This is a genomic window from Clostridium sp. Cult3, from assembly GCF_021655115.1.
GTDB lineage: Bacteria > Bacillota > Clostridia > Tissierellales > Tepidimicrobiaceae > PPXY01.
The window spans coordinates 1-48,511 of sequence record NZ_PPXY01000042.1; the positions used below are offsets into that span (position 1 = coordinate 1).

The 48,511-nt window shown below is 33.1% G+C and carries 48 protein-coding genes, 1 other RNA gene, 1 pseudogene and 1 other annotated feature; all 50 genes and pseudogenes read right to left on the reverse strand.

Annotated elements, in window-relative coordinates; all coding sequences use genetic code 11:
* Positions 1 to 219, reverse strand: a pseudogene (locus C3E88_RS08400) (FAD binding domain-containing protein); the annotation flags it as partial.
* Between the two features lie 225 nt (positions 220 to 444).
* Entirely contained in the window at positions 445 to 1,224 is a 780-nt protein-coding gene (locus tag C3E88_RS08405) for a Na-translocating system protein MpsC family protein (RefSeq protein ID WP_236909730.1), read from the reverse strand.
* Positions 1,211 to 3,085: an ABC transporter substrate-binding protein gene (locus C3E88_RS08410; RefSeq protein ID WP_236909731.1), complete on the reverse strand. Its 1,875-nt coding sequence runs from the start codon at positions 3,083 to 3,085 to the stop codon at positions 1,211 to 1,213. Before C3E88_RS08410 ends, C3E88_RS08405 begins: the two co-directional genes overlap by 14 nt.
* Before the next feature lie 202 nt (positions 3,086 to 3,287).
* Positions 3,288 to 3,605 (reverse strand): thioredoxin, encoded by a 318-nt coding sequence (trxA, locus tag C3E88_RS08415; RefSeq protein WP_236909732.1) that lies wholly within the window; start codon positions 3,603 to 3,605, stop codon positions 3,288 to 3,290.
* The gene (locus C3E88_RS08420; RefSeq protein ID WP_236909733.1) at positions 3,580 to 3,855 is read right to left on the reverse strand and encodes a hypothetical protein; all 276 of its coding nucleotides are present in this window, start codon (positions 3,853 to 3,855) and stop codon (positions 3,580 to 3,582) included. The genes trxA and C3E88_RS08420 overlap by 26 nt, the downstream gene beginning before the upstream one ends.
* Positions 3,856 to 3,903: 48 nt before the next feature.
* Positions 3,904 to 4,332: a winged helix-turn-helix transcriptional regulator gene (locus C3E88_RS08425; RefSeq protein WP_236909734.1), complete on the reverse strand. Its 429-nt coding sequence runs from the start codon at positions 4,330 to 4,332 to the stop codon at positions 3,904 to 3,906.
* A gap of 27 nt (positions 4,333 to 4,359) precedes the next feature.
* On the reverse strand, positions 4,360 to 5,598 hold the full coding sequence (locus tag C3E88_RS08430; RefSeq protein WP_236909735.1) for a cytochrome c biogenesis protein/redoxin: 1,239 nt from the start codon (positions 5,596 to 5,598) through the stop codon (positions 4,360 to 4,362).
* A 218-nt stretch (positions 5,599 to 5,816) separates the two neighbouring features.
* A complete protein-coding gene (locus tag C3E88_RS08435; RefSeq protein ID WP_236909736.1) occupies positions 5,817 to 8,006 on the reverse strand; it encodes a M56 family metallopeptidase in 2,190 nt (729 codons plus the stop codon).
* Complete coding sequence (locus C3E88_RS08440) at positions 8,006 to 8,368, reverse strand: BlaI/MecI/CopY family transcriptional regulator (RefSeq protein WP_236909737.1); 363 nt, start codon at positions 8,366 to 8,368, stop codon at positions 8,006 to 8,008. Before C3E88_RS08440 ends, C3E88_RS08435 begins: the two co-directional genes overlap by 1 nt.
* A gap of 191 nt (positions 8,369 to 8,559) precedes the next feature.
* Positions 8,560 to 8,911, reverse strand: an RNA gene (rnpB, locus tag C3E88_RS08445) — RNase P RNA component class A.
* Positions 8,912 to 8,999: 88 nt separating this feature from the next.
* Complete coding sequence (locus C3E88_RS08450) at positions 9,000 to 9,725, reverse strand: zinc ribbon domain-containing protein (protein ID WP_236909738.1); 726 nt, start codon at positions 9,723 to 9,725, stop codon at positions 9,000 to 9,002.
* A gap of 19 nt (positions 9,726 to 9,744) precedes the next feature.
* The gene (locus tag C3E88_RS08455) at positions 9,745 to 10,845 is read right to left on the reverse strand and encodes a Nif3-like dinuclear metal center hexameric protein (protein WP_236909739.1); all 1,101 of its coding nucleotides are present in this window, start codon (positions 10,843 to 10,845) and stop codon (positions 9,745 to 9,747) included.
* Positions 10,832 to 11,530: a tRNA (adenine(22)-N(1))-methyltransferase gene (locus C3E88_RS08460; protein WP_236909740.1), complete on the reverse strand. Its 699-nt coding sequence runs from the start codon at positions 11,528 to 11,530 to the stop codon at positions 10,832 to 10,834. The genes C3E88_RS08455 and C3E88_RS08460 overlap by 14 nt, the downstream gene beginning before the upstream one ends.
* A gap of 65 nt (positions 11,531 to 11,595) precedes the next feature.
* Complete coding sequence (rpoD, locus tag C3E88_RS08465; RefSeq protein ID WP_236909741.1) at positions 11,596 to 12,720, reverse strand: RNA polymerase sigma factor RpoD; 1,125 nt, start codon at positions 12,718 to 12,720, stop codon at positions 11,596 to 11,598.
* Positions 12,721 to 12,744: 24 nt separating this feature from the next.
* Positions 12,745 to 14,583 carry a DNA primase gene (gene dnaG, locus C3E88_RS08470; protein WP_236909742.1) on the reverse strand — a complete coding sequence of 613 codons (1,839 nt, stop codon included), beginning with the start codon at positions 14,581 to 14,583 and terminating at the stop codon, positions 12,745 to 12,747.
* Positions 14,584 to 14,664: 81 nt separating this feature from the next.
* The gene (locus C3E88_RS08475) at positions 14,665 to 15,681 is read right to left on the reverse strand and encodes a deoxyguanosinetriphosphate triphosphohydrolase (RefSeq protein WP_236909743.1); all 1,017 of its coding nucleotides are present in this window, start codon (positions 15,679 to 15,681) and stop codon (positions 14,665 to 14,667) included.
* 252 nt (positions 15,682 to 15,933) lie between these two features.
* A complete protein-coding gene (locus tag C3E88_RS08480) occupies positions 15,934 to 16,761 on the reverse strand; it encodes a pyruvate, water dikinase regulatory protein (RefSeq protein WP_236909744.1) in 828 nt (275 codons plus the stop codon).
* A gap of 10 nt (positions 16,762 to 16,771) precedes the next feature.
* Entirely contained in the window at positions 16,772 to 17,407 is a 636-nt protein-coding gene (locus C3E88_RS08485) for a helix-turn-helix transcriptional regulator (RefSeq protein ID WP_336513082.1), read from the reverse strand.
* An 80-nt stretch (positions 17,408 to 17,487) separates the two neighbouring features.
* On the reverse strand, positions 17,488 to 19,566 hold the full coding sequence (glyS, locus tag C3E88_RS08490; RefSeq protein WP_236909746.1) for a glycine--tRNA ligase subunit beta: 2,079 nt from the start codon (positions 19,564 to 19,566) through the stop codon (positions 17,488 to 17,490).
* The gene (glyQ, locus tag C3E88_RS08495) at positions 19,559 to 20,446 is read right to left on the reverse strand and encodes a glycine--tRNA ligase subunit alpha (protein ID WP_236909747.1); all 888 of its coding nucleotides are present in this window, start codon (positions 20,444 to 20,446) and stop codon (positions 19,559 to 19,561) included. Before glyQ ends, glyS begins: the two co-directional genes overlap by 8 nt.
* Before the next feature lie 53 nt (positions 20,447 to 20,499).
* Positions 20,500 to 20,668, reverse strand: a binding site (T-box leader).
* A 78-nt stretch (positions 20,669 to 20,746) separates the two neighbouring features.
* Positions 20,747 to 21,148 carry a DUF4342 domain-containing protein gene (locus C3E88_RS08500; protein ID WP_236909748.1) on the reverse strand — a complete coding sequence of 134 codons (402 nt, stop codon included), beginning with the start codon at positions 21,146 to 21,148 and terminating at the stop codon, positions 20,747 to 20,749.
* A 1-nt stretch (position 21,149) separates the two neighbouring features.
* Complete coding sequence (gene recO / locus C3E88_RS08505) at positions 21,150 to 21,935, reverse strand: DNA repair protein RecO (protein ID WP_236909749.1); 786 nt, start codon at positions 21,933 to 21,935, stop codon at positions 21,150 to 21,152.
* Positions 21,922 to 22,806 (reverse strand): GTPase Era, encoded by an 885-nt coding sequence (gene era, locus C3E88_RS08510; protein WP_236909750.1) that lies wholly within the window; start codon positions 22,804 to 22,806, stop codon positions 21,922 to 21,924. The genes recO and era overlap by 14 nt, the downstream gene beginning before the upstream one ends.
* A 19-nt stretch (positions 22,807 to 22,825) precedes the next feature.
* Complete coding sequence (locus tag C3E88_RS08515; RefSeq protein WP_236909751.1) at positions 22,826 to 23,215, reverse strand: cytidine deaminase; 390 nt, start codon at positions 23,213 to 23,215, stop codon at positions 22,826 to 22,828.
* A 28-nt stretch (positions 23,216 to 23,243) separates the two neighbouring features.
* Positions 23,244 to 24,308, reverse strand: a complete 1,065-nt coding sequence (locus tag C3E88_RS08520; protein WP_236909752.1) for a DUF3048 domain-containing protein — start codon at positions 24,306 to 24,308, stop codon at positions 23,244 to 23,246.
* Between the two features lie 12 nt (positions 24,309 to 24,320).
* Positions 24,321 to 25,025, reverse strand: a complete 705-nt coding sequence (locus C3E88_RS08525; RefSeq protein WP_236909753.1) for a diacylglycerol kinase — start codon at positions 25,023 to 25,025, stop codon at positions 24,321 to 24,323.
* A gap of 9 nt (positions 25,026 to 25,034) precedes the next feature.
* The gene (gene ybeY / locus C3E88_RS08530) at positions 25,035 to 25,490 is read right to left on the reverse strand and encodes an rRNA maturation RNase YbeY (protein ID WP_236909754.1); all 456 of its coding nucleotides are present in this window, start codon (positions 25,488 to 25,490) and stop codon (positions 25,035 to 25,037) included.
* A complete protein-coding gene (locus C3E88_RS08535) occupies positions 25,491 to 27,584 on the reverse strand; it encodes an HD family phosphohydrolase (protein ID WP_236909755.1) in 2,094 nt (697 codons plus the stop codon).
* A 13-nt stretch (positions 27,585 to 27,597) separates the two neighbouring features.
* On the reverse strand, positions 27,598 to 28,572 hold the full coding sequence (locus C3E88_RS08540; RefSeq protein ID WP_236909756.1) for a PhoH family protein: 975 nt from the start codon (positions 28,570 to 28,572) through the stop codon (positions 27,598 to 27,600).
* A 14-nt stretch (positions 28,573 to 28,586) separates the two neighbouring features.
* Entirely contained in the window at positions 28,587 to 29,774 is a 1,188-nt protein-coding gene (gene yqfD, locus C3E88_RS08545) for a sporulation protein YqfD (RefSeq protein ID WP_236909757.1), read from the reverse strand.
* Between the two features lie 11 nt (positions 29,775 to 29,785).
* Positions 29,786 to 30,064, reverse strand: a complete 279-nt coding sequence (gene yqfC, locus C3E88_RS08550) for a sporulation protein YqfC (protein WP_236909758.1) — start codon at positions 30,062 to 30,064, stop codon at positions 29,786 to 29,788.
* Positions 30,065 to 30,137: 73 nt separating this feature from the next.
* Positions 30,138 to 30,575 (reverse strand): hypothetical protein, encoded by a 438-nt coding sequence (locus C3E88_RS08555; RefSeq protein WP_236909759.1) that lies wholly within the window; start codon positions 30,573 to 30,575, stop codon positions 30,138 to 30,140.
* A gap of 12 nt (positions 30,576 to 30,587) precedes the next feature.
* On the reverse strand, positions 30,588 to 31,574 hold the full coding sequence (floA, locus tag C3E88_RS08560; protein ID WP_236909760.1) for a flotillin-like protein FloA: 987 nt from the start codon (positions 31,572 to 31,574) through the stop codon (positions 30,588 to 30,590).
* Between the two features lies 1 nt (position 31,575).
* Complete coding sequence (locus tag C3E88_RS08565) at positions 31,576 to 32,859, reverse strand: NfeD family protein (RefSeq protein ID WP_272878512.1); 1,284 nt, start codon at positions 32,857 to 32,859, stop codon at positions 31,576 to 31,578.
* 131 nt (positions 32,860 to 32,990) lie between these two features.
* Entirely contained in the window at positions 32,991 to 33,434 is a 444-nt protein-coding gene (locus tag C3E88_RS08570) for a GatB/YqeY domain-containing protein (RefSeq protein ID WP_236909762.1), read from the reverse strand.
* 25 nt (positions 33,435 to 33,459) lie between these two features.
* Positions 33,460 to 33,639, reverse strand: coding sequence for a 30S ribosomal protein S21 (gene rpsU, locus C3E88_RS08575; protein WP_236909763.1), 180 nt, complete (start codon positions 33,637 to 33,639; stop codon positions 33,460 to 33,462).
* Between the two features lie 111 nt (positions 33,640 to 33,750).
* Positions 33,751 to 34,095 (reverse strand): histidine triad nucleotide-binding protein, encoded by a 345-nt coding sequence (locus tag C3E88_RS08580; RefSeq protein WP_236909764.1) that lies wholly within the window; start codon positions 34,093 to 34,095, stop codon positions 33,751 to 33,753.
* A 77-nt stretch (positions 34,096 to 34,172) separates the two neighbouring features.
* Positions 34,173 to 35,480, reverse strand: coding sequence for a tRNA (N(6)-L-threonylcarbamoyladenosine(37)-C(2))-methylthiotransferase MtaB (gene mtaB, locus C3E88_RS08585; RefSeq protein ID WP_236909765.1), 1,308 nt, complete (start codon positions 35,478 to 35,480; stop codon positions 34,173 to 34,175).
* Positions 35,477 to 36,223 (reverse strand): 16S rRNA (uracil(1498)-N(3))-methyltransferase, encoded by a 747-nt coding sequence (locus C3E88_RS08590; RefSeq protein ID WP_236909766.1) that lies wholly within the window; start codon positions 36,221 to 36,223, stop codon positions 35,477 to 35,479. The genes mtaB and C3E88_RS08590 overlap by 4 nt, the downstream gene beginning before the upstream one ends.
* A 1-nt stretch (position 36,224) precedes the next feature.
* A complete protein-coding gene (gene prmA, locus C3E88_RS08595) occupies positions 36,225 to 37,172 on the reverse strand; it encodes a 50S ribosomal protein L11 methyltransferase (protein ID WP_236909767.1) in 948 nt (315 codons plus the stop codon).
* A gap of 100 nt (positions 37,173 to 37,272) precedes the next feature.
* Positions 37,273 to 38,400, reverse strand: coding sequence for a molecular chaperone DnaJ (gene dnaJ / locus C3E88_RS08600; protein WP_236909768.1), 1,128 nt, complete (start codon positions 38,398 to 38,400; stop codon positions 37,273 to 37,275).
* An 80-nt stretch (positions 38,401 to 38,480) separates the two neighbouring features.
* Positions 38,481 to 40,304: a molecular chaperone DnaK gene (gene dnaK, locus C3E88_RS08605; protein WP_236909769.1), complete on the reverse strand. Its 1,824-nt coding sequence runs from the start codon at positions 40,302 to 40,304 to the stop codon at positions 38,481 to 38,483.
* 25 nt (positions 40,305 to 40,329) lie between these two features.
* Positions 40,330 to 40,881 carry a nucleotide exchange factor GrpE gene (grpE, locus tag C3E88_RS08610; protein ID WP_236909770.1) on the reverse strand — a complete coding sequence of 184 codons (552 nt, stop codon included), beginning with the start codon at positions 40,879 to 40,881 and terminating at the stop codon, positions 40,330 to 40,332.
* Positions 40,882 to 40,933: 52 nt separating this feature from the next.
* Positions 40,934 to 41,971, reverse strand: coding sequence for a heat-inducible transcriptional repressor HrcA (hrcA, locus tag C3E88_RS08615; protein WP_236909771.1), 1,038 nt, complete (start codon positions 41,969 to 41,971; stop codon positions 40,934 to 40,936).
* A gap of 117 nt (positions 41,972 to 42,088) precedes the next feature.
* Positions 42,089 to 43,225 carry a radical SAM family heme chaperone HemW gene (gene hemW, locus C3E88_RS08620; RefSeq protein ID WP_236909772.1) on the reverse strand — a complete coding sequence of 379 codons (1,137 nt, stop codon included), beginning with the start codon at positions 43,223 to 43,225 and terminating at the stop codon, positions 42,089 to 42,091.
* A gap of 55 nt (positions 43,226 to 43,280) precedes the next feature.
* Positions 43,281 to 45,092: a translation elongation factor 4 gene (gene lepA / locus C3E88_RS08625; protein WP_236909773.1), complete on the reverse strand. Its 1,812-nt coding sequence runs from the start codon at positions 45,090 to 45,092 to the stop codon at positions 43,281 to 43,283.
* Between the two features lie 95 nt (positions 45,093 to 45,187).
* Positions 45,188 to 45,436 carry a hypothetical protein gene (locus tag C3E88_RS08630; protein ID WP_236909774.1) on the reverse strand — a complete coding sequence of 83 codons (249 nt, stop codon included), beginning with the start codon at positions 45,434 to 45,436 and terminating at the stop codon, positions 45,188 to 45,190.
* A gap of 45 nt (positions 45,437 to 45,481) precedes the next feature.
* Entirely contained in the window at positions 45,482 to 46,042 is a 561-nt protein-coding gene (gene lepB, locus C3E88_RS08635) for a signal peptidase I (RefSeq protein ID WP_236909775.1), read from the reverse strand.
* A gap of 70 nt (positions 46,043 to 46,112) precedes the next feature.
* The gene (spoIIP, locus tag C3E88_RS08640; protein WP_236909776.1) at positions 46,113 to 47,276 is read right to left on the reverse strand and encodes a stage II sporulation protein P; all 1,164 of its coding nucleotides are present in this window, start codon (positions 47,274 to 47,276) and stop codon (positions 46,113 to 46,115) included.
* Between the two features lie 88 nt (positions 47,277 to 47,364).
* Complete coding sequence (gpr, locus tag C3E88_RS08645; protein WP_236909777.1) at positions 47,365 to 48,336, reverse strand: GPR endopeptidase; 972 nt, start codon at positions 48,334 to 48,336, stop codon at positions 47,365 to 47,367.
* Between the last annotated feature and the right edge of the window lie 175 nt (positions 48,337 to 48,511).

Here is a 48,511-nt window from a genome sequence, read left to right on the forward strand (position 1 = left end):
ATCTCCAAAGCTGGTCATGGCACCGATCTTTATCATATTTTCATCTTCTTCTATATAGGCTAATCCTGCTTCAGATAGATCGATTGCCAATGGTATGTTTTTAGAACCCATCCTTATGAAGGCTCCCCCTCCAAATACCGTGTTTTTCCTATTACATATCAATTGTCCATAGGCTTCTTCTAAGGTTTTTGGTTTGAAATATTCCCTTATGGTTATCATTCTTCTCACCCCTTGTGTTTGTTTTCGATAAAAAAACAGGTCAGAATAAAGGAATGTTAATTCCTTTATTCTGACCTGCTAAAGCCTAACTTACAATAAAGTTATCTTTAATCCTTGTCAGGAATATATTCTATTGTCATAATCAAATCTAAAATAGCTTACAATTTGTATCTATTTTAGCTTTAATCTACTATTATAATAACATATTGTTTAATAATAATCAAATCATTTAAAGGAAAATTTTAATAAATCTAAATTATTTGATGAATTGCAATTTGCCTCTATTAAATTCACTTCATGATTTATTACATCTTCTATATGTTGCTCTAAATGTCTTTTATTTTCAGAATAAAATAATCTTCTATTGTAATCTACTATACTATAATTTCTAACATTTGACACTATATTCTGTTCCATTAGAGTTAAGATTTCTTCGGCTTGTACAGTAATATTATTTCCCTGTATGAATACTTGTATGTTTTTGGGACCTTTCCCAGTATAACTTTTTAAAAAATGGGCTATTTTTCTTCCAATATCCCTCTCTAATGCTACCTTCCTTTCCTTATCTACTATTAGATCATCATCTATTACTATTCCATTAAATTTATTTTTCATTATATCCTTGGATAGTTTGACTAAAATTTCTACCAATTCATCTGTATCTATTGGCTTTATTATGTATTTTACTATTCCCATATCCACAGCTTTAAGTATTGTATCCGTATCGGAAAGAGCAGATATGATAATCACTGGTCCATCGTAATCATTTTCTCTAGCTATTTGAATCATTTCCAAGCCAGTCATATTAGGCATTTTTAAATCTGTAATCACAATATCAATTTCATCCGTTTTTAATATTTCCAATCCCTGAGCTCCATTTGTGGCTGTTAATATTTTTCCTACTCTTCTTCTTAAAAATCGTTCTAGTTGCTGTCTAGTAAAATCATCATCTTCTACTAATAATATTTTCATATTATTTAAAACTTTATCCTTAGATTTGTTCATTTTTCAACCTCCCCTTAGGAGTCAATACTTTCATGGAGACACCATCAGAAGTGTTCCTCCACTCTATTCTTCCACCCATATTTTTAACTATGGTATTTGTCATATATAATCCTAGTCCCGTTCCCTCTCTACTTTCCTTTGTAGTAAAATAAGCTTCAAATATCTTATCCTGTATGTCCTCCTTAATTCCTCCTGCATTATCTATGATTTCACATACCCCCATATCGTCTTCTTCATAAATAGATATATACAATCGTTTATCTCCAGTATCCGCCAGAGATAATGCATCTATGGAATTGTCGATTATATTGAACAAGGCTTGGGCATACTGATTTTTATATCCATAGGTTGCTATTATAGATATATTATCAAGTATTAAACCTATATTTTTGTATCTAATTTTATCTTCCAAAATATCTAGAGCCAATCTTACACCATCTAATATGTAAAAGTATTCTTTTTCATCTTTTGGATTGAAAAAATATCTAAAATCGTCAATAGTATTGGACATCTGTCTAGTGAGTAGTTTGCCCTTTTCGATAGAGTTATTTATATATTCCACATCTATTTCTTCTTCTCTAATACAATCTCCAATATTAGATAGGAGTAGATTTATATTGTTTAAGGGTTGTCGCCATTGATGAGCAATATTTCCTATCATCTCTCCCATTGCTGCCAATCGAGATTGATATAGAATTAATCCTTCCTTCCTCTTGTTTTCTCTTAGCTCATCTTTTAACAATCTATTTTTATTTGATAGATTGGCTATATATAACATAGTAGTAAATATTAACGCAACTATCAAAATATTGATAGTTCTTCTTATGATGATCTCATTTTTCTTTTCCTGAGTCTTTTCGTAATCAAATATGAACTCTTCCATATCTATGCATTTGTTCATCAATCCTAGCTTTGTAAGACTCTCACACATTTTGTTCCAACGATAAGGATTTATATTCCCCAATTGCACAATAGGATATAATGTATGTTCTATTATCTTTTTAGATTGATATCTATTATATTCTTCAAAATCCCTAGGATCCCTTAATTCTGGATTAGAAAACTCCTCTGTCATTCTATGTATTATCTCTTCAGGATTTTCTAATGCATACTGCCAACCTTTAATACTAGCCCTTCTAAATCTTTCAACTAATTCAGGATTTGTGTAGGATAGTTCTTTAGTTGTAAATATAGAATCACCATAGAAATCTATTCCAAAATCTACAGGTTTTATGGATTTTAGGTAGATCCCATCTTTATCTGCATAATATTCGATTATGCCTCCTGCAATTCCAGGTATTACATCATATTTACCTTGGAGTATGTCCTCTGGTTGGAAGGTTTCATGTTCGTCTACTAAAGGCAATATATTGGGTTCTATCCCCTCGCTAATGAGCATAGACTGAAGTTCTATATCCAATAGATCCTTTTTTCTTCTACCCACTTTTAATCTTGTCATATCAACTATGGAATTAAATGGAGTACCCTTGTCTATATAATAAGTAGTCAAGCTTCTTTGAAATATTGATGCAATTAAACATAGGCTTGTTGAATCTCTCTCGGCTAGTAAAACATCTATAGAACCTATTCCAAAATGAGCTCTATCTTCTAATACCTCATCTACTGCATTTATAACCCTGCCATCTTCTTTACGTCCAGGTCTAATCTCCACATCCAAACCTTCATCTTCATAATATCCCATCCAATCTGCTGCATAGAAACCAGCAAATTGAAATTGATGATTCCACCTTAATTGCAATATGACCTTGTCCATATTTTTTGATTCTACTTGACTAGGGTGGCATCCAACTAAAAAGAGAACTAATATTAATATCCTTAAAAAGCTTCCCCTTCCTGCCATAATTGGCGACCTCCATTTTGATAAATAAATATAATAACTATGTTATTATATTCGTTAGGTATTCACAAATTCCTTTGCAAAGCTTGAATAAAAAGTTTCATATCGCTTCAATATTAACATAATATATGCCTATTCTCAACCTGGTGATCATTATGTATTTATTATTAAAGAAAAATCACCTGACAAAACCAGGTGATTTTTATTATATATGTTTGGCTAGAATCTTTTCAAATTCTAAATTAGATCTAAATCCAATTAAATCCTCTACTACTTTACCTTTTTTAAAAATCTTAATTGTAGGTATGCTCATTATCCTATATTCTCCTGCTATTTCTGGATTTTCATCTACATTTAGTTTAACAAATTTAATCTTATCAGAATACTTAGTGGATAGTTCCTCTAAAACAGGCCCTACTGCTTTACAAGGGCCACACCAGGGTGCCCAGAAATCTACTAGTACTGGTAAATCATTTTCCAAAACTTCTTGATTGAAATTATCGTCGTATATTTCTTTCATCATCATCTCTCCCTATTAAATTATTTATTTTTTTATCTTTATTCTTCTTTTGTAGATCTTGTATATAAGATAGGATTGTAGATATTACTAGCAAACCTATGGCTATATATAGTACTGGTCGATTGTTCTCAATAGGGCAAGCTCCAGGAGGCAATCCCCTAGTACTGATATAGGATTTATATAGACCATAGGCTGCAACTAAAAGACCTAAGTAAAAGATATAGTTGCTTATTTTCCCTAAGTTTTTATTCATATGCCTTGGCCATTCTTATTAAGAACCCTTTCACCACCTTTTCTTCTATTATGAATCTATTACTACCAGATCTAAATCGTCAACATATTCATCACAGTTTTTACAGTAGTATTTTATTTCTACTGGAGTTTCACATTTTTTGTGGCAGACAATTCTACTACAATCGTCTAAATACTTATTTGCCCAAAGTATCATGGAATTAAACACATGATTAAAATCTTTTCCCTTTTCTGTAACCTTATATTGGTATCTTGGGGGATGTTCGTTATATAGCTCTGAGTATATCAATCCATTCTCCTTTAATAACTTTAATCTATCAGACAAAATATTGGTAGGAATAGGATCTAGAGTCTCTTCTAGTTCTTTAAAGGTATTTTTGTCTTTTGATATTCTATGGAGAACCAACATAGTCCATCTATCCCCTAGAATATTTAACGTTTGGGCTAAATTGCAAGATAAATCATAAGTAACTTTCAAAATACCATCTCCTTTGTTGCTTAGATACTATTTAGCATCATCTATAAGGAATTCCATAGTTTCCTTGTCTATAGCTCCACGAACATATTCTATCACATTTCCATCTTTATCGATTATAAAAGTACTTGGTAATGCTTGAATCCCATATTGAGCCATAGTCCTTCCAGTCTCATCGAATAGCACTGGAAAAGTATATCCTCCATCCTCAAGAAATTGGATTATATATTCTTCATCTCCTTCTTTTCCAATATTTGGACCAGCCACTCCTATTATAACTACATCTTCAGAATTCTGATTGTTGTCATTGTATATCTCCTCTATATGGGGCATCTCCATCCTACAAGGAGGGCACCAGGTAGCCCAAAAGTTTAAAAACACTACTTTTCCCCGATAATCACTTAAAGTATGAGTATTTCCATACTGATCTACAAGGGTAAAATCTGGAGCAAGAACTTTTCCTTCCTCTTCTTCTTTAGTTTCTTCTCTACTTGCTCCTCCTCTATCAGAGACACTTCCCTCTTCATCAGCAATATTTTGTTCTTGTTTTTGTGGCTCATCTTTATCGCTATTAAAATATGCTGCTATATTATCCGTTCCACCCAATGCCATGACTAGACCGATTATTATTAAAAGGGCTCCCCCCGCTTTTTGTATCTTATCCATATGAAGTTTCAACCTATCTAGGTGTTCAAATAATTTATCGTAAAATAGAGCAATGATTACAAAGGGTAGGGTAAAGCCTAAAGTGTATATTAGTATCAAAAAGTTCCCCATTAGCATACTACCAGCATTGGATGCCATGATCAATACAGAAGCCAACATAGGCCCTATACAAGGGGTCCAACCAAAACTAAAGGTAAGACCTAACAGGTAAGCAGTTAGTGGTTTCATCTCATGGACTTCCATATTGAACCTTTTCTCCTTTTGTAGAAAGGGTATGTTCAAATAACCAGCATAAAATAATCCCATAAATATTATTATTATTCCGCCAACCTTTCCTAAGGTAGTTTTGTTCACCTTAACGAATTGATTTATTATATTGAGAGAAGAACCTAATAAGAAAAAGGTCGTAGATATTCCCAATACGAATAATATGGTATTTTTAAGAAGTGGACTATTCTTAAAACCAACCTCTCCTTCCTTCAAATTCTTCACACTACTACCAGATAGTATAGCTAAATATACTGGTAAGATTGTAAGTACACAAGGGGAAAACAAAGATAATAATCCTTCAGCAAATACCACTAATGCATTTACACGTCCCATATTCCAACCTCCTTTTTTATAATATATGTAGCTTTAGACAATTTAGTCACTTTATATTTTAAAGCTACTTTATATTATAAAGTTACTTGGAATATAAGTCAATACAAAAATAAGATAATAAGTTAGTGCTGGGAGATTATGTTTAATAATAATATAAAAAAAACAGGAAACATCTGAACAAAATTTTAAAAATTTCTTATTTCTAAAAATTAATTTATCTATGGCAAATATACTTCCATCACTTTTCTCAATTTGAAATTTTCATCTTCTAACATATATAGGGCATCTTTGTTTTTGTTGTAATGTTCTATAAATTCATCTTCACTTACCTTTACTGCATGGGTGTCTCCCAATTTTATTATATAAAATTCTGTATCTTCATCAATTGTAAAGGATGCTGGATAGGATGTAGGATTATATATATAGTAGCCATTATCTAATTTATTTGAGTCGACACCAAGTTCTTTTAATCTTTCCAAATCCCCAGGGTCTACATTATGGAGAAATTCCGCTTTATCAAAATGAACAGTATAATTCTCTGACCAATCGTATTTTACTAATTCCATTATATAGCCAAAGTATTGATTTGTTGGTTTAATTAAAAAATCATCTATACTGGCATTTTCGTAAAATTCAAACCTATAGGCTTTAGCATAACTAGGGCCTAAATGTTCTTCAATAAACTTTAATGCTACTTTTTCCCCATCTAATAAATCTTGATTTTCTCCATTATCTACTTGTTCCTGGATTTCAGCATAATATTCTTTTAAACTTAAATCACTTGGGATAATATTATAATACATATTTCCATTCTCATCCATCCACCTATCTACACACCATATTCCACCTTTACCAGTCTTTGCTGGTTGAGATAATAATAGTTTATGTGTTCCACCTTCCTTTAGTTTGTTTTCTGATAAAATATGATTCCCTGGGAAAATTTCAGGCCCTTTTAATCCTCTATTTTCTAATAATTCATTTAAGCCTATTTCAATTTCTGCTTTAGTATCTAGGTAAAACTCTCCACAAAATATAAAGCCTAAGAATTCATATTTACCACCTATATATTTACCGTTTTTATATTTACCATCTACAATAGCAAAAGCTAATAATGGCTTACCTACTCCTAAATTTTCTTCTGTTATTGCACCATCAGCAGTAATATCTACAAAGGGATAATCTAATAATTCTTTCCCCTTTATTATATATTCAAAAGCAAATACCCCTATGGGATTATCTAAATATCCTTCATAAGAATATAATCCTTTAAATTTTGTAATTTTAGCTTCTTCAATTTTAACATTTTCATGAGTATGTTCTTTAACTTTTTCTAATTCTTTATTAAATATTATTTTCGCTACATCCCTAGGATCTTTAAAAGTTCTATTATAAAGTCCATATTCATCATTCTCTACTTCTCCTACATAATTATTTACATTTTCATCGTCTTTAGGCCTAGTAAATATAAAAAATATTGAAACTACTACAACTACAATCAATACAATACTTACCCAAAATTTTGTTTTTTTGTAATCTAACACATTTTTCACCCTCCCTTTTGTATTATTTTCACTAAAACTAAGAGGTGCTACTATTTTTTTTTTATGTCCAGTTGCCAAAGAAAGTAATGTTCTACAATAGTCTTCTTTTGCATCATTTCCTATTTCTTTCATTACAACTTCATCACAAGAAAGTTCCATATCCCTCTCCATTAAAAAAAATGCTAACCAAATCAAAGGATTGAACCAATGTATAGAAAGGACTAAATAATATAAAAATTTAATAATATGATCATATCTTTTTAAATGGGTTTTTTCATGTATAATTATATATTCTCTTTCTCCTTCATCTAAATGATTTGGTATGTATATTTTGGGATTTGTTATCCCATGGATGAAAGCAGTATCTAGGTTTTCATTTTCGTATATGTTTTCATAAATATAAGTAGAGTCTTTTAAATTTTTCTTAAGTTTTTGATTTGATATGAAACCATGTGTTAAAGATAAGATTATTCCAATTATCCAAATATAAGGAAAGCTATTTTTTATGGTAAGTTTATTTGATTTGGCGATATTTTCCTCCGATTCAATAGGAGTTTTTAAAGTTTTATTGTCATTTGGATTTATGGTTTCCCCTAGATCCGCTTCTGATTTTAGCATAGTTTCTTCGCCTTGAACATTTTCTTCTATATAAGCCCTATTTGAAAACTCCATAAATTTACTTGGCATAGGATTAAACTTAGTTTCGAAAGAAAAAGGTATAATTAATTTAATTAAGAGTATAAGCCATAGTACATAAGAAAATTTTTTAGTAGACTTCCTAAATAAAAATCTTAAGACTAAAATAAATAAAATAATAATAGAAGCTGTAATACTAGTATTAATTATATTGAAAAATAAAGTTTCCATTATTTTTCCTCCCTATGGTGCCTAATCATGGCCTCAATTTCTTTAATCTCAGCATCACTAAGTTTTTCTGCTCTTGTAAAGGCTGCAATAAATTTGGGTAATGAGCCACCAAAGGATTTATTGACATAATTGCTACTAAGACCAGCATAAAAATCTTTTCTAGATATAATAGATTTTACAATTCCGTCTTCATTGATAATTACACCTTTGTTCTCAACTCTTTTGAGCATTGTATAAGTAGTAGATTTTTTCCAATCAAATTCTTCAGCACAAATATCTACTAATTCAGAAGATTTTATAGGTTCCCTTTCCCAAATTATCTCAGCTAATTTTGTTTCCATCTCACTTAAATTATATTTCATAATATCACTCCTTAGTTTACGCTTTGTAGACTTAACTATAGTTTACGCTATGTAGACTATAATTGTCAAGGAAAATCTTAGAAAACTAAAACAACCATGTTTTCGGAAATCTAGTTTCCAAAAAACATGGTTGATAATTGTTTCACAAATAAGTTAATATGTTAGTGCCTGGCACCAACATTTTTAAAGGGTTTTTGAGTAAATCTATAAGCCGTGTTCTGTCTTGGATGATCATCTATCTATGATCCACTGTTACCAATGGATTCCTGCGACCTACCTTTGGAACGACAGCGGGCAACTGTCCCTTTTGTTCCCTTTTGGTCTTGCTCCAGATGGGGTTTACAGAGCCGATTAGTCGCCTAAATCGCTGGTGAGCTCTTACCTCACCTTTCCACCCTTACCCAGCAATTATAATTCGATGCTGGGCGGTATATTTCTGTTGCACTTGCCTTAGGGTCACCCCTACTGGACGTTATCCAGCATCCTGCCCTATGGAGCACGGACTTTCCTCATGCAAAAGCACGCGATCATCTGATTTACTCATCAAATATTTTCTATTTAGCATAAATACTATAGCATAATCTAAAAAGTTTTGCAAATTCATTTACTGGGGAAATATCCATATTTTTCATTAACACATGAGTGTTGATTTATTAGGATATAGTATTCTACCACAATTTTCGCAGTATATTAAAGTATCTGTATCTTTTAATTTATCTATGACGATTGTAGGCAATAGCACATTACATCCACTACACCTATTATCTATGATTTCAGCTAAAGCATTTCCTCTAGTGTTTTTTAATTTTGCATACATAACTAGAATGTCTTCTTGGATTTGACGTGATATTTTATCTTTTTCTCTTCTCTCCTCCTGAGCTTTTGTTTTAAGATCTTCAACTATGAACTTGTACTTTTCTATAAGCTCAATATATTCTGACTTTAATTGTTTAAAATCCTGTAGTATTCTTATAAATTCCTCCTTTAAACTATCCATTTCCTCCATCTGTTGTAAAATTTCAATCTCTTTTTCGTCTATCTTTCCTTTTATTGTATCCCTTTCTTTATCTAGATAGCTTAATTGTTTTATATCTAAAATATTTCCTTCATATAGATCCCTTTCCGTTTCCTTTAGCTTGTAATCTAAGTCTCTTAATATTAGATTGTTCTTGTTTAATCTATACTCATTTGCTTCCAATCTTTTTTCTAAACTATTCAATCTGTTTTCCGTATCTTCCAGTCCCATTAACAATTCTTTAATCCTTTTTCCATTAGATATCTCCTCTAATTTTAGCTTTATATCTTTTAAGTTGTTGTCATGTTCCTGAAGTTCCCACAATAGTTCCAAAGTTCCCATATACCCACCTCCAAGTGGTTTAATAGATTACACAAGACGGACTGCTTTGGCTAAAAATTTTGATCTGAATGGAGTCTTTAATATTACTGTACAAATACTGTTTTATTACAGGCAGTATTACTTTTTCTGTATGATAATGACCAGCATCTATCAAAGTCAATCCTAAGTCATGAGCATATTGAGCATCGTGATATTTTATATCGCCAGTAATATATATGTCCGCTTCATGTAAATAAGCATCGTATATGAAGGAAGAGCCACTTCCACCGCATAAAGCAACTCTTTTAATGTCTTTTTCCATATCGCCATAGACTATTAAATGTTTTAGATCCAATCTTTTCTTTATCTTGTCCAAATAATCTACTAAAGATATCTCCTCTGTTTCTCCAATCCTTCCATATCCAAAGGTTTTGCCTTCATTCATTAGAGGATATATATCATAGGCTACTTCCTCATAGGGATGAGCTTCAATCACTTTTCCTAGTACTCTTCCCAAGTCCTTTTTTTGAACTATAGTTTCTACCCTAGTTTCTTGGACTTCTTCTAGTTCATAAGTTTCTCCTATATATGGATTAGTGCCTTCCCTAGGCATAAAAGTACCTATACCTTCTAAGTTATAAGTACAGTGACTATAATTTCCAATCCAGCCAGCACCTTCGTCTCCCAATACTTTTCGTATTTGATCCCTATGGCTATTAGGTACAAATACTACCAATTTATATAGAGGTTCTTCATAGGCTATCTTTAATGGTCTTGGATTATTTATTTCTAAAATATCTGCTAAAGTATCATTTATACCACCTGTTGTCAAGTCTAAATTGGTATGGGCATTGTATACAACTATGTCATTCTGAATAATATTGTAGATTAATTTTCCTTTTGGATCTAATCTTGTTATGGATCTCAAAGGTTTAAATATCAAGGGATGATGAGTAATTATCATATCCACTTTTTCTTCTAATGCCTTTTCAAATACTTCCTCTGTTAAATCCAAAGACAATAAAATCTTTTCAACTTCCCTGTTAGAATCTCCTATTTGAAATCCAGTATTGTCCCATTCCTCCACTAAATGTTTTGGAGCCCATAGATCTAATAGCTGAATTATTTCAACAGCTTTCAATTTGTTCTAACACCTCCTCTAATTCTATTATCTTTTTCGATAGCTGCTGGTATCTTTCCTGAGCTTTATCAGTATTTTTACCCTCCAATTCTCTTAATATCTGTTCTATTGTTCCTATTCTGTTTTTAATAAACTCTTCCAACAATGGATCCCTGTTGATTATAAGTTTTTCCCCTATCTCATAGTAGATGTCTTCAGTAACATATGCCTTTCCTTTTTTCGCATATATTATCTCATAAAACCTATCCTCTTCTTTGGCTAACACCTCGTCTATTATTTCAAAGTTGTTGTCATATAGGTATTTCCGCAACTCCTTGGATGCTACATTGGGTTGAAGTATAAAATGTGTTATGGAATCCCTCTTCTCTTTGTCTTTATCTAATATGTCACATATAAGTAGTCCTCCCATACCTGCCATTACTACAGTATCTATTTCAAAAGGCTTGATTGGTTCTAGCCCATCACCTAGCCTAATATCTATATGGTCTATATGATCTACTTCATTTACAGACTCTATTATCTTGTTCAAAGAACTTTGGCTAATATCTGTAGCTATAACTATTTTTGATATGCCATTTTCCCTTAAATATATAGGTATATATCCGTGGTCTGTCCCTATATCTCCAACTATCGTATTTCGTGGCACAAAATCTGCTATTTTTTGTAATCTATCTGACAATTTCATATATTTCTTCCTTTCGATAAGTTTCTTTTTACAATTAAAGATTCGCTTTAAAGCGAATCTTTAATTTATTCCAAAAAATCCTTTAACTTTTTGCTTCTACTTGGATGTCTTAATTTCCTTAAAGCTTTTGCTTCTATCTGCCTAATTCTTTCTCTTGTTACGTCAAATTCTTTACCTACTTCTTCCAAAGTTCTAGCTCTTCCATCATCTAAACCAAATCTCAATCTTAATACTTTCTGTTCCCTCGGAGTAAGGGTGTCTAATACATCTATAAGTTGTTCTCTTAGCATTATATACGTTGCTGCTTCAGCAGGGGCTAGGGCATTGTCATCTTCAATAAAGTCACCAAGATGGCTATCTTCTTCTTCCCCAATTGGTGTTTCTAAGGAAACTGGCTCCTGAGCAATTTTCATTATTTCCCTTACTTTTTCTACTTCCATATTCATTTCTTTGGCAATCTCCTCTGGTGTTGGATCCCTTCCCAATTCCTGCACCAGCTGTCTTTGGACTCTTACTAATTTATTAATGGTCTCTACCATATGCACTGGAATCCTTATGGTTCTGGCTTGATCGGCAATAGCTCTAGTTATAGCTTGACGTATCCACCATGTTGCATAAGTACTAAATTTGTATCCTTTCTTATAATCAAATTTTTCTACTGCTTTCATTAAACCTAGATTTCCCTCTTGGATCAGGTCTAAAAACAGCATTCCCCTACCTACATATCTTTTAGCTATGCTGACTACAAGTCTAAGATTAGCCTCTGCTAATTGTTTTTTTGCTACTTCATCTCCTGCTTCCATCCGTTTTGCCAGTTCAACTTCTTCATCAGCTGTCAAAAGAGGTATCTTGCCAATTTCCTTTAGGTACATTCGTACTGGATCGTCTACATTTATACCTTTAGGCACTGATAAATCCTCTGTATTTATATCTTCCTCATCATCTCCATCTTCATCGTCAGATTCAAGAAGCAAGTCTTCTTCCTTTTCCCCTACAATATCAATACCCATATCCTCTAATCTTAAGTATATATCATCTATTTGTTCTACATCTAGATCTATTTCCTCTAGTGCATCAGCTATTTCTTTATATGTTAACATACCATTTTTTTTACCTTTTTCAATTAGCTTTTTTACAGCGTCTATTTTATTCTTTTCAATTTTTTCGCCATCTTTCTTTTTATGTTCCAATGCTGCTCCCTCCCTTCCAAGTATTTATTTATATGATTCTAACTGTTTGTCTATTTTGGTTAATCTCAAACATAGTGATTTAAACTTCTGTCCATCTCCTTTATCTTTATTGGATTCTATTTGTTGAATTTCATTGGTTATTTGTTTCCTTTCAAGCATTAATTTAGAATATTTAACTGTATTTATTAAATCCTCTACTAATATATGTTTATCTTCGGGTAAAAAAACAATATCTTTAGATAGGACTTCGTCTATAATGGAAATATCTATATTTTCTATGTTTTTTACCTTATCTAGTATAATGTCTGTATCTATTTGTGTCAACTGGTTCTTTTCCATATACTGATGAAATATGATGTTTGCCAATATATTGCACTCATAATTCAAAAAATCTTCTTCCTTCAAATATTCTTTAATTAAAATAAAATATTCTTTATTCTCTATCATCAATTTGATTAGGGTTTTTTCTGCCGTCAAATGGGCAGGTTCTAATACCGTCTTTATAGGAATTATTTTACTCTTATTATCTCTATATTCTCTATTAATATACTTGTCCCCATAAATTGTCCTGTTATTCTTATAATTTTTCCCAACAATCTCTTTTTCTATGGCTTCTTTTGATATACCTGTCTCCAAAGATATCTTATCAATATATACATCTTTTTCAATTGGACTCTTTAATCTTTTCAGTGTATTAGCTATTTCTTTTGTAAACTTTATCTTTTCTTCTGGGTTAGATAGGTCATATCTTTGTTTGTTAATATATATTTGATAATCTACATAGTTTAACGCTTGATCCATTAGTTTTTTAAATTCTTTTAGTCCTCTTTTATTGATAAAGTCATCTGGGTCCTGACCAGATGGGAGAATTATAACTTTTGGCTCTGTCCCTTCATCTCTTAAAATATTTAGTGCTTTAGTCGTTGCATTTATTCCTGCTTTATCTGAATCGTAACAGATGTAAATTTCCTTTCCATATCTTTTAAGTAATTTTGCTTGATTTTGAGTAAAAGCTGTACCGAGACTCGCTACAGCATAGTTTACTCCATGATTGAAAAGGGCTATTACATCCATATAACCTTCTACTAATATGACTTTTTCCCTATTGGAGTATTCTTTAACCAAATTTAAGCCATATAGATTATTACCCTTTGTAAATACTAAAGAATCCTGGGAATTTAGATACTTAGGCATAGAGTTGTCTAATACCCTACCGCCAAAACCAATTACTCTACCTCTTGTATCGATTATTGGAAACATAATTCTATTTCTAAATTTATCATAGTAACCAGAATTATCTTTTCTTCTACCTATAAGTCCTGATCTTTCTATATCCAATTCATCATAGCCTTTATTCTTTAAATATCCATATATGCTATTCCAACTATCTAAAGCATACCCTAATCCAAATCGATTTAATACTTTTTTATTGATATTTCTATTTTTTAAATATAATAGAGCTTGTTTGTCATTAGTTAAGTTGTAATAATAATATCTGGCTGCTTCTCTATTTATCTCATATAATTTTTCTTTTTTTTGTACTAGTTTTTCATCAGTTTTATTTTTCTTCTCCAAAGATATCCCTAACATATCAGCTAAGTATTCTATTGCCTCGGGGAATGTTAAATTTTCTATTTTCATAATAAAAGATATAACATCCCCACCTTCTCCACATCCAAAACAGTGAAAAAGCTGCTTAGTATCAGATACAGTAAAGGATGGCGTTTTTTCATTGTGAAAAGGGCATAAGCCCATATAATTGCTGCCACTCCTTTTTAGGGATACATATCGAGATACTATAGCTACTATATCACTGGTATCCCGAATTTTTTCAATTGTTTCATCATTAATGACATATGACATAAATTACCACCTTGCACTTCCTATCTATTGAAAGGAGCACTTTATTTATATTCGACAAATATTTAAATAATCCTTCTTTTTTTAGTATTTTTCCCAAGCTTTTGGAACAAATAAATCTTTAAATAGGTTTACTGCGTATCTATCGGTCATTCCTGCTATATAATCGCATATTATGTCTTCTTTTGTAAATAAACCTTCCTTGTACAGTTTTTTGTGTTCATTTGGCAATCTATCATAATTATCTATATAATAATGATATAGTTGTTCTATCATATATTTGGCCTTTCCTTCTTCTTTTTTAGCCACCGGATTTAAGTATACCCTTTCAAACATAAAATTCCTTAGCCTTTCAGTATAGTATCCAATTTCAGTCCCCATGGTTATTATTCCTTTTTCCATACTATTTTCTATTACATCCAATATCATGGTATTTATTCTCTCACCAGGATGTTTTCCTAGCATATTGACACAATCATCTGGTAGGTCTTCTCTTTTGATTACATTTGCCCTAATAGCGTCATCTATATCGTGATTGATATAAGCAATTCTATCTGCGATCCTGACGATTTGTCCTTCTAAGGTTCCAGGCATATCCTTTCCCGTATGTTTTAGTATTCCATCCCTAACTTCATAGGTTAAATTAAGTCCATTTCTTGAATAGCCATGCTCTAAATGTTCTACTACTTTAAGGCTTTGCTCATTATGTTTAAAACCCTTTGGATTAAGATAATTTAAAACCACCTCTCCTGTATGCCCAAAAGGTGTATGGCCAAGATCATGCCCTAATGCTATAGCTTCAACAAGATCTTCATTTAATCTTAAAGCCCTAGCTAAAGTTCTGGATATCTGAGCCACTTCTAAGGTATGGGTTAATCTAGTTCGATAATGATCTCCTTCTGGTGCTATAAATACCTGAGTTTTATGTTTCAACCTTCTAAAGGATTTAGAGTGTATAATTCTATCTCTATCCCTTTGAAATTCCGTTCTTACACTACACTTTTCTTCTTTAAATACTCTGCCCTTTGTATTTTGACTTAATATAGCTAAATGGGATAGATTATCTTTTTCACAGTTTTCTATTTGACTACGTATATTCATAATATATATACCCCTTTACAGAAAATTAGAACAAAGATTCCATCTTGCAATTAAGTCTATGGTTTCAAATAAAGCTTATTATCATATTAATTGTAAAATGGCGATTATATATATATACAACATAAGTTTGTATAATCCTTTATTTTTGAAGAATATTTTAATACTTTGTATAAAATTTATGTTTTAGACCATAGAAATGCCTCCTATAGCATCTCTTTAGGAAACAAAAGAAGTGTTGAGCATGCAACACTTCTAATCCATTATTTCCTCACCAAAATTCTTTTTCATATAGTCCATTACTATTCCAGCCGTTTCCTCTACTGCCTTATTGGATACATCTATCACTGTACAATCTAGTTTTTCCATTATTTTCTTAGAATATTCAAGTTCTAAATTAATTCTTTCTATACTTGCATAGTTGGCATTGTTACTTAATCCTAAAGACTTTAGTCTTTCTTGCCTTATTTCATTTAGTTTAAATGGATTGGCTATAAGCCCAAACACCCTTTTTGTATCCTTAAGAAATAACTCCTCTGGGGCTGGAACTTCTGGTACCAAGGGTACATTGGCTACTTTAAAATTTTTATGGGCTAAATACATACTTAAAGGCGTCTTGGAAGTTCTAGATACTCCTACCAACACAATATCGGCCTTCTTTATTCCCCTTGTATCCTTTCCATCATCATATTTTACAGCAAATTCTACGGCTTCTACTTTTTTAAAGTATTTTTCGTCTAATCGTCTTATCAATCCGGACTCCCTCTTTGGCTCATAGCCAAGTACTTGTTCTAAAGCATCTAAGGCTGGTGTCATTAAATCTACAACGGGAATATCGTATACCTGCCCCATTTCTATAATATAGTTTCTTAACCTTTCAATAACTATGGTATATATGATTATGCTTTTTTCATTCTTAGCCTCTTCAAATATTTCTAATATTTGATCTTCTTCCGTTATGTAAGGGAATCTTCGAACTTCATATTTGTCAGGGTTAAATTGACTTACAGCAGCTCTAGCCACTTGTTCTCCCGTTTCCCCTATGGAGTCAGATAATACGTATATTGCAATACTCTTGTCCATAATATCACCCCTATTCATTATTTCCTAAATCTACAAAGAGTCTGGTAATGGTAGTTTTAGTAATTCTACCTACTACTTTATAGACCTTCTCTTCTCCATCCGTTGAAACCACCTCTACTACAGGGATGCTGTCTACTTCGTGTTCTATAAGCTTGATAGCTGCCTCTAAAACCGTTTCTTCTAAGGTAGTTACTACTATATTAGGCATTCGTGTCATGATTACTCCTATTGGTGTTTTATATAGATCCAAACCACCAATAGCATTCTTTAAGAAATCCTTTCTGGACACTACTCCAGAAAGGTATCCATTAGATGTAACAAATATGGTGCTCACATCTTCTAAAAACATGGTAACTATTGCATCATAAATGCTACTTTCCTCATCTACTACAACTGGCACAGATTTTCTATCTGCTACTTTAATCTCCCTTATCTTTTCTGATATGAAGCTTAGAGTAGTCTTTCCCGTATAGAAATACCCAACCTTTGGTCTTGCATCTAATATGCCTGACATTGTAAGTATAGCCAAGTCTGGACGGAGGGTTGAACGAGTTAATTCTAATCTCTTTGCAATGTTTTCGCTAGTTATTGGCTGGTTGTACTTAACTATATCGATAATCTTTTCCTGTCTTTCACTTAATTGAATAGGAATCACCACCCCTTATACAGTACACAGTTTTCAATGGATAATTTAGAACAATTAACGATTTGTACCTAGTTTTTATACTACTTGACTATCTTAGATAGATCGCAGATCATAAGCATAGTTTCCGATATTTTAGCTAATAGACTTAGCCTATTTCCTCTTATTTCATCGTCATCTACCATAACCATTACGTGGTCAAAGAAGTTATCCACAGGTTCTCTCAAAACGATAAACTGCTCTAGGGCTTTATCATATTCTTTTTTATTTAGCCAATTCAAGACTTTATCCTCTATACTATTAAATGCTTCATATAGCTCTATTTCCTCTTCTTCAACTAATAGATCCCTTTTTATCTCCGTGGAACTGGCTTTTTCAGCTAAATTAATAACACGATTAAAAGTTGCTAATACCTTTGTCAGCCCTTCCTCATTTAAATATTCATTTAATTTGTCTGCTCTAAGTTTTAGATCATATACATCGTCTATCCCTGTGTTTATAACTCCATCAATAATATCATATCTTATACCCACATCGCTAAACATGTTTTTTATTCGACCATTAAAAAATTCAAGGATTTCTGATTTTATGTTTTCATAATTAAATACTAGACTATTTTCATCTACATATATATATAGTGCAAAGTCTATTATATCTCCTAGATTTAAATTCAATTTTCTGTCCAATATTACATTTATAATTCCCAAGGCTTGCCTTCTTAAACCATAAGGGTCTTGAGATCCTGTTGGTTGTATACCTATGGCAAAACATCCTGCTATAGTGTCTAGTTTATCGGCAATGCTAAGGATGGCCCCAGCTGTAGTAGTAGGTAGCTGGTCCTCTGCAAATCTTGGTAGATACTGTTCATATATTGCCAAACTTACTATTTCATTTTCTCCAGATTGTTTGGCATATTCCATTCCCATATTACCTTGTAATTCTGTAAATTCATCTACCATCTTTGTAACTAAATCCGCTTTTGAAAGGTAGGCTGCTCTTTCAATGTTGTTCTTTGTTTCCTGACCTACTTCCAAATAGTTACCAATCTTTGCAGCTAACTTTTGAATACGGATAGTCTTATCGAATAAAGTTCCTAGCTTTTCCTGAAATGTGATATTCTTTAAATCTTCTACATAATCTTCTAATGGAGTTTTTATATCTTCGTAATAGAAGAACTTAGCGTCTTCTAATCGGGCTCCTAAAACCTTTTCATTACCTTTTGTTACCGTATCTATATGTTCTTCATTCCCATTTCTTACGGTGATAAAGTAAGGTAATAGTCTCCCCTTATCATCTACTACTGGAAAATAGCGTAGATGTTCTTTCATAGGAGTTATGATTACGTCTATTGGTAGATTTAAATACTCCTCTTCTATTCTACCGATTAATGGAGTTGGATATTCAACTATATAGGTAACTTCCTCTAATAGGCTGGAATCCATTAACAGATTGCCGCCTTTTTCCTTAGCCAACCTTTCAGAGCCATATTTGATAATATCCTTTCTCCTGTTTTGATCTACTAGTACATAATTCTTCTCTAAGGTTTCAAAGTATTCGTCTACGGACTTTAATTCAATATGATTGCTCCCTAAAAATCTATGACCTTTAGTAATATTCCCCGCTTCTATACCCTCTAAATTGAAAGGTAGCACATTTTCGTTATAAAGGGATACTAACCATCTTATAGGCCGAGCAAATCTTATGTTTTTACCCCCCCACTTCATAGACTTTGGAAATATTATGGATTTAATGATATTTGCCATGTTTTCTGATAATATAGTTTCCGTTGTTTTTCCTTCTTTTATTACATTAGCATATATATATTCCTCTCCATTGTATTCCTGTATGATAATTTGATCTATCTCAACGCCTTGCCCATTCATAAATCCATGAAGAGCCTTCGTAGGATTACCCTTATCGTCGTAGGCTATTCTCTTTGCAGGGCCCTTTACTAATTCCTGTATAGTTTCTTGCTTGTCACCTAAACCCTCTATTATCAATACTAATCTTCTAGGTGTTGCATAGGTTTCTATACCCTCAAATTGTATTCTTTCTTCGTTTAACATCTTTTTAGTATTATTCTTTAGCTGTTCCAAAGCGCTACCTATAAGTCTAGCTGGTAACTCTTCTACCCCAATTTCTAATAGATATTTATTATCCATTTGCTCTACCCCCTTCTTTTAATAGAGGATATCCTAGGCTTTCCCTCTGCTCTATGTATTTTGCTGCTACCATTTTTGCTAAAGATCTAACTCTAGCTATATAATGGGTTCTTTCCGTTACTGATACAGCCCCTCTAGCATCTAATACATTAAAAGTATGGGAACATTTTAACACATAATCGTAACTTGGAAGAACTAAACCTTCTTCTATATTGTTTTTTGCCTCTTCTTCATATATTTCAAATAAGTTTTTTAGAGTTTCTATATTTGCTTTTTCAAAACTATATACGGAGTGTTCATATTCTGCTTGTTTAAATATATCTCCATAGGTAATATGTCTATTCCATTTTATATCAAATATATCCTCTACATCTTGAAGATACATAGCGATTCGTTCTAGACCATAGGTTAGTTCTGCTGATTCCAAATCACAGTTAATACTTCCTACTTGTTGAAAGTATGTGAATTGGGTAATTTCCATACCGTCTAACCATACTTCCCAACCTAATCCCCAAGCGCCTAAAGTAGGTGCTTCCCAATTATCCTCCACAAATCTAATATCATGTTTTAATGGATCTATTCCTATTACCTTTAAGCTATCTAGGTATATATCCTGTACATCTTCTGGGGAAGGTTTTAATATAACTTGTAATTGATGATGTTGATATACCCGATGGGGATTTTCACCGTATCTTGCGTCTGCTGGCCTTCTAGATGGCTCTACATACACTACCTTCCAAGGCTCTGGCCCCAAAGCTCTTAAAAATGTATGAGGGCTCATGGTTCCAGCGCCTTTTTCTACATCATAAGGTTCTAATACTATGCACCCTTTGCTGCCCCAATAATCTAGTAGTTTCAGATACAATTCCTGAAAATACATATTTAAACCTCCTTGTTTACAATATTTATAAATACAAAAAACCTTTACATCCCTATAGGGACGAAAGGTTACTTCCGCGGTTCCACCCTATTTAATACCTTGTGGTATTCCCTTAAAAAATATGCTCAGAAGTGCCCTTCATCAACATTTTTATACTAGGCTCTCACCAATCCTAATTCGCTTTAATATACATATTGACTTTTTCTTCTTCATTGCATACCAGGTTTTAGTTTTCTATATAATTTATAATCTAACAAAAAATACATGACTTGTCAATATGGTTGTTCATGGTCCTTCATATTATTCCACCAAATTGTTTATATTTATTACTTCTCCATCTTCTTTTTCTATTTCTATAATACACTTGGTGATAATGGCAGAACCTAAGCCTATTAAAGTCAGAGGGGCAGAGATTATAGAACCTAAGGCAGCAGCTGTCACTGGTATATTCATTATGGTTTCACCATTCTTTTTTATGGTAATCTTAGTGACATTGCCTTTTCTCAATATTTCCTTTACCTTTTCTATCATCTGCTCACCTTTGTTGGATATGTTGTCTGTCCATGACTTTCTACCTTCTTCTATTATAATTATGGCCTCTACTACATCTCCTTCAGCCTCTACTAAAGCTTCCTTTGCCTCTTTAAAAGTGGCAGAAGTTCGAGCTACTACGGTGTCAATTTTTTCTAGAGATACTTCCATTTTAAACGCCTCCATTATTCTTCATTGATTTTAACATATTTAAAGAATTGAATCCCTTTCTATCTATCTTATTCAATATGTATTTTTCCATAATAGCATGTAATTTAAACGTAGTATCTTTAGGTATTTTTAGGCATATTACTTCATCTAAAGGAGTGTACAAGAGGATTTTTATAGCTTTATACATATTGAAATCCATATTTTCACAGTAGGGGACCACATGGAAACAACTTTTACAGACTATTCCACCCCGATCTATGTTGAACTTAATCTGATTTAAATCTCTACTACCACAGTTTACACATCCTTCCAAATAGGGCTTGTAACCTAAAAAAGAAATATATTTTAATTCGTAGGCTAGTATGAATTTTAAAAAATCCTTTTCTAATTTAGATAAGACTAGTAAGCCTTTACGTAGTAGCAAAAATAGTTTTTCATTTTTCTCCTCTTCCATAGTAGATAAGTCCAATAGTTCCAATAGATAAGAACCATACATTAACCTATTTATATTTTCCCTTATGGAGTAGAATGAATCGATTATATCTCCTTGATTTATATAATATAAATTTCTACCCTTATATAAATTATATTCATTATAAGAAAAAGGTTGAGTATTAGCTATTAATTGAGACTTAGGTCTATAAGCTCCCCTAGCCATAGCCTGAATTTTGCCATGTCTTTCAGTATATATGGTAAGTATCTTACTGGTCTCTTTAAACCTTAATTCTTTCAATACTATTCCTTCAGTTTTAGTATACATATAATTAACCTTTCTATTTATATCCAAAGTAGCGTACTTTGCCTTCTTTTTCCCTCCAATTTTTCTCTACCTTTACCCATAATTGTAGATTAACTTGACTACCTAGTAATTTTTCTATGTCGAACCGTGCAGTTTTGCCAATTTCTTTCAACATTTGACCTCTTTTGCCTATTATGATACCTTTGTGAGATTCCTTTTCGCAGTATATGGTAGCATGAACATCTATTAATTCTTTATCTTTTCTTTCTGATATACTATCTATGCTTACAAAGATTCCATGGGGAACTTCTTCCTGCAGATTTTCTAGGGCCTTCTCCCTGACTATTTCCGATATGATAAGCCTTTCAGGCTGATCTGTTATCATATCCTCTGGAAAATATTGAGGTCCTTCTGGTAATAATTTTTTAATTGCTTGAATATATCTGTCTATATTGGTACCATTCACAGCAGATATGGGAATAATATCGGTAAACATATTCATATCTTCATATTTCAATATTAGTTTATCTATTTTATCTCTATTGGATCTATCTATTTTGTTAATGAGCAATAGAATTGGCGTCTTGATGCCCTCTAATTGTTCTATTATATAGCTATCTAGTCTTCCTGTCTCCATACTTTCATCTACCATAAAAGTTACTACATCCACCTCTTCTAAAGTACTTTTTGAAACCCTAAGCATATATTCACCTAATTTATTTTTTGGTCTTTGAATGCCTGGTGTATCTAAAAAAACTATTTGACATTCTTCTTCAGTGTATACAAGCTGAATTTTATTCCTAGTAGTTTGGGGCTTATCAGATATTATTGATATCTTTTCTCCTATGATATGATTAAGCAATGTAGATTTTCCTACATTCGGTCTTCCAATAACGGTTACAAATCCTGATCTATACATTTCATCACTCCTGTTAATATTATCCTAAATCTTCTGGTCCAAAACTATAGGGAAGTAATTCATCTAAATTGTATTCTCTGTATTCATCTTCAGAATTAGCCACTATAATTATTGCATCTTTTCCAAATTCCCTTATAACCTGTCTACAAACCCCACAAGGATAGGTAAAATCGGAATCTCCCACTACAGCAATAGCTTTTATTTTTTTATGACCTTCAGATACAGCTTTAAATATAGCAGTTCTTTCTGCGCAAAGGGTTGGCGAATAAGAAGCTATTTCGATATTACAACCAGTATAAATCTCTCCATTTTCTGTAAGTACTGCTGCGCCTACCTTAAAGTGAGAATAAGGAACATATGCTTTTTGTTGAGCTTCTAGAGCTTTTTTTATTAGATGTCTTTTATCCATATTACCACTCCTCATACTATTTTATTTCCTAATGGATATTTATATTTGAATCCGTGCTAACTACTTGTATCCACGTTATCCCTGGATTTAGTACTATTTCTTTTCCATTTTCGTCACAATAATAGGTCTTGCTATTTCTTGCATTTTTTGACCATTTAATATTTATTCCTTTGCCATTGGTTATATATTTACCCTTTCCTTCCCCTACTAAATCTATTGATAATCTACCTTCATTGTCTATTATTTTAGTCTTTGCCTCTTGAACGATTATATTCTTTGCTGTTATTGGAGAATTGGTCAATTCATCATAATGATTCTCTCCATCTTTTTGACGATAATATAATCTCTCTTCTGGATTATAGCTATAAGAGGTTGTATTATTTTTAAAATAATTAATATGTATATCTGTTGCCGTAAAACCTTCTAGTTCTTCGTCTTCATCATGAAATTCAAACCCCTGATACTCACCTATTAATCCATAACCCTTCTGTTGTTGGGCTTTTCTGATGGCTCTCATATTGGTATAGGTATTGTGGGGAGCTTTTTTCCCAACCTTAGTATTTTTCCACAACACTTTATTCGAGCTAGATAATCCATCGATGTCTGCTACGTTTAACTGGATAATATCCCGTTTAGCTTGAGGACTGCCTCCTACTCTTACATATATGGGATCGTATTCTAACAAAGCGGTTATAAAATACGGCCTTGAGGATCTGATAGGTCCTATAGATTCAGGCTCGTTTATTAAAAATATCCCCATATATCTTGTGTAGGGAGCTTCCACCAAAAATTCGTATATTATTTCCCCTTGGGATAGGCCTGCTTGCCATCTAGCTTTTGGATGATTGTCAAACATTATAGCAATAGGTCTTCTATTTACCTTTTCTTCTGGTGCATAGATACCTGATAAAGGTGAGGGAATTCCCTCCTTTGCTTCTACTATTTCAATTTTTTCTGCTTTCTCATCTATTGGTTCTTCTTCCACTTTTTCTGCTCCTCTTAAAATATCTTCTTCTAATTGAGATACGCTATTTTTACAACCTACTAATAAAAACAATAATAGTATGATAACAAATATTGTTGTCTTTTTCATACTCTGCCTCCACTATCCAATTATTTGAAATACTAATATGCCTACTAGTATACCTAGTAATGCCCCAGAAATCACTTCAAATAAAGAATGTATCTTCCCTTCTATTCTACTTTCTCCAACCAAAACAGCCATAAAAATGGAGAGGGTAGATACTAATATATTGTTAGCTTCAAAGGCTATTATGGTGGCAATACAAAAGGATACAGCTGCATGGCCGCTTACAATACCCCCTTGAAAAGGGGTGCCTTTTCCTCTATAAAATTTGGTTTTTATCCCAATGGTCAATAATACCACTAATGCTATGGACACAAAAGTTAAATGAACCGAAGAATTCTTTATCTTATATAGTATGCGATTTGTATAAGGGTTTAATCTATCAAAAAATAACAAATATCCTACTACTATTGAATTTATTGCAGCTATTAAAACTCCCCCAGCTGCTACATCTTTGGCTATTCTGGCTAAAGGGTGAAAATCCTCTGTTATCAAGTCTATAGTCCTTTCTATAGCAGTATTTATCATTTCAGTGATAAATACCAAGGATATGGTGAAAAATAGTAGTAATAATTCCCCTCTCGAAAAATCAAAAAATAAGCTTAATATAATGACGACAATGGATATAAAAAAATGAATTCTCATATTTCTTTCAGTTTTTAATGTATAAATTATGCCCGATACTGCATAATTAAAACTTTCAATTAAAGATCTCGACTTCATAGTATTCCCCTACTTTTTATTTTTAAATATTCTTAATCTTTTCATTAGATCTTTTTCTTTGCTTCTCATAAGAGCCCTTTCTCCTTCTTCCATATGATCGTAACCTAATAAATGGAACATGCTATGAGCAGTTAAATAGGCTACTTCTCTTAAAAAAGAATGACCATATGCTTTGGATTGTTCTAGGGCCTTTTCAGCAGATATAATAATATCTCCTAATAATGGCATGGGTACTGGCACATTTTCTTCTAAAGGAAATGACAATACATCTGTATTGCTATCTACGTTTCTATATTGTTTATTTAGCTTTCGTATTTCTTCATTATCTACAAAGGATATGCTTATTTCATAATCTAAGGACCTTTCCTCCAATATTAAGCACTCTCTTACGACTTGTTCCAATACGCCATATAGGTCTTCATCTATTTCTACCTGGTCTTGTCTATTATCTATATATATTTCCATCTATAACTCTCCTTTTTCTTTTGCTAATTCTAAATTTGGATATTCTATCCTTTCATGAAATATCCCCATCATAATGGATGAAAAAGCATTAGCAATAGTGTTTAAATCCTTAAGGGTCAAATTACATTCTTCCAGCTGTCCATCTTGGAGCTTTCCTTTGATAATGTTTCTAATCATCTCTTCAATATTCTTCTTATTAGGTTCCTTTATGGATCTGACGGCAGCTTCAGTTGAGTCTGCTAACATAACTATAGCAGCTTCTCTAGTCTGAGGTTTTGGTCCCGGGTATCTAAAATCTTCGATATTAACTTCCTTCGAATCATCCTGCTTTAATGCTCTATGATAAAAATAAGATACAGCCGTGTCTCCATGATGCTGAGCTATAATATCTATTATTTCCTCTGGTATATTTTGTTCCTTTGCTAAGGCAATGCCATCTTTTGCATGATTGGTAATTATCAAGGTACTCATACTTGGTTGTAGTTTATCATGGGGGTTGTCCATACCCAATTGGTTTTCTTTAAAAAAATAGGGCCTTTTAAGCTTTCCGATATCATGGTAATAGGCTCCAACTCTCGCCAACAATGGATCTGCTCCAATAGCTTCTGCAGCTCTTTCACTTAGATTTCCTACGATTATACTGTGATGATAGGTACCTGGTGCTTCTAGAAGCAATTTCTTTAAAAGAGGTTGATTGGGATTTGATAGTTCAAGTAGTTTTAATGGTGTAATTACTTTAAATACATTTTCCCAAATTGGTAGAGTTCCTATAGTTAAAACTGCACAAAATAAACCGTTTAACATTCCATAACCACCCTTTGATATTACATCCATTACCTCTAACTTTTTTATCAAACCAAAGGATGTTATAGTTAATACATTTGAAATACCTATTATAAGGCCATTTATTAATATATTATATCTCTGCTGTTGCTTAGTCACTATATAGGCTCCAATGCTACCGCTTACTAAATACATAGCTATTATGGTATCGTCCAATTTTAACATAAAACTTAAAATAAAGGTAATAAACATATTGACTATTAATGATAGTCTAATATCTATCAATATGGCTATCAATAGTGCTGCAGTAGATACTGGCATGATATAAGGGGAGATATTGTATGTTCCTTCAGATATTAATATAACTGAGGTGATTATGATGATTAAAATCAATAATTTGTTTCCCTCTAGTACCTCACTATTGAAAAGATGTATATATCCAAATATAGTTACCTGTAAAAGTAGTATTAGTATTATGATACCTACTACGGTAGTTTTATCATATCCGTCCTTCTCTTTTAATAAACCTGATTCTTTAATTAAATTCAACGAATGACTATCTATTATATCCCCTTTTCTTACTATTACTTGGTGTTCTTTAATGATGACTGGTTCTACTTTAGCTACTTCCTCTTCTTTTATTCTTTGGGTAGCTTCTTCATCTATAAATTTATTTGGTTGTATAGTACTGGTTAAAAGGGCTATGCCTAACTGTTTTTCATTGTCACTTAAATCCATGGTTTCAAAAGTTCTTTCAATATTGGCCTTTTCATATTCTAAGTCTTCTTCCTTTATTCCTACTCCCATTATTTGACTAATCAAATCAAATATATTGTTTTCAAAAGCATCTAATTCTTCGGGTTTTAACTTCAAGGCAATATAATATTCGTTTTTAGAAAGAAGTATCCTTGATTCTTCTCCCAATGCCTCTACTTTTTTACCAAGGCTTAAGGTTTCATCAGCTTGATACTTCCGAACCTTGTCAAAAAATTCCTTGATATTGCTCTTCATAGTCATCTGCACGGATGGGCTTAGTCTATATCTAGGCTCGGCTCTGTTGGCCACTTCTGCCTTTAGTTTTTCCGTTGCTACTTTGTCCTCAATCTCCTTAGTAGCTCTAATTTCAAAGGGTGCAGTGTCACCTACTATTACATTTATCCTTTTAGTTTCTACCTTTTGAATGGTAATAAAAAAAAGGACTGTGGTAAATATTATTAGCATTAATACATTGACGTATGTTTTGTTCTTTCTAATGTTCTGTGATGACTTTTTTCTATTCTTCTTTTTATTTTCCTTTTGATTGTTTTCCATACGGGTGGCCCCCTTATCTATCTACCCTTTCCTCATAATCATCATAGGCTTGGATTATTTTTTGTACTAATGGATGCCTTACTATATCGTATTTAGTTAAATAAACAAAATCTATACCATCTACATGGGATAATATTTTCGATGCTGATACTAGGCCTGAAGTTTTGCCCTTTGGCAAATCGATCTGCGTTATATCTCCTGTTATTATTGCTTTTGAACCATACCCTAATCTAGTCAAGAACATTTTCATCTGCTCATTAGTAGTATTTTGTGCTTCATCTAGTATTACATAGGCAGAATCAAGGGTTCTACCTCTCATATATGCTAGAGGTGCTACTTCTATAAGTCCTTTTTCCATAAGCTTTAAATAGGTTTCAAATCCTAATATATCGAATAAAGCATCGTATATAGGTCTAAGGTAAGGGTCTACTTTTTCCTGCAGGTCTCCAGGTAAAAAGCCTAAATTCTCTCCTGCTTCTACAGCTGGCCTTGTTAATATTATTCTATTTACTTCCTTGTTTTTAAAAGAATTTATGGCCATAGCCATGGCTAAATAGGTTTTACCCGTCCCTGCTGGTCCTATACCAAATACTATATCATTTTCTTTAATTCCGTCTATATATCTTTTCTGTCCTAAGGTCTTAGGTTTAATGGCTTTACCTGCTGCAGTAATACAAACCGTCTCACTTAATAAATCCTTTACCCTTTCCTCTTTTCCTTCTAGAATTAGTTGAATTGTGTAGCGTAACTCTTGCTTTGTAAGCTTTTTTTGAATGCTGATTATTTCAATTAATTTTTGTATTAATCTTTCTCCTAGCTCGGCAGAGAGCCTATCTCCTATTATCGTAAGCTTTCCTTCTCTTAATATTATCTCTATGTTCAATTCCTTTTCGATTATCTTTATGTTTTCATCCAGCTTTCCAAACAGCTCTGATATAATTTGATTGTCTTCAATGGCTACCTGCCTTTCCTGTTTATCTTTTGCCAAAATATAAGCCTCCTTTAGTTAATATTAATTATTTGTTTCTGACCAATATCCTCAACTACTTCTATTACAACTTGAGTAGATAATATGCCCTTTTCAATATTATATATTACATCTTTCGATTCTATTTGAGCATCTTCAGGAATTTCCTTATTTAACTGCTCTATAGCTTTGATATAAGAGGACTTCTTTAAAAACTCTATATTCTGTTTTGCTTCTTTTTTCTCCAACTCAATGTATTCATGCACCAGTAGTTTAAAAGGTAAGTTTATTCTTTCCTTAAAGGGTTTAATCTCTCTGATATTTTCAATATAATGGTTAAATGGAATATCCTCTTTGAAAAATTGGATCCCCTTTTCTCCAAATCTTATCTCATGGACTTCTACTATATTCCCCGTTTTTTCTTCTATAGTCTTCACTATTGGCTCATCTAATCGATAATAGTACCTGGTCTTTGCCAGAACTTCTCCTTCAGCATGGATAGGAATTGTGTCCTCTGTGTTTTCATCTGTAATCATACCAGCAATAAGTACTTGACCCTTTTTTACTACATCTCCTTTACGAACCATAGTCTTTCCATTCTTTACAATGGCTTTTACTATTACTCCTTTTTTCTTTGCTATTATATGGCAGGGAATGTTTATGTCCAGCTTTTCTGGAGGGATGTCCTGTTCGTATATGGATACTATTAGCTTTGTTCCTTTTATATCTATGGATGCAAAAGATATATGTTCAAATCCATTTAACAATAAACTACTAATATAATCTTTATCAATATTATACTTTATTATACCAGGTCTAATATTTTCACCTTCTAATACCCTTATGATATCCATTTTACTTATTTTTTCAAGTCCCAAAACTTCAATGCTCCATATAAAAGAGGATAAAACAAGTATAAGACTAAAAAAAATCAAAATCCCAAACCCTAACATCTTTCGGTTTTTTAGCCTGTATATTATAAAAGGTAATCCCTTCTTTTCTACTATTTCAACTCGACATCCAACCTTTCTAACTATCTCCTTTAAAGCTTTAAATCCTTTAGTGCTTACCTTCATTTCTAGTAGAGTATAATTGATTCTTTTTATATCCCAAAGATATATGTCTTGGTCTGCAGCTAAGTTTAAAAACCTTTCTAAGGTCAATCCCTCAACTTTAATAATAACATATCCCCTTAAATAATTCCATGTTTTTATAACCTCCATAGTATCACCCCTTAGTCAATTATTTCGATCTTTTCAATGTTTCCAGTTACAATTATCTCTTCCGAAAGAATGGTCTTTAGTTCCATATTTATACCTTCTACCTTAATAATGCCTATATTTGAATTGATTCTAAGGGTTTCTTGAGTATATTCTATGATTCCTTTATGGTTAGATATCTGAAATTGAAGATTGCCTATCATGGTGATCTTTGGTAGATCCAACACTATATCCTTGGGTAATTCAAAGGCTTCCGATAGATTATATTTAAAATCATCTACTTTGTTTTTCATCTATAATCCTCCCTTCTAATAATTTTATGCTTAGATTAATGGGAGTATTACATACAAAAAAGCATGTAGTTTCCTACATGCTCCTCTGTCTATTTCTTATACTTTTAGGCTTCTGCAATATTTCGGAATATATTATTCCTCGTAAAATATCTTCTTTCATCTGTTTGTTTGATTTTTTTTCCTTTTCTTCATTTGCTTTTATCTTTGAAATTGATGGCGTGTTTTCATCACATATATCAGAAAAAAGTGGCTCTTCCCAAGGCTTCATTTCTAAGGAAGTGGTTGGTTCTTTATATTCGGATTTTTCTATTCTGGTTTTAGATAAAACCCTTCTGTCTTCAATTGGTTTGACAATCTTCCTATTTGAAACCTCCTTATCTGAAGTCCTTCTGCTTAAGTTTTCGATCCTCTTCGTTCTTTCTTTTTCTATCTTTTGTTTATCCTTTACACTTTTTAAAATTAAGTCTATTACCATCATGAATATGAAGAAAAGTAAGGTTCTTGGGAACATATTTATCGCCCCCTAGTCTTGATTTTTGTCATCTTCAGCCATTTTTGATATGGAATCTCTCATGTCCGTATCAGCTAATATATTTCTCATATTATAGTAATCCATAAAACCCATATTGCCATCCTTTAACGAACTAGCTATTGCAAGAGGTACTTCGGCTTCTGCTTCTACTACCTTAGCTTTCATTGCCTGAACTTCTGCTATCATTTCTTGTTCTTTTGCTACAGCCATAGCTCTTCTTTCTTCTGCTTTAGCTTGAGCTATACGTTTATCTGCTTCAGCTTGTTCCGTTTGAAGTTTAGCACCTATATTTCTACCTACATCTACATCAGCAATATCAATAGATAGTATTTCGAAAGCAGTTCCTGAGTCCAAACCTTTGTCTAAAACAGTTTGAGATATAGAATCTGGGTTTTCCAACACATCTTTGTGGGTACTAGAGCTACCTACGGTAGTTACAATTCCTTCACCTACTCTTGCTATAATAGTTTCTTCTCCAGCCCCTCCAACCAATCTTTCTATATTAGCTCTAACTGTAACCCTTGCTTTTGCTATTACTTCAATTCCATCTTTAGCTACTGCTGCAATCTGAGGTGTTTCAATAACTTTAGGGTTTACACTTACCTGAACAGCTTCTAAAACGTTCCTTCCAGCTAGGTCTATAGCTGCCGCCCTTTCAAACTCCAAAGGTATATTAGCTCTTTGTGCTGCAATTAAAGCATCTACGAGGGTGTTCACATTACCCCCTGCAAGATAATGGGCCTCCAATTTATCTACCCCTATACTTAATCCTGCTTTCGTGGCTTTTATCATAGGATTGACTATCCTTGAGGGTACAACCCTTCGCAACCTCATACCTATTAAGGTTCCAATCTTAATCTTCACACCAGAAAAATAAGCTGTTATCCACAAACCTACCGGTATGAATGTGAAGAACAATATGACCAAAATAATTATTAGTGCTGCAATTCCAATAGTTATAGCTGCTGATCCACCCATACTAAAACCTCCTTACAAATATTTTTGATCCTTCTACCCTTACTATTTTTATTGGTGTTTCTTTGGGTATAAAACTTCCTTCAGATAATGCATCAAGTCTTTTGCCATCTATTTCTATTATCCCAGAAGGGCGAAGTTCTGAAACAGTCATACCTTCCTTACCTAAATACTCCTCTTTGGTTGAAGCGCTTAAATATCCCTCCTCATCCTTTTGATGTGTTGTAAGGACTATCTTCTCTAAATGAGGGCTTTTGTGTCCAAGTTTAATTAACAATATAGTTATTATTGCCGTTAATATGATTGCTATACTTAAGGATACTAAAGCTGATGTTATAGTGCCCATCGCTAATATTGTGCCTGCAATGACCAATATTATGCCTGATATGCCTGGTAATCCAAAACCTGGTACTATTGCTTCTACTATCAGTAGTATCAATCCAGTAACAAATATGGCCAAAGAAGTCCATTGAGAATTACCAGCTATTATGTTCCCGCCAAAGAACAGACCAAAAGCTATTATGCTTATAGTTCCTCCAATTCCAAAGCCTGGCGTAAACAGTTCAATAACCATTCCAACAAATCCTATAGTTAGTAGCAAAGTACTCATATAAGGGCTAGCTAATATTTTTGCTAATTTTAGTTCCATTCCTTCTTCCAGCTTAATCATATTGGCTTGAGGAATATTAAAAAATTTCAACATCTCATCATAATCATTTGAAACTAAATCACAGATTCCTAATTCCAATGCTTCACTACTAGTTAGATTTAATAGCTTTCCTCTTTCAGATATGCCTGCAATATATACATCTGTATCAGCCATAGCTTCAACTATTTCAGGATCCCTGCCTCTTAATTGGGCCACATCTCTCAAAAAGCTTCTCCACATAGACAATACCTTTTCTGTATTTGGTATGGTTTCCGCTGAACCAATTGTTGAGCTATTGGCCATTACAACCTTTTCCGAAGACAATGTAATCAATACCCCTGCCGATTCTGCCTTGTTATTTACATAGGATATGGTAGGTACATCTAGATCGATTATTAAATTCTTTATCCTTTCTGCTTGATCAATTAGCCCACCGTAGGTGTCAATTTCAAATATTATTGCCTGTGGTGAACCCTTTTTTATCTCTTTTAAGGTCGAGTTTAAATAATTGTAAGTAGCCTTGTTGATCTCACCTTGAATGGGAACCACATAAACATCCCCTGTACTATTAGAAAAAACAATAGTGCTTAACAATAAAAGGATTAAAATAGATAAAACTACTAATCTGGTCCATTTCAATATATTCACCCCCTGTTTCTATTATATTAGTACCCTAAACTTATTACAATAAAAACATAATGGTTATATAAAAAAAGGACGAATAGCCACCTCTTACCTTTATATAAATAAAACCTGGGTGAAACCCAGGTTTATCCTATAAGCTTTTTAACTATCTTGCTAACTGTATTGCCATCAGCTCTACCTTTTACCTTTGGCATTACAGATTTCATAACTAGTCCCATATCTTTCATGGACTTAGCTCCTACCTCATCTATAGTCTCAACGACAACTTTTTCAATTTCTTCTTCTGTAAGCTGTTTCGGTAAATATTCCAATAAAATATCTATTTCTTTTTGAGTTAATTCTACTAAATCTTGTCGTTCCCCTTTTTTAAAATCCTCAATGGCATTTCTTTTCTCTTTTAATTGCTTAGATATAATATCCAATATTTCTTCGTCTTTTAATTCAATTCTTTCGTCTACCTCTTTTTGTTTTATAGCTGCCCTAACCATAGTGATAGTATTTTTTTTAATAGTATCTTTGTTTTTCATGGAAGTCTTTAAATCTTCCATGAGCCTTTCTTTAAAAGACATAAATCCACCTTCTTATTAAAATCTACTAATATCGTTTTTTCTTCCTTCTAGCTGCTTCAGATTTCTTTTTTCGTTTTACACTTGGCTTTTCATAGTGTTCTCTTTTCCTATATTCATAAAGAACACCTGAACGGGCACATTGCCTTTTGAACCTTCTTAGTGCATCATCAAGAGATTCGTTATCTCTAACCTTAATTTCTGCCATCGACTTCTCCCTCCCCTCTTCCAATGCAAGAGTGCTCCCATACTATCTATGGCAAGCGGAATACGACACTAAATTATTATACATTAGTTTTGTAGTTTCTGCAACCAGTATTTAGCCTGGTGGCCATAAAAGTTTGCGCCCAGCTAAAACATGGAAGTGGATATGGGATACAGTCTGTCCGCCAAATTCTCCACAATTGTTTACAATTCTATAGCCTTCTTCATGGATATCTAACTGCTCTGCAAGTTCTTTTATAACGAGGAATATATGACCTATCAATTCTAAATTTCCTTCATCAATATGGTTCATAGATATTATATGTTCCTTTGGTATTACTAAAAAATGAATATGAGCCTGAGGATTTACATCTTTGAAGGCGATAACTTTATCATCTTCATATATAATATCACTAGGTATTTCTCCATTAATAATTTTACAAAATATGCAATCTGTCACCTTCTCACCTCCTCTGTCCTTAGCTTTCTTCATAAAATTAGGCCATAATCCTATATATAATATATTCTATATAAATATTATAATTCCTCTATTTTTCCTATTAAAATATCATTTTCTTTATCAATTATATTTACGGGAAGTATTTCCCCTCTAACAGAATCCCTAGCTTTAGCCTTTACCCGTATATAATTGGTTGTATAACCTTCCATATAATCTATAGAGTTTTTGCAGTTTTCCTCAAATAATACCCCTACGGTCTTTCCTATAAATTGTTTATTGAAGTTTTCTGTAAGACTATCTCCTAGAGATATGAGTCTATTAGAACGATAATGCTTTATGTTCCCGTTAATTTGATCTTTAGATCTGCTTGCTGGGGTACCTTTTCTAGGAGAATATTTAAATACATGGATTCGAGAAAAACCTACTTCCTTTACAAAATTATAGGTCTCCTGAAATTCCATATCCGTTTCTCCAGGAAATCCTACAATTATATCGGTAGTTATTCCTGCATTAGGCATATAGCTTCTTATTAAGCTTACTATTTCTTTGTATTGTTGAGTAGTATATTTTCTATTCATCCTCTTTAGCACCGTATCTGAGCCACTTTGTAATGAAAGGTGGAAGTGGTCACATAGTTTCCCAATTTTCACTGCTCTTTGCATAAACTGTTCATCAATTAAAGTAGGTTCTATAGAGCTCAGTCTAATTCTTTCTATCCCGTCAATATTAGCTACTTCCCCTATTGCATCTAATAAGTTAATGGAATTTAAATCCTTTCCATAAGAAGCCACATGAATGCCAGTTAATATGATCTCTTTGAATCCAGCATCCGACAATCTATTAGTTTCATGTATAATATCATCTAATTCCCTACTTCTTATAGGCCCCCTTGCGTATGGAATAATACAATAGCTACAAAATTGATTACAACCTTCCTGGATCTTTATATAAGCTCGAGTTTTAGATTTTACATCTGCTATATTCAGTTCTTCAAATTCTTTGTGTCCCTTTATGTCTTTTACTATATTTATCTTTTTGTTATTCAATATAGCCTCTTCACATAGGTCTACTATCTTATCTCTATGGGTAGTTCCAACAACAATATCCACCCCTTCTATTTCTTCTACTTCCTTTGGTGCAACTTGAGAATAGCAGCCTACTACGGCTATGATCGAATCCCTATTTGACTTTTTTGCCCTTCTAATAAACTGTCTTGATTTTCGATCCCCTAAATTGGTTACAGTGCAAGTATTAATTACATATATATCAGCTATTTCATCATTTTCTACTACATCATACCCTCTTTTTTCAAACAGTTCTTCCATAGCCTCAGTTTCATATTGATTTACTTTACATCCTAAGGTATAAAAAGTTACTCTATTCATTTCATCACTCCTAAATCACCAAGCTCATATAAAATAATAGATGCTGCTACTAAACCTGCAGTTTCAGTCCTAAGAATTCTTGGCCCTAAAGTAATACTTTGTCCACCTATGGATTTTAGAAGGTCGATTTCTTCTTTTTCAAAGCCACCTTCTGGTCCAATAATTAAATGGACTTTTCCAGATTTTATTTTGTTTAAAGAATCCTTCAAGCTGAAGGATTCCTCAATTTCATAAGGTACTATAATGTTTTGATTGCCTTTTAGAAGTTTTAACATTTCCTCAAAATTAATAATCCTTTGAACCCTTGGCACATAATCTCTTTTGCTTTGTTTGGCAGCTTCCTCTGCAATAGTATTCCATCTATCTATTTTGGATTTCTCCTTTTTTTTATTCTTTATCTTTACTACAGTCCTATTGGTAGTTAAAGGATATATTTCCCTTACCCCTATTTCCGTAGCTTTTTGAATTATATAATCCATTTTATCTCCCTTAGCTATACCTTGATATAATGTTATATGAATAGGAGGTTCACTTTTCCCTTTAAAACTTTCAACTACCTTTCCAACTACTAAATCCGGTTTAATTTCTAGTATCTCACATATATAAACCCATCCCCCAGAGGAAATTTCTATTATGTCACTGGGTTTTAACCTTAGTACATCTTTAATATGCTTTACATCCTTGCCTACAATTTCTATTATATTTTCATGGATCTGTTTTCCATCTACAAAAAATCTGTGCATGCTATTCACCCTGTCCCTTTGTGGATACTATAGCTGCCCAATCCCCCATAATTTTTACTTCTAGCACTTGAAAATCATTTTTTTCCAAGGCATCAGTAACCATATCTACCTTTTCTGTTATTATTCCTGATGCAATGAATATTCCAGACTCTGATAAATAGGATTCAATAGAGTTTATTAAATCAACGATCACTTCCGCAATAATATTAGATACTATAATATCTGCTTTTCCTTCCACCGCTTCTAGTAAATTTCCAGCTTTTATTTTTACTACATTATCTACTCCATTGGATTTTACATTTTCTCTAGAAACCCTGACACTTAGTTCATCTAAATCTACGCCTATTACCTCCCGAGCACCCAATTTAGCTGCCGCTATACTTAATATTCCGCTACCCGTTCCTATATCATATACTCTATAACCTTTTCTAACGTATTTTTCAAGAATTTCTATACACATAATGGTAGTTTCATGGGTTCCCGTACCGAAGGCCATGCCTGGATCCAATTCAATAATAAGCTCTTCATCTTCCTTTTCATAGTTTTCCCAGGTTGGTTTAATTACAATTCTTTCGCCAATTTTAGTAGGTTTGTAATATTTTTTCCACGCTTCTGCCCAATCCTTTTCGTATACTTCTGTTATCGTAACTTGACCTAAAGCTTTACCAAATTCTTTGTGAATGTTTCGTTCAATATTATCTCTAATAAGTTCTATCTTATCCATTAGATCTTCGCTTTCTGGGAAATAGGCTTTTATTATTACTTCTTCATAGTCCTGCTTAATAAGACTTGGATCTATAAAATCCCAATCCCCCTCTGATTGTTGGAATGCCAATATGTCCTTAGGATCTTCAATAGCTAAACCTGTTACCCCTAAGTCATACATAATATTTGCCACTATTTCCTCCGCTTCAGTAGTAGTTTTGATTTGAACTTCAATCCATTTCATGACCTTCACATCCTTTTTATGAATCTCAAAATATTATACCCTAAATTGCTGAGGATTACCACAGCCTAAAAAAACAATCACTCCATTATCGAGTGATTGACTAATTACCAAAGGCATCTTTCACCTTGTCAAAAAATCCTTTTTTGACTTCCTTGTGGTATTCTCCACCTTCTTTAGCAAACTCCTTTAGAAGCTCTTTTTGTTTGTTAGTTAGACCTTTTGGCACCTGTACTTCCACTGTAAAGTATAGATCTCCTTTGCCAACTCCTCTTACATTTGGTACTCCTTTGTTTTTTAATCTAAATTGGGTTCCTGTCTGAGTACCTTCCGATATGGTATAGTTTACTATTCCATCTAGGGTGGGTACTTCTATCTCCGCACCAAGAGCTGCGTCGGTAAAGGAAATAGGTACAGTTAGATATATGTTATTTCCTTCTCTTTCGAAAACTTCATGCTCTCTTACATTTATATATATAAATAAGTCTCCTGGTGGACCACCTCTTTCTCCCATCTCTCCTTCTCCACGAATAGATATAATAGAACCTGTATCTACACCAGCAGGAACTTTTACTTTTATCTTTTTATTTTTTATCTCCTTACCCGTTCCAGAACATACTGTACATTTTTCTTTGATTATCTCCCCTGTACCATTACATTGATCACAGGTAGCTACCCTAACAAATTGTCCAAAAGGGCTTTGTTGAGCATATCTTACTTCCCCAGTTCCATGACATTTGCTACAGGTCTCTTTACTGCTGCCTGGTTTAACACCTGTACCATCACAAGTTTCGCAATGCTCAGTTTTCCTTATTTGTATCTCTTTTTCCACTCCAAAAACTGCTTCAGTAAATTCCAAATCTAGATTATATCTTAAATCTGCTCCCCTTACTGGCCCCTTCCTTCTAGAAGAAGTCTGGGTAAAGCCACCACCAAATATATCAAATATATCATCGAATATATCACCAAATCCACCAAAATCCTGACTATATCCTCCTTGCCCATTTACTCCGGCATGACCAAATGCATCATATCTCCTTCTTTTTTCTGTATCGCTTAGAACCTCATAAGCCTCGTTTATCTCCTTGAATTTTTGTTCCGCTTCCTTATCATCGGGATTTAGATCAGGATGATATTTTTTTGCCAGGGTTCTAAAAGAAGATTTTATTTCATCTTGACTGGCATCTTTTGATATATTCAATATTTCATAGTAATCTCTCAATCTATACACCTGCCTTCAGTTATAACTATCAATAATTCTATCAAAATTCAAAGCTAAATCCAAGGGATTTAGCTTTGAATTTTTAAAATCTATTCGTCATCGTCTACTACTTCATAATCAGCATCTACTACATCGTCATCGCCATCACCCGAATTCTCTGGGTCGGCACTTTGTCCTCCAGTTTGTTCATACATCTTTTGAGATATAGTATAGAATTCTTGAGTTAGCTCTTCTGTCTTGTTTTTAATTTCTTCTGCATCATCACCTTCTAAGGCTTTTTTAAGCTCTTCTAGTTTAGACTCAACTTTATCTTTTTCATCTTGAGTAATCTTATCTCCTAGCTCACCTAAAATCTTTTCCGTTTGATATACCATTGAGTCAGCATTGTTTCTTATTTCGATGGCTTCTTTTTTCTTTTTATCTTCTTCCGCAAATTTTTCTGCTTCCTTTACCTTCTTATCTATTTCGTCATCAGATAAATTAGTTGAAGCTGTAATAGTAATCTTTTGTTCTTTTCCAGTGCCTAAATCCTTAGCTGATACATTTACTATGCCATTAGCATCTATATCAAAGGTAACCTCTATCTGTGGTACTCCTCTTGGTGCTGGTGGTATACCTGTTAACTGGAATCTACCTAGAGTAATATTGTCACTAGCCATCTGTCTTTCCCCTTGGAGCACATGAATGTCAACTGAAGTTTGGTTATCAGCAGCCGTAGTAAATACTTGAGACTTTCTAGTAGGTATTGTCGTATTTCTTTCGATTAATCTAGTCGTTACTCCACCTAAGGTTTCTATACCAAGAGATAGTGGAGTTACGTCTAATAGTAGTAAATCCTTAACTTCTCCACTTAAGACTCCACCTTGAATTGCTGCCCCTATAGCTACACATTCGTCAGGATTAATATCCTTTTGTGGATCCTTTCCTATTAATTTCTTAACAGCCTCTTGTACTGCAGGTATCCTAGTAGAACCTCCTACCAATATTACCTTTTCTATATCATTAGGATTAAGGCCTGCATCCTTTAAAGCTAATCTTATAGGTTCTAATGTCTTTTCTACTAGATGCGAAGTCAATTCTTCAAATTTAGCTCTAGTAATATCCATGTTTAAATGGATTGGACCAGAGGCTGTTGCAGTTATAAATGGTAGGTTAATATTTGTTGACATAGTAGAAGATAGCTCTTTTTTAGCCTTCTCTGCTGCCTCTTTCAACCTTTGCAAGGACATAGTATCATCCCTTAAATCAACGCCATTTTCCTTTTTAAACTCTTCTGCTATAAAATCCATTAAGGCTTGATCAAAATCATCTCCACCTAAATGATTGTTACCACGAGTTGCCAATACTTCAAATACCCCATCTCCTATTTCCAAGATGGAAACGTCGAAGGTTCCTCCACCTAGGTCAAATACCATGATCTTATGTTGCCCTTCGCCTTTATCCATACCATAGGCAAGAGCAGCTGCTGTTGGCTCATTGATTATCCTCTGTACATTTAACCCTGCTATCCTTCCTGCATCTTTTGTCGCTTGTCTTTGACTATCGGTGAAATAGGCTGGAACTGTAATTACTGCATCGGTTATGGTTTCACCTAAGTAATTCTCCACATCGGTCTTAATCTTTTGCAACACCATAGCTGAAATATCCTGTGGAGTATAATCCTTTCCATCTATGTTCTTCTTATAATCTTTTCCCATTTCTCTCTTAATAGACATAATGGTCCTATCCGGATTGGTAATTGCTTGCCTTTTGGCAGTTTCTCCTGCTAACCTCTCCCCATCCTTAGTAAAGGCTACTACTGATGGTGTCGTTCTATTCCCTTCTGCATTTGGGATTATAATAGGTTCTCCACCTTCTATTACGGCTACACATGAGTTGGTAGTCCCTAAATCAATACCAATTATTTTTCCCATATGAATTCCTCCTTAAAATATTGTATTATTTAGCTACCTTAACCATACTTGGTCTGATAACTTTATCATTTAACATATATCCTTTTTGTAATACTTCTAGTACAGTTCCTTCCTCTTTGTCTTCTGTTTCTTCCATAAATACTGCATGATGCAGATTAGGGTCAAAAACCTTGCCTATGCATTGGATTTCACAGAGTCCATTGTCTTTAAGCACTCCTAAGAATTGTTCATATATCATATTGACCCCTTGGTAGAAACCATCTTTCTCTTCTACACTATCTAGGGCTCTTTCAAAATTATCTAGTATAGGCAATAGTTGATTTATTAAATCCTCTGTGGCATAGGCAAACATACTCTCTCGGTCCTTCTCAACTCTATTCTTATAGTTCATAAAGTCAGCCTGTAACCTTAAAAGCCTATTTGTTAGTTCTTCGATTTCTTTGTCCTTTTCTTCTAACTGGCCATCTAAGCCTTCGTCTGTTTCTTCATCTGTTGCTTCCTTTAAATCCTGTTCTTCTTCAATTTCTGATACATCCTCCTTTAACTCTTCCTTTGTGATTTCTTCCTTCCTTTCCATTTCATCACCTCTTACTTGCTCATCTAATACTTATATAGAGTAATACACTCAATTATCTGCCTACTAACATTTCTAGTATTTCTGTTAGATTTACTGAAAATAACTTCAAAGCGTTTATCACCATAGGATAGTCCATCCTAGTAGGTCCTATAACACCAATTTTCCCAATGATTACATCGCCTAGTTTATAAGTGGTGGTTATTAGAGTGCACTCCTTTATTGGATCATATATATTTTCATTCCCTATGGTGATTTCAATACCATTTTCTCTGGAATTGTTTAAGAGCATATCTGCTAGTAACTCTTTGTCTTCTATAAAAGATATAAAAGATTTTGCTTTATCTAGATCTTTATATTCAGGAAAATCAAATATTTTATTGACTCCATCAGCATATACTTCTACACTATCAATATCATTAAAGGTTTTGTTGATTATAGGTATTATATTATCTATTATCCCCTTATAATCATACATCTCTTTAAATATGTTGTTATCCATTTCCTTTCCTATTTCCTCTATGGTAAGACCCTTTAGTTTATTGTTTAAAAAGTTGGATATGACTACCAGTTGGTCATCATTAATTTTTTCATCTAATCTAAATATAGTGTTTTTTACAATGCCTGAGTCATTTACCAGTACCAATAATATTTCTATATCGCCTATAGGTATTAACTGTATATGTTTTAGCTTACTTTTCTTTAATTGAGGTGATAGTGCTAGTGCAGTATAGCTAGTAATTGCAGACAATACTTTGGCAGAGTTTTGGATTAATTGATCTATTTCACTGGATTCGCCAACTAATACCTTCTTTATCTCCTCTTTCTTTTTCATATCCATTTTCAATCTTTCCGCTTTTAGTAGTTGATTTACGTATAATCTATAAGCTTTGTCTGAAGGTACTCTCCCAGCTGATGTATGAGGTTTATTTAAGTATCCTAAATCCTCCAAGTCAGACATTTCATTTCTTATGGTAGCTGAACTAACGCCTAAATCATATTGCTTAGATATAGTTCTTGAACCAATGGGTTCTGCACTTATTATATAGCTATTAATAATAGCATGAAGTACTTTTATTTTTCTATCATCCAACATATTATCACCTCAGTTTTTATGTTTTGGATGCTTGTTAGCACTCGTTAAGCTTGAGTGCTAATTTAAAGTTACCACTAGTCAGGAGTTTTGTCAATACCTTTTTAATATATTATTCTAAGGTAATAGATCTACATATACGATATTGGACAGATCTAACCCCAAAGGAGTAAATCTTATCCATCTTTCATCCATATATATTAGACCTTGATTTTCATATTTATTAAATACATCTCCATAGATTGAATCTACTGATGTATGAAACCTATGAATAAATTCTTGTTTATCTATTCCTTTTGTAAGTCTAAGACCCATTATTAAATATTCAGCAATCTCCATTTCTCTACTTATCTTTTCTTCACCAGCTATAGGTAATCTACGTTGCTTAAGGTTTTTATAATAGTCCTTAAAATTTTCGTAATTCCAAAATCTTTTATGAGCTACATTGGAATGGGCTGCTATACCAAAACCAATATAAGGCCTCAATTCCCAATAGGTTAAATTATGTTTACACTGGAATCCCTTCTTAGAAAAATTGGATATCTCATAATGTTCATAGCTATTTTCCTTTAGTAATTCCACCCCTCTATGATACATATACCTTTCTGTATCTTCATCAGGTAATTCTATCTTGCCTTCTTGATAGAACCTTTTCATCAAAGTATTTTCTTCTAATATTAGGCTATAGTAGGATATATGTTCTACACCTAGTTTTATGATCTCCTTTAAGGTTGTTTCACAATGATGAATGGTTTGATTTGGTAAACCAAATATTAAATCCACATTTACATTATCAAATCCCAAGTTTCTTATAGTCTCATAATTTTTATAAAAATCCAAAGAATTATGAATCCTTCCTATGTCCTTTAAAAGGCTATCGTCTAAGGACTGTACACCAAGACTAATTCTGTTTATCCCAAGGGCTTTATAGCTCTTTAGTTTTTGTTCGCATAATGTTCCAGGATTGGCTTCTATAGTTATCTCCTCTACCTCCTCTGTGTTAAAGTTTTTGTAAATAAAATGTAATACTTTAGCTATAAGTTTATCTTCAATACAAGAGGGAGTGCCGCCTCCTAGAAATATGGTTTTTATAGTGTATTCCTTTAATATTTCTCTGTAAAGCTCCATTTCCAGTATGAGAAAATCTATATACTCATCTATTTTATCTGTAGATTGGGGATAGGAAATAAAGTCACAGTAATAGCATTTACTAATACAAAAGGGGATGTGGATATATACGCCTATTTCTTTCATACAAATCCTCCTAAAAAAATTTAGATAAATTTAATGCACACCTAGGTGTGCATTATTAATTTTCATCATATTTTAGTACAGCTAAAAATGCTTCTTGAGGTACTTCTACTGCACCTATTTGTCTCATTCGTTTCTTTCCTTCTTTCTGTTTTTCTAACAACTTTTTCTTCCTAGAAATATCCCCGCCATAACATTTAGCCAATACGTCTTTTCTTAGAGCTCTCACAGTTTCCCTTGCAATTATTTTAGAACCTATAGCTGCTTGGATTGGAACTGCAAATTGGTGACGTGGTATTTCATCTTTTAGTCGCTCAGCAATAGTTCTACCTCTTTCGTAAGCCTTATCTTCATGAACTATTATGGAGAAGGCGTCTACCAGCTCTCCATTTATTAGAATGTCTAACTTTACTAGATTTGACTGTTCATAGCCTTTTAGTTCATAATCAAGGGAAGCAAAACCTTTAGTTCGCGATTTTAGCGCATCAAAAAAATCATAAATAACTTCATTTAAAGGTAAGTCATAATGCATAACCACTCTGGTCTCTTCTAAATACTCCATATTAATAAATATTCCTCGGCGATTCTGACAAAGCTCCATTACTGCCCCTACATATTCTGTTGGAGTCATTATAGATGCAGATACTATTGGCTCTTCCATATATTCTATTTCAGACTCTTCAGGAAGATTAGTAGGATTTTGTATGGATATCATCTCCCCACTCTTTTTCTTTATCCTATATATAACACTGGGAGCCGTTGTGACTATGTTTAAATCAAATTCTCTCTCCAGCCTTTCCTGCACTATTTCCATATGAAGAAGCCCTAAAAACCCACATCTAAATCCAAAACCTAAAGCAACAGAGGTTTCCGGTTCAAATATTAGACTGGCATCGTTTACTTGTAGTTTTTCTAATGCGTCTCTTACGGAGTTAAAATCTTCACCTTCTGCAGGATATATACCACAATATACCATTGGTACAACCTTTTTATATCCTGGTAGAGGGGTATCTGTGGGATTATCTTTGTCCGTTATAGTATCCCCTACTCTTGCATCTTTTACATTTTTGATACTAGCTAATACATAGCCAACATCTCCTGGTTCTAGACTGTCAACAGGCGTCTGTTTAGAAGTAGTAATACCTACTTCCGTTACTTCATAAGATTTATTAGATGACATCATCTTTATTTCCATGCCAGGTTTTATACTACCTTCAAACACCCTAATATATGAGACTACCCCTTTATAAGAATCATAATAAGAGTCAAATATCAGTGCTTTTAAAGGTGAATCTACATCTCCTTCAGGAGCTGGAATTTTTGTAACTATCTCCTCTAGTACCTGTTCTATATTTAATCCTTCCTTAGCAGAAACTAGAGGTGCGTTTTCTGCCTCTATGCCAATGACATCTTCTATTTCCTTTTTAACCTCATCTGGCCTAGCACTAGGCAAGTCAATTTTATTGATTATAGGCACTATCTCTAAGTCCTGTTCTAAGGCTAGGTATACATTGGCTAATGTTTGAGCTTCAATTCCTTGGGTTGCATCCACTATTAACAAAGCACCTTCACAGGCAGCTAAAGACCTAGAAACTTCATAGTTAAAGTCTACATGTCCAGGTGTATCTATCAAATTTAATATATATTCTTCCCCATTTTGAGCTTTGTAGTTAAGCCTTACATTTTTCAGTTTTATAGTTATACCTCTTTCCCTTTCTAAATCCATGCTATCAAGAACCTGTTCTTGCATTTCCCTAGAAGTTAGTAGTCCAGTTTTTTCAATTAGTCGATCTGCTAGGGTGGATTTTCCATGATCGATATGGGCAATTATAGAAAAGTTTCTTATATTGTTTTGCCTATTGTTTCGCATTCTCTTCCTCCTTAAGAAGTTTCAATAACTCTAGAAGATAATTATATCAGAAATGACTTTAGATGTAAAACAAAAGACCAGTTAAAACTGGTCTCCTAATCACCTTTTTTAAATATTTTTAAATCGATTATGTAGCTTTTCCCAAATAGCTCCAATCGTTTTTGTCTAATATTCATATTGAATATAATAGGATTATCTAAATACCCGAAATGGATAATACTTTTATTTACTACTTTTATTCCCATATAAAGAATTAACACTGTAAAAAATATAATTATAGTTTTTAACTTTTGTCTTCTTTTCTCTTTTTTTTGTCGTTTTCTTTTCTCTGTTCTAGTCCCCATAAAGCACCACCCTAATTAGTATGGCAAATTTAGGCTGGTATTATACTATTCTATTTTACCAAAACGGTTGTTAAAAGGAAAATATCTGAAGCTAGTTATACCCTTTATTGAATCCACAGGCACACAGCCAAAATATCTGCTATCCTTGCTAGCACCTTCCTCCCTATTGTCTCCCAGGACGAATACATAGCCTTCTGGGACTTCCCAATAATTATCGCCATATACTTGGGTGTAAGAACCCTCTTCTATATAATCTTCCTTTAGCAGTTTTCCATTTAAATAAACTTGACCATCAATTATAGCTACTGTATCTCCTTCAACTCCTATTACTCGCTTTATATAGTCCTTGTTGTTAGAATCAGGAGCTTTTAGCACTACTATTTCTCCCCGAGATGGCCCTGAGAAATATAGTGGTATTTTATTGGCAAAAAGCCTATCCCTTTCATATAATGTTGGATACATGGAATTTCCCAATACATAAGTTGTGTTAAATACGAAGGATTTAATCAACACTGCTATTACAATTGCAAGCAAAATGCTCTTTATCCATTCAAAAACTTCCTGTTTCACATCTTTATTTTTTACATCTTTGTTGTTTTCATTCATACTTATCCTCCCCTTGTAAGAAGTACAATATTATTATATCATCTTTTAAAATTAAAAAAAAGTTTTATTCTTATTGGATGTTTTCTATTACTAAACTTAATATGTCAGCTACTAGTTTTGCTGTTTCCATAGCCTCGTCCATTGTATTAAAATTGCTACCTAATTCTATTAGAGCTGAATAGTCAGAAAGGAATTGATTATACTTTCCCGTTGGTTTTATCCATATTCCAGTACATAAACCGGGATACATAGCATCAGAAACAGCTTTAAAGTATTTGGCAAAGTTCAACACTTCATCTTTATTAGGCGAATCTGGACCTATGACGAAGTAAAATGTAGCTGCATCCTTTCCGTTAATTTGTACTTTAGTTTTTGATAATAATTTCTTCATATTTTTAATAACTTTTGGATCCTCAGGATCATACCCATCTCTGTGAATATCTAGCAAGATTTTGAGATTACTATTTTGCTCTAATTTCTGCGTTATCGTGTTTAATGATCTAGAGTAGGACTTGTTGTAGGATGGTATATCATGATATGTAGCCACATGTTCTACTTTATGCCCTTTCTCGTGCAATACCTGTGCCATCCTTTCACCTATGGTAGTTACATTATGACGTCTATCGGTGGTATGATGTTGAGTACTTTCTCCTAATATATATGCTTCCGTACCATGAGTATGATATAGAAGTATATAGGGTATATCCTTTTGAATTTTTAAAGTTTTAAGATTTAAAGGCTTAGGTATATTTTCCACGGAGATATTGCCTTCGGAATCGTTTATAATTATTAAATCTTCATATTCTTCCAATCTATCGATTATAACAAAATCCTCCACTATCGTGGGGCTCTCCCCTATATCATCATCATTCATATCCTCATCCTTGAAGTTTTCATTAAAAGAGATAATAGATGGAAATTGAGCCTTTAGCAATTTGCTAATTTTATTCGTTAAGGCTAAGTCCTCCATTATTTGTTTTCTCCAATTGTCGCCTAAATCTTGTTCATATTTGAATAAATTGATAATGGAACTTGTTCTTCCAATTAGCTCAATATAAAACTTGTCATTATTTCCTTGAAAAGAATATTGCTTAAATACTGGCTTTATCCCATGATTAACTTCCTTTTTACTTTGATTACCAATGGCATTAATAAATATAGTGCCTATGTTGAATACCAGTAGACATAATAAAGCCAATATAATATAGGTATTTCTACTATTTTTTTGTCTCATAAGAACACTCCCTAAAATTATGTATTCAATACATAGATTATATTCCTTCTAAATAAAATATATGATGATTTTTTAGGGAGTAGTCCTATTATCTCATGTACCTATTTACATCCTTCAAATCAATTCCATGATGCAGTGCCATATTTAAACCATTGGCAATTATTATAGATAGATCATCTATGATTAGATCGATTTCTTTAGGAGTCACTACTACATTAGGCATGTAGGGTTCTAACACCTCTCTTATGAGATAATACTTTTCTTCCTTAGATATGTTTTCCAGTAATGAGTAAAAATCCCCTCCTACTGTGGCCTTATCTTTCATAGCACCTATGATCAAATCCATAGTATCATTTATCATAGTAGCTGCATCCACTACTGTTGGTACCCCAATAGCCAGCACTGGTACACCTAGATAGTCTTCATTTAATCCTATTCTCTTATTGCCTATGCCACTACCAGGATTAATACCAGTATCGGTTATTTGAATAGTAGTGCTCACCCTTTCCATCTTTCGTGAGGCCAGAGCGTCAATGGCGATGATTAGATCTGGTTCAGTCTTTTCTACTATTCCTTTAATTATCTCTCCTGTCTCTATACCAGTAAGCCCCATAACTCCTGGAGATAAGGCTGAAACATTAGCTACAGTTTCATCTTCATCTTTATTATAGTTTACAAAAAACTGCCTCGTAACCATAACTCTATCTACTACTTTGGGTCCTAGAGCATCAGGAGTTACGTTCCAGTTACCAAGGCCCACTATTAAGGTTTTAGTGTTTTTATGATTATACCCTATTCCTTTTATTTCTTTGGCTAATAGTTTAGATATTTCATCTCTTAGTTCCTGATCCGTATTTTTTAGCTTGGGTACTTCGATAGTTATATATATACCTACAGGTTTTCCCATATTGTTAGCTCCTATAGGGTCTAATATATTCACCCTGGTTACGGTATAATCTGCCCCCTCCTCTTGTTCTACCTCCACCCCTGGCACTTCCCCTTTGTTTTCTTCTCTATATATTTCTCGATTTTCTATAGCCAAGTCTGTCCTAATCTGCATATCTTTCTCCTCCTTATCATCATCAATACTATTTTCCTTCATTTTAGAGATTTTATGTATAATAATTTTAATAATCCTGTCAATAGTCAGTGAAAATGTCATGTAAAAACACATAATTTTATTCAGTGAAAATGTCACTTTCAGAATCAAAAAATTCAATAACAGATTGTGAAAG

Coding starts and splice junctions, on each gene's coding strand:
- era (WP_236909750.1), bottom strand. CDS start 22,806: ATGTATAGATCAGGATTTGTAACCGTTATTGGAAGACCGAATGTAGGA.
- C3E88_RS08555 (WP_236909759.1), bottom strand. CDS start 30,575: ATGTTCCCAAGAACCTTACTTTTCTTCATATTCATGATGGTAATAGAC.
- C3E88_RS08535 (WP_236909755.1), bottom strand. CDS start 27,584: ATGGAAAACAATCAAAAGGAAAATAAAAAGAAGAATAGAAAAAAGTCA.
- C3E88_RS08420 (WP_236909733.1), bottom strand. CDS start 3,855: ATGAATAAAAACTTAGGGAAAATAAGCAACTATATCTTTTACTTAGGT.
- C3E88_RS08590 (WP_236909766.1), bottom strand. CDS start 36,223: ATGCACAGATTTTTTGTAGATGGAAAACAGATCCATGAAAATATAATA.
- C3E88_RS08630 (WP_236909774.1), bottom strand. CDS start 45,436: ATGGGGACTAGAACAGAGAAAAGAAAACGACAAAAAAAAGAGAAAAGA.
- floA (WP_236909760.1), bottom strand. CDS start 31,574: ATGGGTGGATCAGCAGCTATAACTATTGGAATTGCAGCACTAATAATT.
- grpE (WP_236909770.1), bottom strand. CDS start 40,881: ATGGAAAGGAAGGAAGAAATCACAAAGGAAGAGTTAAAGGAGGATGTA.
- trxA (WP_236909732.1), bottom strand. CDS start 3,605: ATGATGAAAGAAATATACGACGATAATTTCAATCAAGAAGTTTTGGAA.
- C3E88_RS08475 (WP_236909743.1), bottom strand. CDS start 15,681: ATGAATATACGTAGTCAAATAGAAAACTGTGAAAAAGATAATCTATCC.
- C3E88_RS08450 (WP_236909738.1), bottom strand. CDS start 9,725: ATGGGAACTTTGGAACTATTGTGGGAACTTCAGGAACATGACAACAAC.
- prmA (WP_236909767.1), bottom strand. CDS start 37,172: ATGAAATGGATTGAAGTTCAAATCAAAACTACTACTGAAGCGGAGGAA.
- C3E88_RS08525 (WP_236909753.1), bottom strand. CDS start 25,025: ATGAAGTCGAGATCTTTAATTGAAAGTTTTAATTATGCAGTATCGGGC.
- C3E88_RS08480 (WP_236909744.1), bottom strand. CDS start 16,761: ATGGACAAGAGTATTGCAATATACGTATTATCTGACTCCATAGGGGAA.
- C3E88_RS08410 (WP_236909731.1), bottom strand. CDS start 3,085: ATGGCAGGAAGGGGAAGCTTTTTAAGGATATTAATATTAGTTCTCTTT.
- C3E88_RS08405 (WP_236909730.1), bottom strand. CDS start 1,224: ATGAACAAATCTAAGGATAAAGTTTTAAATAATATGAAAATATTATTA.
- mtaB (WP_236909765.1), bottom strand. CDS start 35,480: ATGAATAGAGTAACTTTTTATACCTTAGGATGTAAAGTAAATCAATAT.
- rpsU (WP_236909763.1), bottom strand. CDS start 33,639: ATGGCAGAAATTAAGGTTAGAGATAACGAATCTCTTGATGATGCACTA.
- C3E88_RS08440 (WP_236909737.1), bottom strand. CDS start 8,368: ATGAAATATAATTTAAGTGAGATGGAAACAAAATTAGCTGAGATAATT.
- glyQ (WP_236909747.1), bottom strand. CDS start 20,446: ATGTATTTTCAGGAATTGTATCTGAAACTACTAGATTATTGGGGCAGC.
- C3E88_RS08435 (WP_236909736.1), bottom strand. CDS start 8,006: ATGGAAACTTTATTTTTCAATATAATTAATACTAGTATTACAGCTTCT.
- lepB (WP_236909775.1), bottom strand. CDS start 46,042: ATGAATGAAAACAACAAAGATGTAAAAAATAAAGATGTGAAACAGGAA.
- ybeY (WP_236909754.1), bottom strand. CDS start 25,490: ATGGAAATATATATAGATAATAGACAAGACCAGGTAGAAATAGATGAA.
- dnaK (WP_236909769.1), bottom strand. CDS start 40,304: ATGGGAAAAATAATTGGTATTGATTTAGGGACTACCAACTCATGTGTA.
- yqfD (WP_236909757.1), bottom strand. CDS start 29,774: ATGGAGGTTATAAAAACATGGAATTATTTAAGGGGATATGTTATTATT.
- hemW (WP_236909772.1), bottom strand. CDS start 43,225: ATGAAAGAAATAGGCGTATATATCCACATCCCCTTTTGTATTAGTAAA.
- C3E88_RS08570 (WP_236909762.1), bottom strand. CDS start 33,434: ATGTCTTTTAAAGAAAGGCTCATGGAAGATTTAAAGACTTCCATGAAA.
- spoIIP (WP_236909776.1), bottom strand. CDS start 47,276: ATGAGACAAAAAAATAGTAGAAATACCTATATTATATTGGCTTTATTA.
- C3E88_RS08520 (WP_236909752.1), bottom strand. CDS start 24,308: ATGAAAAAGACAACAATATTTGTTATCATACTATTATTGTTTTTATTA.
- lepA (WP_236909773.1), bottom strand. CDS start 45,092: ATGCGAAACAATAGGCAAAACAATATAAGAAACTTTTCTATAATTGCC.
- C3E88_RS08430 (WP_236909735.1), bottom strand. CDS start 5,598: ATGGGACGTGTAAATGCATTAGTGGTATTTGCTGAAGGATTATTATCT.
- C3E88_RS08515 (WP_236909751.1), bottom strand. CDS start 23,215: ATGGATAAAAGACATCTAATAAAAAAAGCTCTAGAAGCTCAACAAAAA.
- glyS (WP_236909746.1), bottom strand. CDS start 19,566: ATGGATAATAAATATCTATTAGAAATTGGGGTAGAAGAGTTACCAGCT.
- C3E88_RS08460 (WP_236909740.1), bottom strand. CDS start 11,530: ATGAAATTGTCAGATAGATTACAAAAAATAGCAGATTTTGTGCCACGA.
- dnaG (WP_236909742.1), bottom strand. CDS start 14,583: ATGTCATATGTCATTAATGATGAAACAATTGAAAAAATTCGGGATACC.
- yqfC (WP_236909758.1), bottom strand. CDS start 30,064: ATGAAAAACAAAGTAGATGATTTTAAATATAATCTATCGGAAGCCTTT.
- C3E88_RS08500 (WP_236909748.1), bottom strand. CDS start 21,148: ATGGAAGTATCTCTAGAAAAAATTGACACCGTAGTAGCTCGAACTTCT.
- gpr (WP_236909777.1), bottom strand. CDS start 48,336: ATGCAGATTAGGACAGACTTGGCTATAGAAAATCGAGAAATATATAGA.